Below are 44,086 nucleotides of genomic sequence, written 5' to 3'. Positions count from 1 at the left end.
CCCAGTGCGCCCGTGACCGTGCCGAGTGCACCCGTCAACGCACCAGCAGGGTTGCCACCGCCTAGCGCGCCCGTCACCTGATTGACGACACCTTGAACCGGCGCCAGCGGATTCGACCCGCCGCCGACATTACCCAGTGCACCCGTTACCGTGCCAACCGCATTGCTCAACGCACCCGTCGCCGTATTCAGCGCACCGGTCAACGCACCCGCCGGGTTGCCGCCGCTCAGCGCCCCCGTCACCTGATTCACCACACCCTGAACCGGCGCGAGCGGCTGCACCGTGCCGCCGCCACCGCCGAGTGCGCCCGTCACCGCCCCCACGGCGCCCGACAGCACCTGGCCGGGATCGCCAAGCGACGTCTGGATCGCGCCCGCTCCGCCTGCCGCCACGGTGACCGAGCCCAGCGGCGACGTACCCGTCGCGACCAACCCGACCGACACGCTGTTCGTCGGCGGGTTGACGATCACTTGCGGGATCGGAAGCGTATCAAGGGCTCCCGCCATCGCGGAACCCGAAGCCAGTACCCCGAACACCGTCGCGACCGACAGCGCTACACCCGTCAATTTCAGATTGTGTCCCATCTTTATTTTCCCCATCTCGGTTGGCACAACGTTGATAAAGCATGGGGACGGATTGCACGAAGTGTGCCAATTCGAAAAAATGGATTGATTCGTCTGCCTATTGACGAGCAATAACGCTTTTTTAATCGGTTTCAGACGAAATGCACGGCTCCGGCGCCGCAATCATCTGACAAAAAAGGCCGACGGAACGCCGATGTAACGTAACGTTTGCGAGCCCCGTGGTAACGTGTTCCGGTACATTCCACGTAACATCGGAACACCCCGCCGCGACGCTGCGCTACACCATCACAAGCGGCTGCCGATTACGCATTTCATCAATATGAAAATGCATTGAAAAATCGCTGATTTGCTGATTTTCTTTATTTCGCGATTATCTTTCTTGCCGATTACGCAGATCATTTCCGATTGCGTGATTTCCGATAATTCGGATAGCAGACTGAAACATTGTGAAGGCGGCCGCGCCCCCGGCGCGCGCGACGCAGCGCGCGCCGCCGGATCAGCCGAAGCGCGCGGGCCGGTACGGATGGGGATCGATATAGGTCGGCGCGCCCGTCATCATTTCGGCGAGCAGGCGCCCGGTCGCGGGGCCGAGCGTGAGCCCGTGGTGACAATGGCCGAACGCGAACCACAGGTTGCGATGGCGCGGCGCGGGCCCGATCACCGGGCGCATGTCGGGCGTGCATGGCCGCATCCCGAGCCACGGTTCGGGATCGAGCCGCTCACCGATGCCGAACGCGTCGCGTGCCAGCGGCTCGGCGCGCGCGAGCTGCACGCCGGTCGGCGGTGCGCCGCGCAGCGCGATCTCGACGCCGGTCGTGAGCCGCAGGCGGCCGCCTTCCATCGGCGCGACGACGAAACCTTCCTCGGTATCGCACACGGGCACGTTCAACGGCGCGCGCGTGGGCCGGTAGTGCATGTGGTAGCCGCGCTTCGCGCGCAGCGGAATCCGGTAGCCAAGCGGCTCAAAGACGTGATCGGACCACGGCCCGAGCGCAACCACGGCCGAGCGCGCCGAGATCGGCCCGTGCTCGGTACCGACTTGCCAGCCGTCATCCACGTGCACGAGCGTCCGGGCATCGCCGAGCGCGAACGTGCCACCGTCGCGCTCGAACAGCCGCGCATAGGCCTTGGTCAGCCCGCCCGGGCTCGACACGGTCTTCGGGTCCTGCCAGTGGAATGCGCCGCAGAACGCGTCGCTGACGCCGGGCTCGCGCGCACGCAGCGCACGTGCATCGAGCACGGTCATCCGCAGCCCGTGCGCGTCGGCCACGCGCTGCTGCGCGCGTGCTTCCGCGTCGAACAGCACGGGCGAACGGAACGCCTCGATCCACCCGCCGTCGTGCACGAGCGGCTGCGCATCGGTGCGCGCGAGCAGCGCGTCATGCTCGACCACGCTCGCCGCGACGAGCGGCAGCAGGTCACGCGCGGCGGCGGCCAGCCGCTGCGGCGACGATTCGCGCCAGAAGCGCGCGAGCCAGCCCGCATAAGCGGGCAGCGCGCGATAGTCCCAATAGAGATCGACCGAGCGGTTGCGCGCATAGCGCAGCAGCGTGCCGAGCCGGCGCGGAAACGCATACGGCACGACCGACGAGCGCTCGATCAGCCCCGCATTGCCGTGGCTCGTTTCCTCGCCGGGCGCGCGCCGGTCGACGAGCGCGACGCGCAGCCCGCGATCCTGCAGATGCAGCGCCGACGACACGCCGACGATGCCGGCCCCCAGAACGATGACGTCGAAATCCATGGTTCCCCGTACTGCGTCGAGATTCGATGCGACACGCGCCGGCGCGGCGGCCGGCGCGCAGGCAGTGGTTACTTCGCGACGATGTCGCGCTTGAAATACTTCTGCGACAGCGCGCTGAGCGTGCCGTCCTTCTTCAGCGCGTCGAGCGCGCCGACGATCTTCGCCTGCAGCGCCTTGTCGTTCTTGCGCATCCCGAAGCCCGTTCCCTCGCCGAGCGTCGCCGGATCCTTCAGCGGCTCGCCGACGATCTGGTAGTCGCGGCCGGCCGGCTTGTCGAGGAAACCGTCCTGCGCGGTCTGCGCTTCCTGCACGGCCGCGTCGAGACGCCCCGCGACGAGATCGGCGTAGATCTGGTCCTGATCCTGGTACGACACGACGGCCACACCCGCATTGGCCCAGTGCGCCTTCAGGAAATCCTCCTGCGACGAGCCCTGCAGCACGCCGACGTGCTTGCCGCGCAGGCTCGCGACGTCGGGCCGCAGCGGCGAGCCGTGCTTGGCGATCATCACGATCGGCACCACGTAGATCGCCGGCGTGAAGTCGATGCTCTGCCGGCGCTTCGACGTGATGTTCATCGCGGAGTTGATCGCGTCGAACTTGCGCGCCTGCAGCGCCGGAATCAGGCCGTCGAACGAATTCTCGACCCACACGCACTTCATGTTCAGCTTCGCGCACACCGCGTTGCCGATGTCGACGTCGAAACCCTGCAGCTGGCCGGCCGGCGTCTTGCTTTCGAACGGCGGATAGGCGGCTTCGATCCCGAAGCGCAACGTGGTCTGTTCCGCATGGGCCGTGACGGCCGCGCAGGCAAGCGCCGCGGCGGCGCAGAGGGAGAGCTTCCAGTTCATGACGGTCCTTCCGTTCTGGATTGAGGCGATGAGGATCGGTACACGACGGCCCCGGCCGGGCGCCGGATCGGTATTCGAAGCAGGCGGCCGCCACGCGGCGACGCGTCGTGTCCTGCACGCGAAATATAGACTCAAAGTCTACTATAGACTATAGGGGATACGAGAATCGTGCCCCGATAGACGACGTCGAACATTCGCCGAATGCCCGGAATACCCTTGATTTCACGGTGTTTTTTCAAAACCGCGCAGCGACACGAAGTCTAAAAAAGAAAAATTCTCCCGATTTCGTTTGTCTATATTAGACTTTTCGTCCATCACGAACACTGCCGGACACCGTCGATCGAGACTGTCCCGTCCGGCCCCGACCGGAGATGTCCCCATGACGCAAACCGCCCCGACCCTGCCGCTGACCGTCGACGAAGCCGCGGTGCGCGCGGCCCTGCCGTCGCTCGACGTGCTCGGCACGCTGCGCAGCATGTTCGCGTCGCTCGCCGCGACGCGCGCGGTGCAGCCGCCGCAAACGCTCACGCTGTTTCCCGACCAGGCCGGCGACTTCATCACATATCTCGGCGCGCTCGCCGACGCGCAGGTGTTCGGCGCGAAGCTGTCGCCGTATGTCGTGACGGGCGGCAAGCCCATCGTCACCGCCTGGACCGCGCTGATGTCGATGCGCACGGGCCAGCCGCTGATGTGGTGCGACGCGGGCCTGCTGACCGTCGAGCGCACGGCAGGCACGACCGCACTCGCGGTCGACTGCCTCGCGCCGCGTGACGCGCGCCATCTCGCGATCGTCGGCGCGGGCGCGGTCGGCCTCGCGCACCTGCGGCACACGGCGGGATTGCGCGACTGGGAAACGATCCGCGTGTACTCGCCCGCACTCGCCGGCGACGCCGCGCAACAGGCGACGCTCGCGCAGCTCGATCCGCGCGCCCGCGCCGCGGCGAGCGTCGAAGCCTGCGTGCGCGACGCGGACGTCGTGATGCTGTGCACGTCGTCGGGCACGCCCGTGCTCGGCGACGGGATGCTCACGCGCCCCGCGCTCGTCACGTCGATCAGCACGAACGTCGCGCGCGCGCACGAGATCCCGCCCGCGTGGCTGCCGGACATGGACGTGTACTGCGACTACCGGCAAACGACGCCCGCGAGCGCCGGCGAGATGCAGATCGCGGCGGCCGAGCACGGTTGGGATGCCTCGCGGATCGCCGGCGACCTGCCCGCGCTCGTCGCCGGCACCTGCCCGGCACCGTCGTACGCCCGTCACGCATTCTTCCGATCGATCGGCCTCGGGCTCGAGGACATCGCGATCGCGCACGCGCTGTACACGCACCTGACGCACGCATGAGCGGCACGCGCACGCGGGGCCGATACAATGGCGCAACCGCCGCGGCGGCCGCGCGCGGGCGCACGGGCATGCCGGCCAACGGTGCGCCGGCACGCCGGCCCGATGCGCTGCCCGGCCCCCGCCCACCCGAGATGGCGAACCCGATGCGCAAGAAGAAATCCCCCGTCAAAGACCTGCTGCTCACCCGCTATGCGCCGATCGCCGACGGTATCGCCGCGCTGTTCTTCCCGTACGCGGAAGTCGTGATCCACGACCTGCACGACCAGACGGTGCTGTATCTCGCGAACAACCTGTCGAAGCGCGAGGTCGGCGACGATTCCGCGCTCGACGAAATCGATCATTCCGCGCGCGAGCGCGTGATCGGCCCGTACGAGAAGCTGAACTGGGACGGCCGGCGGATGCGCTGCGTGAGCAACGTGCTGTTCGACGACGAAGGCCGCCCGGCCGGGATGATGTGCATCAACTTCAACATCGCGGTGTTCGACGAAGTGCGCGCGACGCTCGACCTGTTCATCAAGGGCGCGGGCGTCGTCGCGCAGCCGGACGAGCTGTTCCGCGACGACTGGCAGGAGCGCATCAACACGTTCCTGCACGGCTGGCTGCGCGAGCGGCAGGTCGGACTGAACGGGCTCACGCGCGAGCACCGGCGCGAACTCGTCGAAGCGCTTTACGCGGAGGGCGCGTTTCGCGGCAAGAGCGCGGCGAACTACGTCGCGAACGTGCTCGGAATGGGCCGCGCAACGGTTTACAAGCACCTCAAGCATCTGAAGGAAACGCAGGGCGACGCGTAAGCGAACCACCCCGCGGGCCGCTGCGCCGGAACGGCCGGCGGCGGCCGGCATCGGCAATCGCTATCGGGACGCCACTTCCGTGTCTATGCTTCGTGATACGCCGGGCGCCCGTTTCACATGGCCGCATGGCCGCCCGGCCAGGACAAAGCGCCGAAGCACAAAATGATATAGTCCCGGTTACATTTTTTTTGCTGCCCGGAACCGCCCATGACGACCGCTCCCGCCCCGACTGCCCGCCCGACCCTGACCGTCGAAATCTGGTCCGACCTGATCTGCCCGTGGTGCTGGATCGGCAAGCGCCGCTTCGACGAGGCGCTCGCCGCGTTCGCGCATGCCGACCGCGTGGACGTCGCGCTGCGCGCGTACCGGCTGATGCCCGGCCAGCCCGTCGAGCCGGTCGAGGCGATGCTCGCCGGCAAGTACCGGATGTCGCCCGCGCAGGTCGACCAGATGCTGCGCCAGGTCACCGACGCGGCCGCGAGCGTCGGGCTGCGCTACGACCTGCCGGGCACGCTCGTTGGCGACACGCTCGACGGCCACCGGCTCGTGAAGCTCGCGGAAGCGACGGGCCGCGCGCACACGCTAACCGAACGGCTGTACCGCGCGTATTTCTGCGAGCACGGCTCGTTGTTCGATCACGCCGAGCTGACCGAATTCGCGGTCGAAGCCGGGCTCGAGCGCTCGGCCGTCGAAGCCGTGCTGCGCAGCGGCCTGTACCGCGACGAAGTCGAAGCCGACGCCGCCCGCGCCGCGCAGATCGGCGGCCGTGGCGTGCCGCTGTTCGTATTCGGCGGCCGCTATGCGGTGTCGGGCGCGCAGCCGGCCGACGCGTTCGCGCAGGCGCTCGACCAGGCCTGGCGCGACGGCATCGTCGAACTCGACGGCGGCGACGCGGCCGCCTGCGGCCCCGACGGCTGCGAACTGCCGGCGCGCTCGTAACACCCGTCGTATCCATCGCGCGCGTCCGGCCCGGACGCGCGACTACGCTTCACTGCTGCCACAAACCGGCAGGAAGCCCGTGCGGACGGGGTCTACAATGCATCCTTTCAAATAACTATCAGAAGGCTGCAAGCCCATGACCCACGGGATCCACGGCGAGAAGCGCTGGTACGCGCTGATCGTTCTCTGCCTCGGCGTGCTGATGATCGTGCTCGACAGCACGATCGTGAACGTTGCGCTGCCGTCGATCAGCACCGACCTCCATTTCACCGAGACGGCTCTCGTATGGGTCGTCAACGCTTACCTGCTGACGTTCGGCGGCTGCCTGCTGCTCGGCGGCCGGCTCGGCGACCTGTACGGCCAGCGGCGTATGTTCCTCGCCGGCCTCGTCGTCTTCACGCTCGCGTCGCTCGCGTGCGGCCTCGCGCAATCGCAGGCGATGCTGATCGCCGCGCGCGCGGTGCAGGGGCTCGGCGGCGCGGTCGTATCGGCCGTGTCGCTGTCGCTGATCATGAATCTCTTCACCGAGCCCGGCGAGCGCGCCCGCGCGATGGGCGTGTACGGCTTCGTCTGCGCGGGCGGCGGCAGCATCGGCGTGCTGCTCGGCGGGTTGCTGACGAGCTCGCTGTCGTGGCACTGGATCTTCCTCGTCAACCTGCCGATCGGCATCGCGGTCTATGCGATGTGCGTCGCGCTGCTGCCGCGCCTGCGCGCGCCGGCCGGCAACGCGCGGCTCGACGTCGCGGGTGCGATCACCGTGACCGCGTCGCTGATGCTGGCCGTCTACGGGATCGTCGGCGGCAACGAAGCCGGCTGGCTGTCGACGCAGACCGTCGCGCTGATCGGCGCGGCCGTCGCGCTGCTCGCACTGTTCATCGCAATCGAGGCACGCGCCGCGCATCCGCTGATGCCGCTCACGCTGTTCGCCGCGCGCAACGTCGCGCTCGCGAACGTGATCGGCGTGCTGTGGGCGGCCGCGATGTTCGCGTGGTTCTTCCTGTCCGCGCTGTACATGCAGCGCGTGCTCGGCTACGGGCCGCTGCAGGTCGGTCTCGCGTTCCTGCCGGCGAACCTGATCATGGCCGCGTTCTCGCTCGGGCTGTCCGCGCGCATCGTGATGCGCTTCGGCATCCGCGGCCCGATCGCGGCCGGCCTGCTGATCGCGGCGTGCGGCCTTGCGCTGTTCTCGCGCGCGCCGGTCGACGGCGGCTTCGTCTGGCACGTGCTGCCCGGGATGACGCTGCTCGGCATCGGCGCGGGCGTCGCGTTCAACCCGATGCTGCTCGCCGCGATGAACGACGTCGATCCGGCCGATTCCGGGCTCGCGTCGGGGATCGTCAACACCGCGTTCATGATGGGCGGCGCGCTCGGTCTCGCCGTGCTCGCAAGCCTCGCCGCCGCCCGCACCGACGCGCTCGCGGCAGCGAATGCCGCGCCGCTCGACGCACTGAACGGCGGCTACCATGCGGCCTTCGCGTTCGGCGCGGCGTTCGCCGCCGCCGCCGCGCTGATCGGCCTCGCGCTGCGCATCCGGCGTCAGGGCGCGGTCGAAGGCGTCGGCCCCGCGATGCACTGACCGGGGGCCGGCGGCGTCCGGCGCCACCATCGAACCAGGGCGCGCACAGTCGCGCCCTTTTTTATGCGTGCCGGGCCCGGCGCATGCCCCCCGTCACCCGGCTTTCGGGCAACTCGCCGCGACGGGGCCGGCCAGCGCGCCCCGCTCCGCTCAAACGCCTGTTTTACTTCCATCCGGTTGCCCACCGCCGCACGGGCCTTCCCGACGGATTTTTAACGCAGTCGTACACCGACGCCCTACTTTTGCGACAATGGCGGACTTTGATCCACGCGCCGCCGCCGAACGCCGCATATCCGTCGCCGCATAACCGCCTGCTTCCGATGTCGCTTCCCCATATCGATCTGCTGTACTCGTTGTCCGGCCTGTTCGTCGGCATCCTCGTCGGCCTGACGGGCGTTGGCGGTGGTTCGTTGATGACGCCGATCCTCGTGCTGCTGTTCGGCGTCCACCCGGCAACGGCGGTCGGTACCGACCTGCTGTACGCGGCCGCGACCAAGGCCACCGGCACGCTCGTCCACGGCCTGAAGGGTTCGATCGACTGGCGCATCACGGGCCGGCTCGCGGCGGGCAGCGTCCCGGCCGCGGCCGTCACGCTGTGGTGGCTGCATACACACGGGATGAATACGCCGGGTACTGCGCGGATGATCCAGCTCGTGCTCGGCGTCGCGCTGCTGCTCACGTCGCTCGCGCTGATCTTCCGGCCGCAGCTCACTGCGCTCGCCGCACGCAACCCGCTCGCGCCGAGCCCCGCGCGCACGCTGTGGTCGACCGTGCTGACGGGCGCCGTGCTCGGCGTGCTCGTATCGATGACGTCGGTCGGCGCCGGCGCGATCGGCGTGACCGTGCTCCTGCTGCTGTATCCGATGCTCGCGACGACCCGCATCGTCGGCTCCGACATCGCACACGCGGTGCCGCTCACGCTCGTCGCGGGCATGGGCCACTGGCTGCTCGGCTCGGTCGACTGGTCGATGCTGCTGTCGCTGCTGCTCGGCTCGCTGCCCGGCATCGTGATCGGCAGCCTGCTGTCGGCGCGCGCGCCCGAACGGCTGCTGCGCAACCTGCTCGCCTCGACGCTCGTCGCGGTCGGCATCCGGCTCGTGCTGGCATAGCACGGGGCGCGAACACCCTGTCCTCGACGGTATGACGCCCTTTCCCGGCCGGTGCATGACGCGCCGGCCCATCGCCCGCCCCCAATGAAAAACAGCCCGACCGGCCTGCGCCGATCGGGCTGTCGTCCATCCGGGGCGGCGCGCGCCGCCCGCGGCGCTTACTGCCCCTGCTGCTGCAGCTTCTGCTGCTTGAGCTGCTGCGTGCGCGCCTGCAGCTTCAGCACGCGCTGCAGTGCGGTGCGGTTCGCGAGGATGCCGTCGTAGAAGTTGGCGAGATCGCCCTTCAGCGCGGTCCGCGACGCGTCGTTCAGGTAGATCATGTGGCCCGACGGGTAGTTCTTGATCGTCAGGTTCTGCGCCTTGAGCGTCGGGTCGAGCGGCATCTGCGCGAGCGTCAGCTCCGTCTGGTGGAACGGCGTGACGGCGTCGAAATAGCCGTTTGCCGACAGCACCTTCAGGTCCGGGTTCACGCTCATCGTCGACGCCAGGTCGCCGGCCGTGTACAGCGTATTGCCGCCGCCCTTGTTCGCGCCCGTCGGGTCCGTGTGGCTGAAGTCCCAGTTGTTGAAGACCTGGTCGTTCAGGTCCACGAACGACGACGTCGACGTGTACTTGAGGTCGGTGTTGATGTAGCTGTTCCACAGCACCGTGTACGCGCCGCCGACGTTCGTGATCGACGGATCGTTGCTGCCCGAGTTCGGCAGGATGTACGGCGCGATGCCCTTGCCCGTGAAGTTCGCGCGACCGTCGTACTGGCCGATCTGCGTGCCCGGCACGAGCGTCAGGAAGAACGTGTACGGCGGGTTGTCGTCCGACGACGGCACGTTGCCGAGCGCGGCCGGGTTACCGAACGTCTGGATCAGCGACGTCGGATCCGTACCGATGTACGAGCCCATCTGCTGCGCGGTCTGCAGGTTCAGGTTCAGCCGCACGTTCACGAAGCCGCCGTCCTGCGGGTTCGGCTTCTGCGCGAGCGGCGCGAGCGTGTTGTCCGCATAGTTGCGGGCCTGGACCATGTACGCGTCGAGATCGGTCGGCGTCGGGTTCAGCGTCGTCTTCTTCCAGTAGAACGCGTCGGCCGCGAGCGTCGGGAACGTGCCCGGCGCGGACAGCGCGTTCGCGTAGTCGAGGATCGACGACTGCAGCGTGATCCCGTTCAGGTCGATGCCGTCCTCATGCAGCACCCACGACACGACCGCGCTGCGCGCGGTGCCGTACGACTCGCCGTACAGGAACTTCGGCGAATTCCAGCGCGAGTACTTGGTCAGGTAGCGCTGGATGAAGCGGTCGATCGAGCGGGCGTCCTGGTCGGTGCCCCAGAAGTCCTTGTTCTTCGCCGGGGCGATCGCCGCCGAGTAACCGGTGCCGACCGGGTTGATGAACACGAGGTCGGTGCGGTCGAGCAGGCTGTCCGGGTTGTCGAGCAGCTTGTACGGCGCGGGCGGCGTGAAGTTCGGGAACGACGACTGCAGGCGCTTCGGCCCGTACGAGCCGAGCAGCAGGTAGACCGACGACGAGCCGGGGCCGCCGTTGTAGAAGAACGTAACCGGGCGCGGCTTCGACGGGTCCGGATTGTCCTGCGTGTACGCGACGTAGAACATCTTCGCGTTCGGCGCCGACGTGACCGGGTCGATCGTCGTCAGGTGGCCCGTGGTGGCCGTGTACTTGATGCTCTTGCCGCCGATCGTGACGGTACGGTGCACGACGGCCGCCCCTTCCGTTGAATCCGTGACCGCGTCGTTCGGCCCGGTGCCGTACACGTCGTTGTCGACGTACGGCTGGTCGGCCGCTGCGGCCGTTGCGTTGGTGTTGGCCGACGTGCTGCTGCTGGCGCCGGCCGACGTCGCGGCGGCGGCTGCGGCCGAAGCGGCCGGGCTCGGCCCGTCGTCGCCGCCGCACCCCGTGACGAGCAGCGCTGCGGCCGCGGCGGCTGCGAGCGGCACGCTCAGTGTCGTTCCGAATAGCGCGAAACCGTCTTTCAAGGACTTCCGTGTCGTCATTATTGCCTCTCGAACAGAACGATAAATACCGCCGGTCGCAAAGGATCATTTGCGCCGGCGCTCCGCACCGGGAATGCATTCGTTATGCGACGCACTCCGAGTTTTTTACCGGATCGGCGAATACCGACCGGCATGATTTACCCCACCCATATTTTTGCGACTGCACAATGGAATCAATTCCATTGCGAACGACAATTCAATAATCCGCAGCAATACGAATTCATTCCGCGAATTTGCATACGCACAAAATCGACAGCAAAAACACGCCCCGCAAGGCCCGCCCAACAAGGGCGCCTCGCTTCGAACAGACGAACAATCCCCCTCGGCGAGATGCCGATTAATCGCAAAACGGCGACCAATCGCGACTCGAGCCGATTTAATAAAATCGAAAGGATCGATTAACTAAACGGAAAGGAATATCTCTTATCTGTAATTTATTAAATTAAGTGAAAATACCGGCGCATATTATGGTTCTGATTTACCGCCGTAAAGTAACAATTTGTTACTGCGCTCGTCATTCGAATAAAAGGCGGCACGGGACCGATTCCACGCCACCAAAAGAAAAAGCCGGACGACTGTCCGGCTTCGTGAGGGCGACGCGGCGGGCGCCGTCAGAGCGGCACGTCGATCGCGCCGGCGCCAACCGTGATCGCATTCGCGCCCGGAGCGGCCGAGATCGGCGGCAGGTTCGCACTCGTCAGCGCGGGCGCGGCGCCCGGCGTGCCGCCGCGCGGCACCGTGCGGATCACCTGCGACGGCGGCAGCGGCGCGCCGTTCTTCAGGTGCTTCCACATCAGGTTCAGCGCCTGCAGGTTGTAGTAATGAACCGGCACGAAGCGCGTGTCGAAGCCCGGCACCGGCAGGAACGCGTCGAAGTGCTGGCCGTTCGTCACCTCGTAGAACACGAGCTGGCTGCGCCCGCTTTCGCTGATGCCGTTCTGCGCGACGTACGCACGCGATGCGTGGTTCACGGGCACGAGCGCGTCGCTGCGGCCCTGCACGATGATTGCCGGCTTGCCCTGCAGGTTCGCGTTCACGCGCACCGCGTCGACGTTCGCGGGCATCCCTAGCATCCCGTTCGTCCACAGCTGGCGCAGGCACAGCGCGCCCGCGAAGCTCGCATCGGGTGTCGCGAGCCGGTGATCGACGCCCGCGCCCGTGTTGAACACGAGGTCGATGCCGGCCGTCGGCGGCACGCCGTTGCCGACGCCGAACACGGCCGGCATCGGCGACGTGGCGGGTGCGGCGACGGCGCCCGTCGCCGGGTTCGTCGTCGCGAAGCTGAAGTTGCACAGGTTGTCGGTGACGCGCGAGCGCGTGTACGCGTTCGCATACGTGACCGCGATCGCCGGAATCGCCTGCGAATCCCACATCGGCGCCTGCAGCAGGTCGGAATCGGCGAGGTAGCCGGCCGCATGGAGCTGCGCGAGCGCGTCGGCGGCCTGGCTTTGCGTATCGGCCCCCGACACGAGCCCGGCCGCGGCGAGCGTCGCGCAGCGCTGCGTGCGGATCGACTGCGTGGTCGCCAGCGGCAGCGCGCTCAGGTACGGCGCGCCGGCGAGCGACGCCGACGCGGCCGCGCACGGCTCCAGCAGGTTCGCGAGCGTCGCGTAGTCGGCCAGCGGCCGGCCGAACGACGGCACGGGCTGGCCGCCCGAGCGCACGACGGCGTTCGGCGCCATCCGCACGTTGATCTGCGGTTCGCCGACCACGACCGCGGTGATCCAGCCGCGGTTGTCCTGCTCGGCCGCCGCGAGCGATGCGCCGCCGCCGTTGCTGACCGACGCGGCGATCGTCGTGATGTCGCCCGCGCGATAGCGCACGCCGTGATGCGAGCCGTCGATCAGCGGTCCGAACTGCTCGTTGAGCGCCCAGTACGCGAACTCGACCGACTGCAGCGTCACGCGCCCCCAGTCCTGCTCGGGATTCTGCTGCGAATGCGCGTGCTTGAACGCATAGCGGTTCGGGAAGCGGGAATTGAACGCGGCGAGATCGCCGCTGGTGACGTTCGCGGTGAACAGGCTCGCGGTGCCGGCCAGCACCGCGTTGGCGAGCGTGCCGTCGATCAGCGTGACGGTATCCGACATGAGCTCGTGCGCGCCGTTGCCGCCGCCCTTGTCGTTGTAGGCCACCGCGCAGCCGCGCTTAAGCGCCCATTCGCCGGCCGCGGAAATCGCACCGTACACACCGCGCGAGCCCGACGACGTCGCGGTGACGATGCAAGGCTGCGCGGGATTGAAGCTGGCGGGCACCTGCACGAGCAGCGTGACGTTCTTGCTGCCGCTGCCGTCGTCGGAGTACGCGAGATATTCGGTGCCGGGAATCTTGCCCTGGCCGAGCGTGTCGTTGCCGTCGAGGTCGACGTTCGGCCCCCAGAAGCGGCCGTAGCCACCGTTCGCGCTCATGTCGACGATCGCGCGGTAGTTCGACCAGATCGCGAGGCGGCGCAGCTCGGCGCTCGTCGGCCGGGCGGCATTCGCGAAGCCGGGGGCGGTCGCCGAGCCGAGGCCCGTCTTGCCGAGGCCGGCCGTCAGCAGGTCGTCGCTCGCGCCGTCATAAGCGGTCGTGCGCACGCTGCCGGACACGAAACCGGGCAACCGGTTGCGCTCGGCCGAATCGTCGCCGTTGCAGGCGCCGAGTATCGTGACCGCGGCCAGCGCCGCGCCGAAAACCATCCGCCTGCCCCACCCGAGCCTCGTCATCGCCGCCCTCTCGATATCGTTATCGGTCCGCCGCCGCTTCGTGCGGCTTGCGGCCTCTCAAGCGCAAACGGGCCCCGGCATGCCGGGGCCCGCCTGAAAACGGGCGCACGCGGCGCTTGCGCGCCGCCGCCCGGCATCACTGCTGCTGAACCGTCAGCTTGTTCGCGACCGACGTCACGCCCTTCACGCCCTTGGCTGCAGCTTCGGCCTTGTCGATCTGGTCCTGGGCCGGCATCGTGCCTTCCAGCGTGATCGCGCCACCCTTCGAACGCACGACGAGGTTCGACACGTTCACGCCGGATTCCTTCGAAATCGCCTTGCGCACCGCGTAGCCGAGCTTGCGGTTCGCCTTCTTCGCGGTTTTCGCGGCGGCCTTCGGCGCGCTGGTCGCAGCCGCGGGCGCTTCCGTTGCCGCTGCATCGCTCGACTGCGCATACACGCTGCCCGACAGACAGGCCGCCACGGCGGCGACGCCCAACGCTCTCAACACGATCGACTTCATGCTATCTCCTTATCACTCCGGAACGGCCGTGCACAGTACGGCCGGATACCCCCAAAAACAGCCGGCCCGCGCGCGAACGGGCGGGACAGCCGGTGTTTTCCACGGCGATACGAGAGAGGCGAGACGGGCTGGCGGCCGGCGCACGCGAAAGCGGGCCGGCCGGGCCGGACAGCCGCCGGCCGGACGCGCCCGGTCTGATTGCGTGCCGGGTCGCGCGCGAATCGGGCGCGGCTGCGTCGCACAATGTAATCCAGCGCCCGCGGAAGCGCAAAGCTTTTGACGCGGGGCCGCCCGCCACTGTCGCCGCGGTGCCGCGCCAGGCCGCCCCACTCGCGCATGCAACGCGAAACCGGGTACCATCGCCGCGAGAATCGGCATCGTCCATGACAACCGTCCGACCGTCACCGATACGTCACGCCAGCGTCATCCGCCGCCCCCATGAAGCCAGCCCGCCCTCGCCCGCCTCGCCGCATCCTCGCCCGCTTCGTCGCGGTGTCGTGGCGCGACCTCGCACTGTCGATCGGCCCCACCGTGCTGCTCGCCGTCGCGGCCGTCTGGGTCGCGGTCAAGCTGATCCAGCCGGCGCCGCCGTCCACGCTCGTGATCTCGTCCGGGCCGCCCGGCAGCACGTACTGGAACGCCGCGCAGAAATACAAGACGATCCTCGCGAAGAACGGCGTCACGCTCGACGTCCAATCGTCCGAAGGGTCCGCCCAGAACCTCGCGCGGCTGTCGAACCCGAACGCGCCGGTCGACGTCGGCTTCGTGCAGAGCGGCATCGGCCCGAAGGAGCGCGACGAACACCTCGTGTCGCTCGGCAGCATCGGCTACGTGCCGCTCGCGATCATGTACCGCGGTCCGGTCGTCGCGCGCCTGTCCGACTTCAAGGGCAAGCGGCTCGCGCTCGGCGCGGAAGGCAGCGGCGCGCGCGAGCTGAGCCTCGCGTTGCTGAAGATGAACGGCATCGTGCCGGGCGGCTCGACCGAGCTGCTGCCGACCGCCGGCGAGGACGCGGCCGCCGCGCTGCTCGACGGCAAGATCGACGCGGCGTTCCTGTCCGGCGACTCGACGCAGATCCCGGTGATGGCGAAGCTGTTCCGCGCGCCGGGCGTGCACGTGTATTCGTTCACGCAGGCCGAGGCGTACGCGCGGCGCTTTCCGTACCTGACCGCGATCACGCTGCCGATGGGCGTCTACGATCTCGGCCAGAACCTGCCGCCCGCCGACATCCACACGGTCGCGCCGACCATCGAGCTCGTCGCGCGCGACTCGCTGCACCCCGCGCTGTCCGACCTGCTGATCGAGGCCGCGCGCGAAGTGCACGGCCACGCGACGATCCTGCAGCACGCGGGTGAATTCCCGTCGCCCGTCACGCGCGGCTTCCAGCTCTCCGACGACGCCGCGCGCTACTACAAATCGGGCAAGACCTTCCTGTACCGACGGCTGCCGTTCTGGGTCGCGAGCCTCGTCGACCGGCTGCTCGTCGTGGTCGTCCCGCTGATCGTCGTGCTGATCCCGGGGCTGCGGCTCGTGCCATCGCTGTACGGCTGGCGCGTGCGCTCGCGCATCTATCGCTGGTACGGCGCGCTGATCGCGCTCGAGCGCAGCGCGCTCGGCGAACACACGGCCGAGGAGCGCGTGCAGCTGCTCGACGAGCTCGACGACATCGAGGAAGCCGTGAACCGGATGAAGATGCCGCTGGCCTATGCCGGGCAGTTCTACGTGCTGCGCGAGCACATCGGCTTCGTACGCGAACGGCTCACCGCGCACGACCATGACACGCCGGCCGGCACGCCGGGCGCACGTGCCGAGGCCGCACCGCCGGCCGGCACGCCCCCTCGGGCGACTCCCGGTTCCGCGTAAGCGGACGATCCGCGATCATTGCCGCATGCGCGCGCCGCCGCGTAACATGGAGGCCGCCGCCGGGCGCCGCACGCCCTACCCTCTGGAGATCGCCATGACAACCGGCCTCGACACTGCCCAACCCGCCTGGTTCTACGACTTCGTGTCGCCGTTCTCCTACCTGTTGCTCGAACAGCTCGACAAATGGCCGGACGTGCCGTTCGAGCCCGTCGCGGTGTCGCTGCCCGACCTGCAGCGCCACTGGGGGCAACGCTCGAGCGCCGACGTGCCGGCCAAGCGCGTGTTCACGTACCGTCACGCGCTGTTTCGCGCCGAGCAGCTCGGCATCCGCTTCAAGATGCCGCCCGCCCATCCGTTCGATTCCGACAAGGTGTTGCGCCTCGCGATCGCGCTGCGCGCCGACATCGCGACCGTGCTGGAAATGTTCCGCTTCATCTGGCACGACGGCAACGATCCGTCGACGCCGGACGGGTTCGCCGCATTGTGCGAACGCGTCGGCGTCGGGCACGGCGACGAGCTGATCGAGTTCGAGGAGACGAGCGCGCAGTTGCGCCGCAACACCGACGACGCGATCGCGCTCGGCGTGTTCGGCGTGCCGACGTTCTGGATGAACCAGCAGCTGTTCTGGGGCGAGGACGCGCTGCCGATGGTGCTGTACTGCGCGCGCACGCCGAACTGGCTCGAATCGCGCGAGGTCAACCGGATCAGCACGCTGCCGAAGGGTCGTGCGTGATGGCCGGTATCACGCACGGCAACGCGCGGCTGCGGTAAGGTTACGCTTCACCCGAATCACCCCCTACGATGGAAGACGACGACCGTACCGCCTCGCTCGATATCTGGCTCGTGCGCGTGTTGCGCACGCTGCTGCTCGAGCGCAGCGTCACGCAGGCCGCGCTGCGGCTGAACCAGACCCAGCCCGCGATCAGCACCGCGCTGCGCAAGCTGCGCGAAACGCTGAACGACCCGATCCTCGTGCGCGGCAAATCCGGGATGGTGCCGACCGAATACGGCGCGTCGCTGCTCGAGGCCGCGCAGCGCGCGCTGCGCGAGGTCGACTTCATCGCGACGCCGCACGGCGACTTCGATCCGTCGTCCGCTCGGCGCACGTTCCGCGTCGCCGCGCCCGACTACCTGAACGATTTCTTCATGCCGACGCTGATCGAGCGCTTTCGCGACGCGGCGCCGCATGCGCACCTGGAAATCGATTCGCTGAATCCCGCGCTCGACCACGCGGGCGCGCTCGAATCGGGCGCGCTCGATCTCGTGATCGGCAACTGGCCGAAGCCCGACCCGCAGTTCGCGCGCCAGGACCTGTTCTCCGACACGATCGTGTGCCTGATGCGCGATGCGCACCCGCTCGCGCGCGTGCCGCTCACGCGCGAAGCGTACGCGTCGGCCGCGCACGTCGCGCCGACGCCGTACACCGGCGACAAGCGCAACGCGATCGAGATCGGCCTCGCTCGCGCGCGCCTCACGCGGCGCATCGTGACGACGCTGCCGTACTTCGGGATCGTGCCGCAGGTGCTGATGCAGTCGGACCTGATCTTCACGACGACGCGCCGCTTCGCGACGCACTATGCGCAGTTGCTGCCGCTCGTGGTCGTCACGCCGCCGGTGCCGTTCCCGCGCATCAAGAGCTACCTGCTCACGCATCCGCAGCCCGACCGCCCGACCGACATCGCGTGGCTGTGCGCGCTGATGCAGAGCGTGTCCGACGAGCTGACGGTTCCCCGCGGCCGCAAGCGCTGAGCCGCGGCGCAAGACGCGGCACGGCCGCTCGAGTTCAGGCCGTGCAGAAGGTTTCCTGCAGATGGGTCCAGCGCACGACACCCGCCGCGCCGCGCTCGAACACGGCGGTCGCGCGGCGCGCGGGCAGCTCGCCCGAGGCCGCGTGCTGCGCTTCGAGATAGGTGATCACCGCATGCGACGCGTCGGCCACGAGCACGCGGGTTTCCGACAGCGTGATGCGCAGCCCCGGCTTCGCGCCGGCGAGCTTCGCGAACAGCGCGCGCGTACCGTCGTGATCGACCTCGCGGCCGTCGGTCAGGATCATCGTGAATTCGGCGGAGAACGCGGCGAGCAGCGCGTCGAGCGCCTCGGGCGCGGTATCGACGCCGGACAGCCAGCGCTCGATGGCGAGGAGGCTCGTATCGAGCGTGGCGAGATAGACCTGGTGATCGGACATGGTGCGTACACGGTAAGGCGCGGCCCGGTGCCGCGCGTCGTCGTGCAGTGTATGCAAAAACGCGCGGCCGTGCGCTGGCCGCGCGGCGCTACCGCGCGCAGGACACGTCGTCGCGCGCGCGCCCCGCTGCGGCGGCCTTCGCGTCGGCCACCGGCATGCCCGAGCGCGCCTGCAGCAGCTCCGCGCACACGGCCACCGCGATCGCGCCCGGCGCCTTGTCGATGATGCCCGCGACGCCGATCGGGCACACCATCTCCACGAGCCGCGCCGGATCGACGCCGCGCGCGGCAAGCCGGCGCTCGAACTTCACCCGCTTGGTACGCGAGCCGATCATCCCGAAGTACGCGTAGTCGCGCCGCCGCATGATCTGCGCGGCGAGCGAGAAGTCGAGCGCGTGGTTGTGCGTCATCACGAGGAAGTACGCGCCGGGCGGCGCCGCGTCGACGACGGCCTCCGGCGTGTCGGTGGGCTCCGGCTGCACGTTCGGCGGACATTCGTCCGGGAACAGCTCGTCGCGCGTGTCGACCCACTGCACGACGCACGGCAGCGCGCCGAGCAGCGTCACCAGCGCGTGACCGACGTGCCCGGCGCCGAACAGCACGATGTGCATCGGCGCCGGCGTGCCGGTCGCGCGGTTGCGCTGGCCGGTGCCCGGCGCGAACGCCGGGGTCGACGCGGTGCGGAGCGAGCGTGCGGGGCCGTTCATGTCAGCCTCCGCCAGGCCGCCCCAAGGAGGCTGACCGCCCCCTCGGGGGGCATTGAACGAAGAGGGCGTGGGGGCCGTTTCATCTCAGCCTGCCTTCGCCGCACGCACCGCGCTGACCGCGCGCAGGATCGACTCGCCGGTCGCCGGCGCGTCGAGCGGCGGGTTCACCTTGTAGTCGCCGACCGCGGCCACCGCATCACGCACCGCGAAGAACACCGAGAACGGCAGCAGCAGCGGCGGCTCGCCGACGGCCTTCGAACGGTGGATGCTGTCCTCGACGTTGCGGTTCTTGAACAGCTGCACGTTGAATTCCGGCGGCGTGTCGTTCACCGTCGGGATCTTGTACGTGGACGGCGCATGCGTCATCAGCTTGCCGCCCTTGTTCCACCACAGCTCCTCGGTCGTGAGCCAGCCCATCCCCTGGATGAACGCGCCTTCGACCTGGCCGATGTCGAGCGCCGGGTTCAGCGACGCACCCACGTCGTGCAACGCATCGACGCGCAGCGTGCGCATCTCGCCCGTCAGCGTGTCGATCACGACTTCCGACACGGCCGCGCCGTACGAGTAGTAGTAGAACGGCCGCCCTTGCAGCTTCGACTGATCCCAGTACAGCTTCGGCGTCGCGTAGAAACCGTCGGACCACAGCTGCACGCGCGCGAGGTACGCCTTCGCGACCACTTCGCCGAACGGCACGCCGTTGCCGCCCACCCACACGAAGTCGTTGCCGAACTTCACGTCGGCCGCATCGACCTTGCCGTCGCCGAACTGCTTCGCCGCGAACACCGCGAGCCGCTCGCGCAACTGGCGCGCCGCATCCTGCGCGGCCTTGCCGTTCAGGTCCGAGCCCGTCGACGCAGCCGTCGCGGACGTGTTCGCGACCTTGCTGGTGTCGGTCGCCGTCACGCGAATCCGGCCGAAGCGGATGCCGAGCTCGTGCGCGACGACCTGCGCGACCTTCGTGTTGAGCCCCTGCCCCATCTCCGTGCCGCCGTGGTTCACGAGCACCGAGCCGTCAGTGTAGATGTGCACCAGCGCGCCGGCCTGGTTGAAGTGCGTGACGTTGAACGCAATGCCGAACTTCACCGGCGTGATCGCGATGCCCTTCTTCAGCACCGTGTTGCGCGCGTTGAATTCGCGCACGCCCGCGCGCCGCGCGCGGTAGTCGCTGGTCGCCTCGAGTTCGCCGAGCAGCTCCGGCAGCACGTTGTCCTCGACCGTCTGCCCGTACGGCGTGACGTTGCGTTCGGTCTTGCCGTACAGGTTCGCATAGCGGACGTCGAGCGGATCGCGATCGAGCGAGCGCGCGACGTCGTCGAGGATGTACTCGATCGCGAACGCGCCCTGCGGGCCCCCGAACCCGCGGAAGGCGGTGTTCGACTGCGTGTTGGTCTTGCCGCAGTAGCCTGCGATGTTCACGTCGCCCAGCCAGTACGCGTTGTCGAAGTGGCACACCGCGCGCGTCATCACCGGGCCGGACAGGTCGGCCGAGAAGCCGCAGCGCGACGTCATGTCGAGCGCCACGCCGTCGATGCGGCCGTCGTCGTCGTAGCCGACGTCGAAGCGGTAATGGAAGTCGTGCCGCTTGCCGGTGATCATCATGTCGTCGTCGCGGTCCGGACGCAGCTTCACCGGGCACAGCAGCTTCCATGCGGCGAGCGCCGCGCAGCACGCGAACAGGCCCGACTGCGATTCCTTGCCGCCGAACCCGCCGCCCATCCGGCGGCATTCGACGAGCACGTTGTGCGACGCGACGCCGAGCACGTGCGCGACGAGGTGCTGCATCTCGCTCGGGTGCTGCGTCGAGCAGTACACGTGCATCCCGTCGTCATCCTTCGGCACTGCGTATGCGATCTGCCCTTCGAGGTAGAACTGCTCCTGGCCGCCGAGCAGCATTTCGCCCGACTCGCGGTGCGGCGCGACGGCGAGCCGCGCGGCCGCGTCGCCGCGCGCGAGCTTCAGCGGCGGGATCACGTAGGTTTCGGCCGCGCGTGCTTCCTGCGCGGTGAGGATCGCCGGCAATTCCTCGTAGTCGACCTGGGCGCGGCGCGCGGCGAGCCGCGCGGTTTCATGCGACGTCGCGACGACGATGAACATCGGCTGGCCGACGAACTGCACGATGCCCTTCGCGAGCACCGGATCGTCGTGGATGATCGGGCCGCAATCGTTGACGCCCGGGATATCGTCGGCCGTGAACACGGCGACCACGCCCGGCGTCGCGCGCACCGCGTCGAAGTTCATCGACACGATCCGTGCGTGCGGCTTCGCCGACAGGCCGAGCGCCGCGTGCAGTGTGCCCGCGACAACCGGGATGTCGTCGGTGTAGGTGGCACGCCCGCTGACGTGCAGGTGCGCGGATTCGTGCGCGCGCGATACGTGGACCTGCGCGGCGTCGGCCTGCGGGTCGAGGGTGCTCAGGAACGGTTCTGCTTGCTGGTTCATGTTCGGTGTTCTCCGTCTTCAGACGCGCGCCGCGTCGGTGCCGACTTCGGCGGCCACTTCGCGCACATTCAGGGCTTGCGGCGGCAGCGGGTCGTGCGGGCGCGTCTCCAGCCAGAATCGGTACATCAGGTTCTTCGCGGTATCGAGGCGGTACGTGCTCGTCGCGCGCATGTCGGACAGCGGCTGGTAGTCGCGCTCGAGCGCCTGCATCGCGGCCTGCGCGGTGGCTTCGTGCCACTGCGCGCCGTCGAGCACGGCCTCCGTGTGCGTTGCACGCTTCGGCGTCGCGGCCATCCCGCCGAACGCGATGCGCGGCTCGCGGATCGTGTCGCCGTCCGCGATGAACGCGAACGCCGCGCACACGGCCGAGATGTCAGAGTCGAACCGCTTCGACAGCTTGTACGTGCGGAACTGCAGCTTCTCGCGCACGCCGGTGCGGGTCGGCACCTTCAGGCCGATGACGAATTCGTGCGGCGCCATGTCCTTCTGCTGATAGCCCGTGTAGAGCGCCTCGAGCGGCAGCTCGCGCACCGTGTCGCCGCCGCGCAGCACCACGCGCGCGCCGAGCGCGATCAGGCCCGGCATCGAATCGCCGATCGGCGAGCCGTTCGCGACGTTGCCGCCGATCGTGCCCGCGTTGCGGATCGGCAGCGACGCGAAGCGCTTCCACATCTCGGTCAGTTCGGGATACTGGCCGGCCAGCGCCGCATACGCCTTCTCGACCGTCACGCCCGCGCCGATCTCGATCCAGTCGCCGCGCTCCGCGAGACGCTGCAGTTCGGCGATCTGGCCGACGTAGATCAGGTCGTCGAGCCGGCGCATCTGCTTGGTGACCCACAGGCCGATGTCGGTGCTGCCCGCGAGAATGCGCGCGTCGGGCCGCTCGACCTTCAGCGCGGCCAGCGCGTCGAGCGTGCGCGGCGCCGCGAAGCGCGCGCCGTTGGTCGTCGCGTAGTCGAACGTCTCGTCGCGCTTGAGCGACGCGAGCGTGCGGGCCAGCGCGGCCGTGTCGACCGGGGCCGACGGCGACGGTGCATCGAACATCTGCACCGCCGCATCGACAATCGGGCGATAGCCGGTGCAGCGGCACAGGTTGCCGGTCAGCGCATCGGCGATCTCGGTACGCGTCGGCACGTCCTTCGCCTTCGCGCACGCGCTGCCGCAGCCTTCGTGGCCGTGCTTCTCGTACAGCGCCCACATCGACATCACGAAGCCGGGCGTGCAGAACCCGCATTGCGAACCGTGGCAGTCGACCATCGCCTGCTGCACCGGATGCAGCGCGCCGTCCGGCTGCCGCAGGTCCTCGACCGTCAGCAACGCCTTGCCGTCCAGCGTCGGCAGGAACTGGATGCATGCGTTGACGGCCTTGAACTCGACCGCGCCGGCGTCGGTCAGCTCGCCGACGACGACCGTGCACGCGCCGCAGTCGCCTTCCGCGCAGCCTTCCTTGGTGCCGGTGCAATGCGCGTCCTCGCGCAGGTATTGCAGCACGGTGCGGGTAACGTCCGCGCCGCTGACTTCGCGGATCGCGTGACGATGGTAGAAGCGGATCGGCTCACTCATGTCTCGATGGTTCTTCAAATGGGGGGCAAGGCGGCCCGCGCAGTGCGCTCGACCGACGTTTTTCTGACAGTTTGCACGCTATCACCATCAAATTCCGCAACCCATAGCCCATCACGCATGGGGCCCATATAACTGCCGCGATATGAGCGCCGGCGCGGCCTGGCGCCCTTTCCGCACGGTGCTCCGCCCACCATTTCGCAATGCCCCCGCCGATCCGCGGGCGACGAAATCGGGTCGCAATTAACTAAATGGTACCTGCGTGAAAACCGGTTCCATGGGAAAATCCCGATTCCCTTTTTCGCCGTCCTCCGTCCGTTTCGTTCATTCGTTCCGACCCCATGTCAACCGATTCCGCCACACCGCCGCGCAGCGGGTTCGCGGTCACGCTGCAAATCGTGTCCGTCGTCTGCTTCACGTTCATCTGCTACCTGACCATCGGCCTGCCGCTCGCGGTATTGCCGGGCTTCGTCCACGACGACCTCGGCTTTTCCGCGATCGTCGCGGGCGGTGCGATCAGCGTCCAGTATTTCGCGACGCTCGCATCGCGGCCGCTCGCCGGGCGCCTGGCCGATACGCTCGGCCCGAAGCAGACGGTGCTGCGCGGGCTGGTCGGTTGCGGCGTGTCGGGCGTGCTGCTGCTCGTCGCGCTGCTGCTCGCGCACTGGCCGGTCGCGAGCCTCGTGCTGCTGGTCGCGAGCCGGCTCGTGCTCGGCGTCGGCGAAAGCCTGTGCGGCACCGGCGCGATCCTGTGGGGCATCGGCCGGGTCGGCGTCACGCACAACGCGAAGGTGATCTCGTGGAACGGCATCGCGACCTACGGCGCGCTCGCGCTCGGCGCGCCGGTCGGCGTCGCGATCGCGCATACGCTGAATCCGGCGCTGATCGGCGTGATCGTGATCGCGCTCGCCGCGACCGGCTTCTACCTTGCGCGCCTGATCGCGTCCGTGCCGCTCGTGCACGGCGAGCGGATGTCGTACGCGAGCGTGTTCACGCGCGTGCTGCCGCACGGCCTCGGCCTCGCGCTCGGCTCGGCCGGCTTCGGCTCGATCGCGACCTTCGTCACGCTGTACTACGCGGCGCGCCACTGGCCGAACGCCGCGCTGTCGCTGACCGTGTTCGGCACGCTGTTCATCGGTGCGCGCCTGCTGTTCGCGAACACGATCAAGACCTACGGCGGCTTCCGCGTCGCGATCGTGTCGTTTGCGTTCGAATGCTCAGGCCTCGTGCTGCTGTGGCTCGCGCCCGTGCCGCACGTCGCGCTGATCGGCGCGGCGCTGACGGGCTTCGGCTTCGCGCTGATCTTCCCGGCGCTCGGCGTCGAGGCCGTCGCGCTCGTGCCGCCCGCGAGCCGCGGCGCGGCGCTGTCCGCGTACTCGGTGTTCCTCGACCTGTCGCTCGGCATCACGGGGCCGCTCGCCGGCTATGTCGCGGGTGCGTTCGGCTATCCGCAGGTGTTCCTGTTCGCGGCGGTGGCGGCTGCCGCGGGCGTCGCGCTGTCGATGGTGCTGTACCAGCGGCAGGCGCGGGTCGCGGGAAGCGGCGCGGCGGCCTGAACGCGCTGCTCGTTGCCTGGAAGCCGGTCGCGGAAAATTACGCTGCCGACACCCAAAAAGAAAACGCCCGCATCGCGCGGGCGTTTTTGTATCCGGGCGAAGCCGGTGCGGCGTGCAAGCCGGTCAGGCCGTCCGCAGAAACAACCGCCGCGTCAGGTCGAACGCGACCAGGTTGCCGGCCACCACCAGCAGCAGCCCGACCACCGCGAGCGGCGACCACTGGTAGCCCTCGAACACCGTCGACACGGCCAGCGCGACGATCGGGAACAGTACCGTGCAGTACGCGGCGCGCTCCGGCCCGATCCGGCCGACGAGGGTCAGATACGCGGTAAAGCCGATCACCGAGCCCGGCACGGCCAGGTAGACGAGCGCGCCGAGATAGCGCGGGCTCGTGTCGAGCATGAACGGCAATCCGGCCACCGCGCTGCCGACGGTCAGGATCGTCGCGCCGATCAGCATCGCCCAGCCATTGGTCACGAGCGGGTGCAGCCCCATCGACTGCATCCGGCTCGACAGCAGGTTGCCGGCCGAGAAACACATCGTGCCCGCGAACGCGATCGCGAGGCCCGTCCAGGTGGCGTGGTCGTCGAGATGGCCGGCCATCTGCTGCCAGAACAGGCACGCGATGCCGACCAGCCCGAGCAGCGCGCCGGCGATCGCCGACGGCCGCAGCGGACGGCCCATGAACAGCCGGCCGTTGATCGAGTTCAACAGCGGCGCCGTCGAGAAGATCACCGCGACGAGGCCGCTCGGCACGACCTGCTCCGCGTAGTAGAAGCACAGGAAGTTCAGGCAGAACAGCGCGAAGCCCTGCGCCAGGAGAAAGCGCCACGCTTCGCGCGGCGGGCGCACCGGCCGGCGCATCACGCGCAGCAGCGCGAACAGCACGGCGGCCGCGAGCCAGAAACGCCATGCGATCGACACGGGCGGCGGCACGGAGCCGAGCTGCCACTTGATCGCGATCCAGGTGGTGCCCCAGATCAGCACAGTGACGAAATAAAGCGACAGGTTCATGGCGGCAACGATCCGAAAAAACGGGTGAAACGGGATCCCGACTATGCCGCCGCCCGGCGCGCGCCGATTGTCCGGAATTGCGGTCTTTTTCGGGCCGCCGCACGCGACGGCGCGCGCCCGCTTATACTCGGCCCATCATGAGCCTCTCCCTTTCCGCGCCTCCCGTCGACCACCCCGCCGCCCTGGCTGGCGGCGATCTGCCGTTCGGCCTGCAGTCGGTCTGCCGCACGCTCGCCGACGCGAACGCGACGCTCGAGCGCTTCGCGTGGCTCGGCGACCATCTGGCGATCGCCGAATGGACACGGATCACCGACGAAAGCGAGACGGTCTACGAGCAGCCGGGCCACCACACGCTGTCGTGCTATCTCGACGGCGGCTACCGGACGGAGCGTCAGCGCGTGCCGCGCTACGGCGCGCCGAGCCTGCTGTGCGCGCTGCCGGGCGACCATGAATCGCGCTGGTGGGTGCGCGGCGAGATGCACTTCATCCACCTGTATTTCCTGCCGGAACACTTCACGCAGCGCGCGATCCGCGAACTCGACCGCGAGCCGCGCGAACTGAAGCTCGCCGACCGCACCTATTTCGAGGATGCGCGCGTCGCCACGCTGCTGCGTTCACTCGCGCTGGACGGCTGGGACGATGCCGACGAACGGCTGCGCGTGAACGAGACCGCGCACGAGGTGCTGAGCCTGCTGCTGCGCGGGCAGAGCACGCCCCGCACCGACACGTCGTTCCGCGGCGGGCTCGCGCCGGCCGTGCGCCGCCGCGTGCGCGACTACATCGACACGTACCTGACGCAACCGCTGACGCTCGGCGAACTCGCCGACGTCGCCGCGCTGTCCGAATACCACTTCTCGCGGATGTTCCGGCTGTCGTTCGGCCGGGCGCCGCACGCGTGGGTGGCCGAGCAACGGCTGGCGCGGGCGCGCGAGCTGCTGCGCACGACGGCGCTGCCGCTCGCGCAGATCGCGGCCGACTGCGGCTACGCGAACGCCGGCCACTTCAGCCATCGCTTTCGCGACGCGCACGGCACGACGCCGAATACGTACCGGCGTGCGATGCAGGGCCGCTGAGCGCGGCCCCCTTTCCGCGTTTTCCCGCTTAAGCGCCGCGCCCCGACAGTTCCTGCTCGAGCGCCGCAACGCCGGCCGGCAGGTCGACCGGCACCTTCAGGTCGACCATCGTGCGGCCGAACGCATGCAGCGTGCGGAACAGGTTGTGCTCGCGGCACTGCTCGCCCATCTGCCCGATCCGCACGATCGGCAAGCCGAACGAGCCCGAAATCTCGACCTGGTACTGCTTCGAGATATGGCCGCAGACCATTCCCGGCGTGAGCCCTTCCGGCGTCTCGATCCCGACCACTGAATTCAGCCGGCAGTCCTTCGGCGCATAGAGCTTGAGCCCCATCGACTCGACGCCCGCCTGCAGCGCGAGCGAGCAGCGCAGGTGGCGCGCGAAGCGGCTTTCGAGCGTCTCCGCGCAGACGAGCCGCAGCGCCTCGTGCAGTGCGAGCACGCCCGACACGGGCGCCGTGTAGTGGTAGCCGGCGTTGTGCCAGAAGTTCTCCGCGAGCGCCATGTCGAGGCACCAGTGCGCGTTCGGTTCGGGGCGCTGTTTCATGCGGTCCCATGCGGCGTCGGAGAACGCGATCAGCGACACGCCCGGGATCGACGACAGCCCCTTCTGGCCGCCGGTGATCACCGCGTCGATGCCCCACGCGTCCATCTCGAGCGGCATCGTCGACAGCGTGCACACCGCATCGACCACGACCAGCGCACCGGCCGCCTTGGCAAGCGCCGCGATCTCGCGCAGGTCGCGGTTCCACACGGTGTTCGACGTCTCGCCCTGCACGATCGTGACGATCTCGGGCCGCTCGCGCGCGATCGCGTCCGCGATCTCGTCGAGGCTGGCGACCGCGCGGTCGGCCACTTCGAGCGTCGCGACGTCGGCTCCGACGCGCGTGGCCATCTCGGCCATCCGCGCGCTGAAGAAGCCGTTGCGGATCGACAGCACGCGCGTACCGCGCCACGCCAGGTTCGAGATCGCCATTTCCATCGCGGCCGAACCGGGTCCCGCGACACCGAGCACCCACTTCGTGCGGGTCTGGAACACGTAACGCGCCATTTCCTTCACCTGCTCGATGATCTTCGCCATCGTCGCGCCAAGGTGGTTGATCACGACCGTGTTCGCCTTCGCGACGGCGGCCGGGATCGGAACCGGGCCGGCCCCCATCATCAGCAGCGGTTCTTCGGGCAGGATCGCGTCGAGCGGCACGACGACGGGACAGGGAATCGGCGAGTAATCGATGGACATGGCTGGAAAAAGGTGAGGAAAGGAAGTGCACGGACGCCCGCCGCGCTGCATGGCGAACTGATCGATCATTCCGCGTTCCGCCGCCTCGCGCAAGAGGCACGCGCGGCCGGACAGCGCAACGGTGGCCCGGTCGCCTGACCGGGCCAGCCGGCCATGCGCGGGCCGCACGCCAGTCATCCGGATTGAAAAATGATTGCCGGCCAGGTTGTGAAACGGTTCCATTCATGCGTCAAGCGCACGATTTTCTTCGTCAATAACACCGCGACTCGCCGACATCACCGGTTCAGTACGACTTCTGTATCGAACGAAATAGACCGGATCCCCGATAAAAATCGCTACGCGGAATCCGATAAGCAAAATCCCCGCACGGCCAAAAAACATCTACTATTTCAGCATGTATTGGGGCACGCTTCCTCGCAATACTGGCTCAAGCCCGCTCGAATAGCTCACAACCTATTGATTAACATGAGAAATATTCTCACTCGCCATACTTATTCGAATACCCCACCACCTTTGAACGGCAGGCATGCTGGACAGCACCACGTTTAACGCGCTACCCCTGATTTCGATTTTCCGCAACCCGCCCCTTTTCGCAGGTTGACGGATAACGCTTCTGTATTGAACAATCATCTGCGGAATCGAAAAAAACGATTTTTCGATGTGAAGGAAAAACTGCGGGCCGCGCGATGCGCTTTCGAGGTTGCGCGGCGTAAAACCACAACCATAATCAATCAACCGGGCCAGAAATACGCAAGCCATGAACCAGATTCAGACCATGCGTGTATTCGTCTGCGTCGCCGAGCAACAGAGCTTCCGGCGCGCGGCGCACCATCTCGGCGTGTCCAATGCACTCGTCACGCGATCGATCGCGATGCTCGAGGGCCACCTGAACACCCGGCTGATCCACCGCACGACGCGGAACCTGTCGCTCACCGAGGCCGGCGTGCGCTACCTCGACGGGTGCCGGGCGCTGCTCGAGGAATTCGACCACCTCGAATCGTCCGTCGCGCATGCCGTGCGCGAACCGGCCGGCACGCTGCGCGTCGTCGCGTCGGGCCTGCTGTCGCCGCTTGCGCTGACGCCGCTCGTCAGCAGCTTCCGGCACCGCTACCCCGAGTTGCGCGTGCAGCTGACCGTCTCCGAGGGGCCGCTCGACGTGCTCGATTCGGGCTACGACGTCGGCATCGTCACGGGCAACCGGCTCGACGGCAATCCGACGCTGATCGGCCACGCGCTCGCACCGAACCCGTTCGTCGCGGTCGCGGCGCCGGCCTATCTCGAGCGCCGCGGCGAGCCGCGCCTGCCCGACGACCTGCCGGGCCACGACTGGGTCACGCTCGCGCCGCACCAGCATGTGCCCGCGTGGCAACTGGTCGGCCACGACGGCGTCGCGCATTCCATCACGGTGCGCCCGGCCTGCACGGTCAACCAGCTCGCGCTCGTCCATGCGGCGGCCGTGGCCGGTGCCGGCATCGCGGTGCTGCCAGAGCCGTGCGTCGCGGACGCGCTCGCCAGCGGCACGCTCGTGCGGCTGATGGCCGGCTACCGGATCGACGATCCCGACACACAGCTGTCGCTCGTCTACCCGAACCGCCAGTACGTGCCGGCCCGGACGCGCAGCTTCGTCGAGCACGCACTCGACCACTTCAGTGCGCAGCCGGCCCGCGAACGCACCGACTACGGCTTCATGCGGCCGTCGCGCGGGCCCGACCGCTCCGACATCATCACGGGCCTGCAGTAAACTGCGCGCGTCAGCCTTCGGAGGTGCAGCGTGCGCGTGATCCTGTTCAGCAGCCGGCAGTACGACGACGATTCGTTCGCTGCCGCCAACCGGCGGTTCGGCTATCGGCTGCACTTCCAGCCGTCGCACCTCGACGCGGAAACCGCGATCCTCGCGCATGGCTATGACGTCGTCTGCCCGTTCGTCAACGACACCGTCGACGCGGCCGTGCTCGAGCGGCTGGCTGACGGCGGCACGCGCCTGATCGCGCTGCGCTCGGCGGGCTTCAACCATGTCGACCTGGCGGCCGCCGAGCGGCTCGGCATCACGGTCGTGCGCGTGCCGGCCTATTCGCCGCACGCGGTCGCCGAGCACGCGGTCGCGCTGATCCTCGCACTCAACCGCCGCCTGCCGCGCGCCGTCGCGCGCACCCGCGAAGGCGACTTCTCGCTGAACGGCCTGCTCGGCTTCGACCTGCATGGCAAGACCGTCGGCGTGATCGGCACCGGCATCATCGGCAGCGTGTTCGCGAAGATCATGATGGGCTTCGGGATGCATGTGCTCGCACATTCGGTGCCGCCGTACGACGACGAGCTGATCGCGTTCGGCGCGCGCTATGTCGAGCTCGACGAGCTGCTGCACCACGCCGACATCGTCAGCCTGCACTGCCCGCTGCTGCCGTCGACGCACCATCTGATCAACGAACGGACGCTCGCACGGATGAAGCACGGCGCGATGCTGATCAACACCGGGCGCGGCGGCCTCGTCGATGCGCAGGCGCTGGTCGATGCGCTCAAGAGCGGCCAGCTCGGCCATCTCGGGCTCGACGTATACGAAGAGGAAAGCGGGCTCTTCTTCGAGGATCACTCCGACCTGCCGCTGCAGGACGACGTGCTCGCCCGCCTGCTGACGTTCCCGAACGTGATCGTCACGTCGCACCAGGCGTTCTTCACGCGCGAGGCGCTCGCCGAGATCGCGCACACCACCCTGCTGAACATCGAGGCGTGGCACGCGGGCACGCCGCAGAACGCCGTAACGGCGAATCGCTGAGAAATCGACGAAACCGGCTCATTTCATGGTTACCGGCGCGACCGCAATCGTTTGCTTTTGATCAGCGCTGAAAAAGCGATCTTTTACATCAACAATTCTGCACTTTGTTTCGAATGATGTAACGCGGCTTGCGCGCGGTCTGATATCGTTGCGCCGACGTCATCCCCTGCTTGTGCCGCCCATGCGTTTCGACGACTCCGACATCGCCGCCGTCTACCGCGCCATTTTCGAACGGCGCGACATGCGTCACTTCACGCCGGCGCCCGTCGATCCTGCCGTGCTCGCGCGCCTGCTGCGCGCGGCGCATCACGCCCCGAGCGTCGGCTTCATGCAGCCGTGGCGCTTCATCCGCATCACCGATCCTGCGCTGCGCACCGCGATCCACGCGCTGGTCGAGGCCGAGCGCTGCGCCACCGCCGACGCGCTCGGCGAGCGCCAGGACGAATTCATGCGGCTGAAGGTCGAAGGCGTGCGCGAATGCGGCGAGTTGCTGGTCGTTGCACTCGCCGACGGCCGCGAGCGCCACGTGTTCGGCCGCCGCACGCTGCCGGAGATGGATCTCGCGTCCGCCGCTTGCGCGATCCAGAACATGTGGCTCGCGGCCCGCGCCGAAGGGCTCGGGATGGGCTGGGTATCGCTGTTCGACGTCGATGCGCTGCGCGCGCTGCTGCGGATGCCCGACGGCGCGAAGCCGATCGCCGTGCTGTGCGTCGGGCACGTCGACGCGTTCTATGCGAAGCCGATGCTCGAGCAGGAGCGTTGGGCCGCGCGGATGCCGATCGAAGCGTGCCTGTTCGAAAACGGCTGGGACGATCCGGCCTCGACCGATGCCGACGGCTCGCACCCGTCGCCCGCTGAGGCTACGGCTGAGGCTGACGCTGACGCGGCAACGAACATCGACGCCGACGCAGCAAGCACATCGACCACGAGCATCGACGGCTCCCCCGAACGCATCGCCTGACGAGCGCCTCGCCGCCGCCACCGTTCCGGCCCCAGCAAATTCAGCGCCGCCCCCTCCCAATCCCACACTGTGAGCTTCACGCGTGCTGCCCCGTCGCACGCCGGCAACAACCGTTTTGGCCCCAAGCATAGGGGTTTTCACTGAAGTAGAATCGCGGCTGTCGTCCGCCTTACCGTCCGCCCGTTCCGCGCATCCTGCGCCAGCCCGAGCGGCGCCTTTCCCGAGCCTACCGCGATGCCCTTACCTCTTTTCGCCCTCGCCGTCGCCGCATTTGGAATCGGTACCACCGAGTTCGTGATCATGGGGCTGCTGCCCAATGTCGCGCGCGACCTCGGCGTGTCGATCCCGGCCGCCGGCATGCTCGTGTCGGGCTATGCGCTCGGCGTGACGATCGGTGCGCCGATCCTCGCGATCGTCACCGCGAAGATGCCGCGCAAGCGTGCACTGATGGGCCTGATCGGGCTGTTCATCGCGGGCAACCTGTTCTGCGCGATCGCACCGGGCTATGCGGTGCTAATGGCCGCGCGCGTCGTCACCGCGTTCTGCCACGGCGCGTTCTTCGGAATCGGCTCGGTGGTCGCGAGCAACCTCGTCGCGCCGAACCGTCGCGCGCAGGCGATCGCGCTGATGTTCACCGGCCTCACGCTCGCGAACGTGCTCGGCGTGCCGCTCGGCACCGCGCTCGGCCAGGCGTTCGGCTGGCGCGCGACGTTCTGGGCCGTCACCGGCATCGGCATTGCCGCGGCGGCCGCGCTCGCCGTCTGCCTGCCGAAGAACCTCGCAATGCCCGACACCAGCATCACGCGCGAATTCAGCGTGCTGAAACATCCGCAGGTGCTGATGGTGCTCGGCATCAGCGTGCTCGCGTCGGCCAGCCTGTTCAGCGTGTTCACGTACATCACGCCGATCCTCGAGGACGTGACGGGCTTCTCGCCGCGCCAGGTCACCTACGTGCTGCTGCTGTTCGGCCTCGGGCTGACGGTCGGCGGCACGCTCGGCGGCAAGCTCGCCGACTGGCGCCGGATGCCGTCGCTGATCGCGACGCTCGCGCTGATCGGCGTGGTCCTCGCGCTGTTCGCGGGCACGATGCACCTGCCGTTCGCCGCGCTCGCGACGATCTTCGTGTGGGGCATCCTCGCGTTCGCGATCGTGCCGCCGCTGCAGATCCTGATCGTCGATCGCGCGAGCGACGCGCCGAATCTCGCGTCGACGCTGAACCAGGGCGCGTTCAACCTCGGCAACGCGACCGGTGCGTGGCTCGGCGGGATGGCGATCGGTTCCGGCGTGTCGCTCGTGAGCCTGCCGTGGGTCGGCGTCGCGATGGCCGTCGCGGCGCTCGCGCTCACGCTGTGGTCGGCGTCGCTCGAACGCCGCCCGGTGGCCGTGCCGACCGAGTACGTGTGACGCAACCCTGTTGAAGTCGTTGCGTGCACAACTCCACGCGAAGCTGATGGCCTTCATGGACCTTTCAAGGTCCGAGGTGTAGCATCGCGCCCGATGAAAGCCATTCTTAATCGCGATTTCCTCGCACTCATTCTGAGCGTCGCGGTCGTCGGTCTCGGCACCGGCGCCACACTGCCGCTCACCGCGCTCGCGCTGACCGAGGCCGGACACGGCACCAACGTCGTCGGCATGCTGACGGCCGCGCAGGCCCTCGGCGGCCTCGCGATCGTCCCGTTCGTCACCGCGCTCGCGCGACACATCGGCTCGCGCCGCGCGATCGTCGTGTCGGTCGTGCTGCTTGCGGCGGCCACCGCGCTGATGCAGTTCACGTCGAACCTGATCCTGTGGGGCGTGCTGCGCGTGCTGTGCGGCGCGGCGCTGATGCTGCTGTTCACGATCGGCGAGGCGTGGGTCAACCAGCTCGCCGACGATTCGACGCGCGGCCGCGTCGTCGCGATCTACGCGACCAATTTCACGCTGTTCCAGATGGCGGGCCCGGTGCTCGTGAGCCAGATCGCCGGCGCGACGAGCATCCGCTTCGCGCTGTGCGGCGCGCTGTTCCTGCTCGCGCTGCCGACGCTCGCGACGATCCGGCGCGCCCCGCTCGCCGGTGACGACGCGCATCATGAAGCGCACGGCCGATGGCTCGACGTGCTGCCGCGCATGCCCGCGCTGATCATCGGCACCGGCTTCTTCGCGCTGTTCGATACGCTCGCGCTGTCGCTGCTGCCGCTCTACGCGATGGATCACGGCGTCGCGAGCGCGACGGCCGTGTTGCTCGCGTCGATCATGCTGTTCGGCGATACCGCGATGCAGTTCCCGATCGGCTGGCTCGCGGACAAGCTCGGCCGCGAACGCGTGCACCTCGGCGCAGGCTGGATCGTGCTCGCCGGCCTGCCGCTGCTGCCGTTCGTGATCGCCAATCCGTGGCTGTGCTGGCCGCTGCTGTTCGTGCTCGGCGCGGCGGCCGGCAGCATCTACACGCTGTCGCTCGTCGCGTGCGGCGAACGCTTCCGCGGTGCGGCGCTCGTCACCGCAAGCTCACTCGTGTCGGCATCGTGGAGCGCCGCGAGTTTCGGCGGCCCGCTGGTCGCCGGTGCATTGATGGAACAACTGGGCAGCAACGCGCTGGTCGGCGTGCTGGTCGCCTGCGTCGCGGCATTCGTCGCGGCCGCGCTGTGGGAGCGCCGCACCGCATTGCAACGCGCGGTCTGACACTGGCGCGCAAGTACGCCGCAGCGCGCCGCCGAACGACGACGGTGCGAACACGCGCCGCCCGGCCGCGGATACGCCGGTCACACGGCGAAAACGACGACGGCCCGCGCGATGCGGGCCGTCGTGCTCATCGACGCGCTACGTTGCGCGTTACGCCTTCACCGCCGGCAGGATCTTGCCGGCACACGCGCCGAAGCCGACACGATAGCCGTCGCCCTGGCACCATCCGGCGAGCGTGAGCTCGTCGCCGTCCTCGATGAATGCACGGCTGCCGCCGCCGTTCAGCGCCACCGGCTCCTTGCCGTTCCACGTCAGTTCGAGCAGGCTGCCGAACGAATCCTTCGTCGGCCCGCTGATCGTGCCCGAACCCATCAGGTCGCCCACGCGCGTGTTGCAGCCCGCGACCGTGTGATGCGCGAGCTGCTGCGCCATCGTCCAGTACATGTGCCTGAAGTTCGTGCGGCTGATCGACGTTGCTTCGGCCGCCCCTTCCGCGCGCAGCGTCACTTCGAGCGCGATGTCGAACGCATGCTTGCCCGCGTGCTGCAGGTACGCGAGCGGCTGCGGCGACTGTTCGGGCTGCGCGACGCGGAACGGTTCGAGCGCGTCGAGCGTGACGATCCACGGCGAGATCGTCGTCGCGAAGGTCTTCGCGTTGAACGGGCCGAGCGGCACGTATTCCCATTGCTGGATGTCGCGCGCGCTCCAGTCGTTCAGCAGCACCATCCCGAAGATATGCGCTTCCGCGTCCTCGCAGGCGATCGGCTCGCCGAGCGCATTTCCCTGGCCGACGATGAAGCCCGTCTCCAGTTCGATGTCGAGCTTGCGGCACGCGCCGAACACCGGACGCTCCTGGTCGGGCAGCTTCAATTGCCCGTTCGGACGCCGCACCGGCGTACCGCTCACGATCACCGACGACGCGCGGCCGTTGTAGCCGATCGGCATCTCCGACCAGTTCGGCAGCAGCGCATTCTTCGGATCACGGAACATCGAACCGACGTTGGTCGCGTGCTCCTTCGACGAATAGAAATCGGTGTAGCCGGGAATCTCGACCGGCAGATGCAGCGTCGCGTCGCGCTGCGCGACGAGCACCTGCGCGCGCAGCGAAGCGTCGTCGCGCAGCCGTGCGTTCTCGCGTGAAAACAGGTCCGACAGCTGCACGCGCACGCTGCGCCATGCGTCGCGGCCGAGTGCGATGAACGCATTGAGCGTCGGCGCGGCAAACACGTCGCCGCCGGCCGGCAGCGTCACGAGGCCCGCGCGCGCGAGTGCGGCGAGATCGACGATCTGGTCGCCGAGCGCGACGCCTGCACGGCGTGACGCTTGCTTCGTATCGCTGAAGATCCCGAACGGCAGGTTCTGGATCGGGAAATCGCAGGCGGGATCGTTCGCGGTCTCGACCCAGCTCTTGCGGGTCGGGTCGAGCGTCGCGCGCCAGTCTTGGGTATCGCTCATCGTTGCTCCGGATTGAAGTGTTTCTTGATGCCTTGCCAGCATTCGAAGTAGTCCGCCTGCAGCTGCGCGGTGTCGAGCGCATAGCGCGTCGGCCGGATCAGCGTACGGGTTTCGAACATGAACGCCATCGTCGCGTCGACCTTGTGCGGCTTCGTCGTATCGCTCGCGGACGCCTTCTCGAACGTATCCGCGTCGGGCCCGTGGCCCGACATGCAGTTGTGCAGGCTCGCGCCGCCCGGCACGAAGCCTTCGGCCTTCGCGTCGTACGCGCCGTGCACGAGCCCCATGAATTCGCTCGCGACGTTGCGGTGGAACCAGGGCGGGCGGAACGTATCCTCTGCCGCGAGCCAGCGCGGCGGGAAGATCACGAAGTCGATCGTGTCGACGCCCGGCGTGTCGCTCTGCGACTGCAGCACCAGGAAGATCGACGGATCGGGATGGTCGTAGCTGATCGAGCCGATCGTGTTGAACAGGCGCAGGTCGTACTTGTACGGCGCGTAGTTGCCGTGCCACGCGACCACGTCGAGCGGCGAATGGCCGATGTCCGCCCGCCACAGGCGGCCGTTCAGCTTCGCGATCAACTCGAACGCACCTTCGCGGTCTTCGTAAGCGGCTTGCGGCGTCAGGAAGTCGCGCGGGTTCGCGAGGCCGTTCGAGCCGATCGGGCCGAGATCCGGCAGGCGCAGTTGCGCGCCGAAGTTTTCGCAGATGTAGCCGCGCGCGTCGCCGTCCGGCAGCGTGACGGCAAAACGCACGCCGCGCGGGATCACCGCGATCTCGAACGGCTCGACGTCGACCCGGCCGAATTCGGTCGCGATGAACAGGCGCCCCTGCTGCGGCACGATCAGCAGTTCGCCGTCCGCGCTGTAGAAGAAGCGGTCCTGCATCGAGCGGTTCGCCGCGTACAGGTGGATCGCGCAGCCGTTCATCGCGGCGGCCGAGCCGTTGCCGGCCATCGTCACCAGCCCGTCGACGAAATCGGTCGGCTCGACCGGCATCGGCAGCGGATCCCAGCGCAGCTGGTTCGGCGGCGTCGGCGGCACGTCGGCGGAATCGCCGAATTCCGACACGAGGCGCTGCGGGCCCGCGTACGGCTCGAACGGCCGGTGCACGGCCGCCGGGCGGATGCGATACAGCCACGAGCGGCGGTTGTGGCCGCGCGGCGCGGTAAACGCGGTGCCCGACAGCTGCTCCGCATACAGCCCGTACGGCGCGCGCTGCGGCGAGTTGCGGCCGTGCGGCAACGCGCCGGGCAGTGCCTCGGTCGCGAATTCGTTCGCGAAACCGCTCTGGTAGCCGGCGGTCGCCGGTTTCGACAGGTCAAGCGTCATCGTTTCCTTTCTCCATCAATTCAGGCGGCATTCGGCGCCTGCGCGCCGTTGCGCCGCGTCACACCCGCAAGCCCGAGGACGAACAGCGCCGAGCACAGCACAGGCACCGCGGCCGCGTGGAACAGCGCACCGTTCGACCAGTTGAGCGCAATCAGTTGTCCGCCGACGAGCGGCCCGAGCACCGAGCCGATCCGGCCGATGCCGAGGCTCCAGCCGATGCCCGTCGAGCGCAGCGACGTCGGGTAATACTGGCCCGCGAGCGCGTTGACGGCCGGTTGCCCGCCGACCACGCAGAACCCGCCCGCGAACACGACCACCAGCAGCCACGGCAGCGCATGCGCGACCGAGCCGATCAGCCCCACCGACACGGCCGCGCACGCGAAGCATGCGAACAGCACGCGCACGAAGCCGTAGCGTTCGATGAACCAGCCGAGCGACAGCGTGCCGATCACGCCGCCCGTCTGGAGCACCGTGCCGACGATCACGGCCGTCCCCTGCGAATAGCCCGCGTCGCGCATCACGGTCGGCAGCCAGTTCGACAGGAAGTACAGATCGATCAGGTTCATGAAGCTGATCGCCCACAGCAGCAGCGTGACCGGCAGGCGGCCGTGGCTGAACAGCTCGGCGACCGGCGCGCCGGTCGCGGCGCGCTCGCGCACGACGATGCGCGTGTTCGCGTCGATACCGGCCTGCGGTGCGAAGTGCGCGAGCCAGTCGCGCGCCTCTTCGACGCGCCCTTTCAGCACCAGGAACTGCAGCGATTCGGGCAGCCGCGCGACCATCGCGATCGTCAGCACCAGCGGCACCGCGCCGCCGACGAAGAACACCGACCGCCAGCCGAGCGCCGGAATCAGCGCGGCGCTGATGAAGCCGCCGAGCGCCGCGCCGAGCGTGAAGCCGCACGACACGATCATCATCCGCTTCACGCGATGCGCGGCCGGGCTGAACTCGCCGACCAGCGCCATCGCGTTCGGCATGATGCAGCCGAGGCCGAGGCCCGTGACGAAACGCAGCGCCATCAGCACCGGGATCGAACCCGCGAACGGCGTCGCGAGCATCGTCACCGCGAAGAACAGCGTCGAGCCGATCAGCACCGGGCGCCGCCCGATCCGGTCGGCCAGCACCGACAACCCGAGCGCGCCGAGCAGCATCCCGAACAGGCTCGCGCTGAACACGGGCCCAAGCGCCTGCTTCGGCACGCCCCATTCGGCGATCACGCTCGGTGCGACATAACCCATTGCCTGCGCATCGAAACCGTCGATCACGAGGCACAGCCCGCACAGCACCAGCAGCATCCAGTGAAAGCCCGGGCGATGGGTCTCGTCGATCACGCGCTCGACTTCGAGCACGCGCGCGTCGGCCGGCGCCGCGCTCATTGCGTCACCTCGGCGGCCGGATGCACGGGCGGCGTCACGCCCTGGCGCGCGAGCGCCATCGCTTCGCGCAGCACGTCGGCGTCGCCGATCTGGTTCGCGAGCAGCAGGATCAGCTTCGCGTTGACGAGCTGGCTGTCGGCGTCCGACAGGTCGCGATGCATGTCGATCAACGCTTCGTAGAACGCGTCCGGATCAGCCAGGCGCGGGCGGGTGTCGAGGGGGGGCATGACGGTGTCTCCGGTATCGGTATCGTTATCGTGTGTTCAGCGTGCGCAGGTCGCGCGCGCCAGTGCGTCGGCAAGCGCCTGACGGTCGAGCGTGCGCGTGCGGACGCAGACATGCTGATCAGGGCGCAGCAGGTAGAACGTGCCGGGCTTCGCGTCATAGCGTTGTGCGGCGAAGCCGTCGACGTCCTCCACGACGTCGACACCCGCGACCGGCTGCGCGTGCCCGGCCGGCACGACGAGCACGGGGCGCACCGGCAGCGCGAGGCCGTCGAGCGCCTGCGCGAGCGCGGCCGCATCGCCCGGCAGCCCGAACAGCACGCCGGTGAAGCCGCTGCCCAGATGCTGCAGCAGCCAGCCCGACTCGCCCTGCACACGCACCGGCGCATCGGCCGCCGCCGCACCCGGCCGCATCGCGCCCGCGAAGGCGTCGCCGTTGCGATCCGGCGTGTTCAGCGGCGAATCGGCCAGCACCGCCGGCACCGACAGACGGCCACTGTTCACGAGCTTGCGCGCGAACTCGCAGTCACGTGCGAGCTTCAGCGTCGCGTCGCGGAACACGCGCGACACCGGGCTTTTAGGCGTGATGAAGTCGGTCGAGCGCGTCGAGTTGCGGATGTTCTCGTCGGCCGCGAACTCGCGCTCGCTCGCATACGTGTCGAGCAGGCTGTCGGCCGAACGGCCGTCGAGCACGAGCTTCAGCTTCCAGGCGAGGTTGTCGGCGTCCTGCACGCCGCTGTTCGCGCCGCGCGCGCCGAACGGCGACACACCGTGCGCGGAATCTCCCGCGAACAGCACGCGGCCGTGCCGGAACGACTCCATCCGCTGGCAGCGGAACGTATAGACGCTCACCCATTCGAGCTCGAACTCGACGTCCGGCCCGAGCAGCGCGCGCACGCGCGGGATCACGCGCTCCGGCTGCTTCTCGGCGACGGGGTCGGCATCCCAGCCGAGCTGGAAGTCGATGCGCCACACGTTGTCGGGCTGGCGATGCAGCAGCACCGACTGATTCGGGTGGAACGGCAGGTCGAACCAGAACCAGCGCTCGGTCGGAAACTCCGCCTTCATCTTCACGTCGGCGATCAGGAAGCGGTCCTTGAACGTGCGACCGTGGCTTTCGAGGCCCATCATCGTGCGCATCGGGCTGCGCGAGCCGTCGGCCGCGATCACGTACTGCGCGCGCAGCGTCGCGACGCCTTCCGGCGTTTCGATCGTCAGTACCGCGTGTTCGGCCGACTGGTCGATGCCCGTCACCTTGTGCTTCCAGCGGATGTCGATGTTCGGCAGCTCGAACGCGCGGTCGGCCAGGTAGCCCTCGACGTAATACTGCTGCAGGTTGATGAACGCGGGGCGCGCATGCCCTTCCTCGGGCAGCAGGTCGAACGCGTACAGCTGCTCGTCCTGCAGGAACACCTTGCCGACGTGCCAGCTCACGCCCTTGTCGACGAAACGCTCGCCGCAGCCGAGCCGGTCGAAGATCTCGAGCGTGCGCTTCGCGAAGCAGATCGCGCGCGAGCCGGTGGACAGCGTGTCGTCGTCGTCGAGCAGCACGACGGGCATGCCCTGCTGCGCGAGATCGATCGCGGCCGCGAGGCCCACCGGGCCCGCGCCGACGACGATCACCGGGTGAACGGTCGTGTCCTGCGCACGCGGGCGGTATTCGAACTTCAGCGTCTGGTAATCGATGCTCATGGTCGCCATTCGCTCCTCAACCCTGCCGGGCGCTCGCCGGCGTGCCCGTCATCCCGCCCGTCGCCTGCCGGCGCGCCGCGCCGCTCTCCCGCGTGCAATTCCTGTCAACCGCCACGTCTCGCTCCTTGCTTCCTGTTGATTCGTGAACGGCGCCGTTTCGCGGCGCCCGCATGCCGCATTTCTTGATCGGCGACAAATCTTGGATTTACGAATAGTAAAACCAATTACGAATAGTGAAATCAACGTAAACCCTAGGCGAAGCGTCGAGGATGGGATAACCATATGAACGAAACGCCAAGCCGAGCTTGGCCGGCGCTGCTAATATCAAGCTACGAGGCGGCCCGTTCGGCCGCCGTTTTTCCTTCTTACGCCGATGATTCCGCCCACCATTCCCGAGCTGGTCGCCCGTGCCGGGCAACTGCCGTATCTGCGGGATCACCTCACGCTCGCCGATGGCGGCACCGCAAGCGCGAACCTGCCCGAGCGCACGCTCGGCAGCGCCTACGAACCGATCTACGACGTGACGATGCCCGGTGCGCCGCAATCGACGTCGTTCGCCGACGCGATCGAGCGCTACGGCGACGAACTCGGCTTCCAGGCCGTCACCGTCGTCACGGGCGCGCCGCACGACCCGGTCGACTCGGCCGTCGACGACCAGACGCTCGTCGCGATCGACCGCCTGTCGCGCGCGCTGCATGCGATCAACTTCTTCGGCGCACAGCGCCATGGGCTGCTGTTCCTGCGCGTGCACGAACGGCTGCTGAAGAGCGTGAAATACGACCACGGCAAGCATTTCTCGTCGGTGCTGCAGCGCTTCGGGCTGCCGGCCGAGCGGATCGTGATCGAGCTGCCGGCGGTCGCGGTCGCGCACAAGACCTTCCTCGGCTACCTGACGCGCAGCTACCAGCATCACGGCTTCAAGGTCGCGGACAAGCTGCCGGACCCCGGCCGGATCCTCGCGGTCGAATCGGAGATGGCGCGCCCCGACTACATCAAGATGGATGCGGGCATCGCGTTGCGCGACGGGATGGTCAAGGCGCTCGTCGCGTATGCGCAGCGCGTGCGGATTCCGCTGATCTTCGACGGCGTCGTCGACGAAACGCAGTGCGAGCTGCTGCGCCAGCACGACGTGCGGTTCATGCAGGGGCCCGTGTTTGCGAAGGTCGTGACGGCCTGAGCCTGAGTGGATGAGGTGGTCCGCACACGCGGGGCGTCGCGTGCCGAATGTGGAATACAGGTGATGTGACGGGGGATCAGGCGGCCTGGCTTGACCCGTCGCCCGATGGCCGGCGGGTGGTTGCCGGCCTCGTGGAAAGACCGGCTTCGCGGGAGCGTGAGCGCCTCGTTTCCGGCAAAGTCAGTATCGGCAGGTTACCTGCCGCTTACCCCCTTCCGCCATCGTCGTACTTGGGCAGATCGTCGCCGATCTCGATGCCCGGGAAGCGATCCCCAGACCAGACATGCCAGGCCGGGCGTAGCCGCGACGGCTCATCGAGCGTCGCGCAATTGATCTCGACCGTCTTGGGTGCATCGCTGAGCCGGTATTCGAGCTGCGCGCCGCAACGGCCGCAGAAGCGCCGCTCGCCCCACGCGCTCGACGCGTAGATCGTCGGCTCACCTTGCAGGTATTCGAACCCGTCGATCGGCACCGATGCGGATGCGACGACCGCCGCGCCGGTCGTGCGCTGGCAGAGCCGGCAGTGGCAAAAACCGGCGTCGGTCGGAACATGGGTGATCCTGTACCGGATCGCGCCACATGCGCATCCGCCTTCCATCGGTTCTGCGTGAGACATGGCAAACCTCTTCGTCGGCAAGCTGGCGAACGATCATGCGCGCGGTTCCCCTGCGGCACAACCGGCGGCGGCGGTACCACTCTCGTGCGTAACTGCCCGTACCGGCGACCGAACCCGTACCGCCCGCCGCGCTGCTCAGGCCGTCTGCCCGAGCCGCTGCGCGAGCGCCTTCAACTTCGGCCCGACCTGCGTACGGAACACGTCCTCGTCCATCGACGACGCGGGGCCGCTGCAGCTCAGGATCAGCCAGCGCCCCTCGCGCGGCTCGCGAAACGGCACGGCCGCCGCGTTGACGTCCATGTGCCACGCCCGGAATGAATAGCAACAGCCGCCTGCCGAGAATTCGGCCACCGCGTGCTGCGCGGCGGTGACGAGCGCATCGGCGTCGGCCGCACCGCCGGCCGCACGGTGCAGCTCCGCATAGAGCGCGCGGCGCACGTCCTCCGGCTGCACGGCCAGGTACGCGCGCCCCATCGAACTCGTCAGCATCGACAGCCGCGAACCGGGCGCGAGCCCGAGCGTCAGCGCGGTTTCGCTGCGGATCGTCTCCAGATAGATCATGTCGAGCCCGTCGCGGCAGCCGAGCGACACGGCCGCGCCGATGTCGCGCGCGAGCGCCTGCATGTGCGGCCGCGCGAGGTCGATCGTCCCCGAGCCCGACAGCAGCGCGTAGCCGAGCGACAGCACGCCGGCGTCGAGCGCATACTTTCCGAGCGTCTCGTCGTAGCGCAGGTAGCCGAGCACGGTCAGTGTGTAGGCGAGCCGGTTCACGGTCGCCTTTGGCAGCCCCGTGCGCTCCGCGAAGTCGCGGTTGCCGAGCATCGTCTCGCCCGGCCGGAATGCGCGCAGCAGGTCGAGCCCGCGCGCGAGCGCGACGACGAACTTGCGTTCGTCGATCGTGGTTTCGTCGATGGTTGAAAGTGTCATCTGGTGCTACACTGGGTTCGATTTGCAAAACATTGTTCCGCACAGCGGAACTTCCGTCAAGCAAACTCTCAGGTATGGAACCCGACTGAATCAGGGACCGACCGCAAAGCATGGGCTCGAGTGAGCACTTAAACGCCAGCTTGGGCCGACCGCAAAGCATGGGACCCGAGTAAGCGCTGAAGCGCTAACTCGGGTCGACAGGAGATGAGACGATGAGTGCTGCAACTTTTCATTGGGACGATCCGCTGCTGCTCAACCAGCAACTGACCGAAGAAGAGCGGATGGTGCGCGACGCCGCGCAGGCTTACGCGCAGGACAAGCTCGCGCCGCGCGTGACCGAAGCGTTCCGCCACGAGCGCACCGACGCCGAAATCTTCCGCGAAATGGGCGAAGTCGGCCTGCTCGGCCCGACGATTCCCGAGGAATACGGCGGCCCCGGCCTCAATTACGTGAGCTACGGGCTGATCGCCCGCGAAGTCGAGCGCGTCGATTCGGGCTACCGGTCGATGATGTCCGTGCAGTCGTCGCTCGTCATGGTGCCGATCTATGAATTCGGCTCCGACGCACAGAAACAGAAATACCTGCCGAAGCTCGCCACCGGCGAATGGATCGGCTGCTTCGGGCTGACCGAGCCGAACCACGGCTCCGATCCGGGCAGCATGGTCACCCGCGCGAAGAAGGTGCCCGGCGGCTACTCGCTGTCCGGCGCGAAGATGTGGATCACGAACTCGCCGATCGCCGACGTGTTCGTCGTGTGGGCGAAGCTGGAGGAGAACGGCAAGGACGCGATCCGCGGCTTCATCCTCGAGAAGGGCTGGAAGGGCCTGTCGGCGCCCGCGATCCACGGCAAGGTCGGGCTGCGCGCATCGATCACCGGCGAGATCGTCCTCGACGAGGTGTTCATGCCGGAAGAGAACCTGATGCCGAACGTGAGCGGCCTGCGCGGCCCGTTCACGTGCCTGAACTCGGCGCGCTACGGGATCGCATGGGGCGCGCTGGGCGCCGCGGAGTCCTGCTGGCACACCGCGCGCCAGTACGTGCTCGACCGCCACCAATTCGGCCGGCCGCTCGCCGCGAACCAGCTGATCCAGAAGAAGCTCGCGGACATGCAGACCGAAATCACGCTCGG

36 protein-coding genes and 1 pseudogene (1 of these 37 only partly in view) are annotated in these 44,086 nt (G+C 68.2%); 17 read left to right on the top strand and 20 right to left on the bottom strand.

The features are described 5' to 3' along the window. The 3 genes and pseudogenes from BCO18175_RS25765 to BCO18175_RS25755 all read right to left on the bottom strand — a co-directional run. Positions 1-584: pseudogene (locus tag BCO18175_RS25765) on the bottom strand (beta strand repeat-containing protein); the annotation flags it as partial. A 496-nt stretch (positions 585-1,080) separates the two neighbouring features. Continuing rightward, the gene (locus BCO18175_RS25760) at positions 1,081-2,325 is read right to left on the bottom strand and encodes an NAD(P)/FAD-dependent oxidoreductase (protein ID WP_174985319.1); all 1,245 of its coding nucleotides are present in this window, start codon (positions 2,323-2,325) and stop codon (positions 1,081-1,083) included. Between the two features lie 68 nt (positions 2,326-2,393). Then, complete coding sequence (locus tag BCO18175_RS25755) at positions 2,394-3,173, bottom strand: ABC transporter substrate-binding protein (RefSeq protein ID WP_174985317.1); 780 nt, start codon at positions 3,171-3,173, stop codon at positions 2,394-2,396. Between the two features lie 379 nt (positions 3,174-3,552). On the opposite strand from BCO18175_RS25755, the gene BCO18175_RS25750 reads away from it, so the two are divergent. The 5 genes from BCO18175_RS25750 (at position 3,553) to BCO18175_RS25730 (ending at position 8,930) form a co-directional block, all read left to right on the top strand. After that, positions 3,553-4,515: an ornithine cyclodeaminase family protein gene (locus tag BCO18175_RS25750; protein WP_174985315.1), complete on the top strand. Its 963-nt coding sequence runs from the start codon at positions 3,553-3,555 to the stop codon at positions 4,513-4,515. Further along, positions 4,512-5,306 carry a helix-turn-helix transcriptional regulator gene (locus BCO18175_RS25745; protein ID WP_174913128.1) on the top strand — a complete coding sequence of 265 codons (795 nt, stop codon included), beginning with the start codon at positions 4,512-4,514 and terminating at the stop codon, positions 5,304-5,306. The genes BCO18175_RS25750 and BCO18175_RS25745 overlap by 4 nt, the downstream gene beginning before the upstream one ends. A gap of 207 nt (positions 5,307-5,513) precedes the next feature. Further along, entirely contained in the window at positions 5,514-6,245 is a 732-nt protein-coding gene (locus tag BCO18175_RS25740) for a DsbA family oxidoreductase (RefSeq protein WP_174985313.1), read from the top strand. A gap of 136 nt (positions 6,246-6,381) precedes the next feature. After that, positions 6,382-7,821: a DHA2 family efflux MFS transporter permease subunit gene (locus BCO18175_RS25735; RefSeq protein WP_174985311.1), complete on the top strand. Its 1,440-nt coding sequence runs from the start codon at positions 6,382-6,384 to the stop codon at positions 7,819-7,821. 320 nt (positions 7,822-8,141) lie between these two features. Continuing rightward, on the top strand, positions 8,142-8,930 hold the full coding sequence (locus BCO18175_RS25730; protein ID WP_174913137.1) for a sulfite exporter TauE/SafE family protein: 789 nt from the start codon (positions 8,142-8,144) through the stop codon (positions 8,928-8,930). 158 nt (positions 8,931-9,088) lie between these two features. On the opposite strand, the gene BCO18175_RS25725 is transcribed toward BCO18175_RS25730, so the two are convergent. The 3 genes from BCO18175_RS25725 to BCO18175_RS25715 all read right to left on the bottom strand — a co-directional run bounded on the left by BCO18175_RS25725 (position 9,089) and on the right by BCO18175_RS25715 (position 14,134). Continuing rightward, entirely contained in the window at positions 9,089-10,930 is a 1,842-nt protein-coding gene (locus BCO18175_RS25725; protein ID WP_174985309.1) for a S10 family peptidase, read from the bottom strand. Between the two features lie 611 nt (positions 10,931-11,541). Next, on the bottom strand, positions 11,542-13,632 hold the full coding sequence (locus BCO18175_RS25720) for a D-(-)-3-hydroxybutyrate oligomer hydrolase (protein ID WP_174985307.1): 2,091 nt from the start codon (positions 13,630-13,632) through the stop codon (positions 11,542-11,544). 136 nt (positions 13,633-13,768) lie between these two features. Further along, positions 13,769-14,134 carry a BON domain-containing protein gene (locus tag BCO18175_RS25715; protein ID WP_122944612.1) on the bottom strand — a complete coding sequence of 122 codons (366 nt, stop codon included), beginning with the start codon at positions 14,132-14,134 and terminating at the stop codon, positions 13,769-13,771. Between the two features lie 438 nt (positions 14,135-14,572). On the opposite strand from BCO18175_RS25715, the gene BCO18175_RS25710 reads away from it, so the two are divergent. From BCO18175_RS25710 to BCO18175_RS25700, 3 genes are all read left to right on the top strand, one after another. After that, positions 14,573-15,997: a TAXI family TRAP transporter solute-binding subunit gene (locus BCO18175_RS25710; protein WP_174985305.1), complete on the top strand. Its 1,425-nt coding sequence runs from the start codon at positions 14,573-14,575 to the stop codon at positions 15,995-15,997. 94 nt (positions 15,998-16,091) lie between these two features. Continuing rightward, positions 16,092-16,730, top strand: coding sequence for a 2-hydroxychromene-2-carboxylate isomerase (locus BCO18175_RS25705; protein ID WP_174913149.1), 639 nt, complete (start codon positions 16,092-16,094; stop codon positions 16,728-16,730). Between the two features lie 68 nt (positions 16,731-16,798). Further along, positions 16,799-17,746: a LysR family transcriptional regulator gene (locus BCO18175_RS25700; RefSeq protein ID WP_174985303.1), complete on the top strand. Its 948-nt coding sequence runs from the start codon at positions 16,799-16,801 to the stop codon at positions 17,744-17,746. 34 nt (positions 17,747-17,780) lie between these two features. Here BCO18175_RS25700 and BCO18175_RS25695 read toward each other — a convergent pair whose 3' ends face one another. The 4 genes from BCO18175_RS25695 to xdhA form a co-directional block, all read right to left on the bottom strand. Next, on the bottom strand, positions 17,781-18,182 hold the full coding sequence (locus BCO18175_RS25695; protein WP_174985301.1) for a nuclear transport factor 2 family protein: 402 nt from the start codon (positions 18,180-18,182) through the stop codon (positions 17,781-17,783). An 88-nt stretch (positions 18,183-18,270) separates the two neighbouring features. Continuing rightward, positions 18,271-18,888 (bottom strand): xanthine dehydrogenase accessory protein XdhC, encoded by a 618-nt coding sequence (gene xdhC, locus BCO18175_RS25690; protein ID WP_174913158.1) that lies wholly within the window; start codon positions 18,886-18,888, stop codon positions 18,271-18,273. A gap of 84 nt (positions 18,889-18,972) precedes the next feature. Then, positions 18,973-21,327, bottom strand: coding sequence for a xanthine dehydrogenase molybdopterin binding subunit (gene xdhB, locus BCO18175_RS25685; protein ID WP_174985299.1), 2,355 nt, complete (start codon positions 21,325-21,327; stop codon positions 18,973-18,975). A gap of 18 nt (positions 21,328-21,345) precedes the next feature. Next, entirely contained in the window at positions 21,346-22,890 is a 1,545-nt protein-coding gene (xdhA, locus tag BCO18175_RS25680) for a xanthine dehydrogenase small subunit (protein WP_174985297.1), read from the bottom strand. A gap of 338 nt (positions 22,891-23,228) precedes the next feature. Between xdhA and BCO18175_RS25675 the strand changes: the two genes are divergently transcribed. Continuing rightward, complete coding sequence (locus tag BCO18175_RS25675) at positions 23,229-24,443, top strand: MFS transporter (protein WP_174939401.1); 1,215 nt, start codon at positions 23,229-23,231, stop codon at positions 24,441-24,443. 123 nt (positions 24,444-24,566) lie between these two features. Here BCO18175_RS25675 and BCO18175_RS25670 read toward each other — a convergent pair whose 3' ends face one another. Next, positions 24,567-25,457, bottom strand: coding sequence for a DMT family transporter (locus tag BCO18175_RS25670; RefSeq protein WP_174985295.1), 891 nt, complete (start codon positions 25,455-25,457; stop codon positions 24,567-24,569). Positions 25,458-25,594: 137 nt separating this feature from the next. Here BCO18175_RS25670 and BCO18175_RS25665 point away from each other — a divergent pair, with 137 nt between their 5' ends. Then, positions 25,595-26,530, top strand: a complete 936-nt coding sequence (locus BCO18175_RS25665) for an AraC family transcriptional regulator (RefSeq protein WP_174968418.1) — start codon at positions 25,595-25,597, stop codon at positions 26,528-26,530. 28 nt (positions 26,531-26,558) lie between these two features. Here BCO18175_RS25665 and BCO18175_RS25660 read toward each other — a convergent pair whose 3' ends face one another. Then, on the bottom strand, positions 26,559-27,770 hold the full coding sequence (locus tag BCO18175_RS25660; protein ID WP_174985293.1) for a pyridoxal-phosphate-dependent aminotransferase family protein: 1,212 nt from the start codon (positions 27,768-27,770) through the stop codon (positions 26,559-26,561). 453 nt (positions 27,771-28,223) lie between these two features. Continuing rightward, positions 28,224-28,529, bottom strand: a complete 306-nt coding sequence (locus BCO18175_RS25655; protein WP_174985291.1) for a hypothetical protein — start codon at positions 28,527-28,529, stop codon at positions 28,224-28,226. Between BCO18175_RS25655 and BCO18175_RS25650 the strand changes: the two genes are divergently transcribed. From BCO18175_RS25650 to BCO18175_RS25630, 5 genes are all read left to right on the top strand, one after another. Next, positions 28,528-29,511 carry a LysR family transcriptional regulator gene (locus tag BCO18175_RS25650; RefSeq protein WP_174985289.1) on the top strand — a complete coding sequence of 328 codons (984 nt, stop codon included), beginning with the start codon at positions 28,528-28,530 and terminating at the stop codon, positions 29,509-29,511. The genes BCO18175_RS25655 and BCO18175_RS25650 overlap by 2 nt on opposite strands. A 30-nt stretch (positions 29,512-29,541) precedes the next feature. After that, the gene (locus tag BCO18175_RS25645) at positions 29,542-30,540 is read left to right on the top strand and encodes a 2-hydroxyacid dehydrogenase (protein ID WP_174985287.1); all 999 of its coding nucleotides are present in this window, start codon (positions 29,542-29,544) and stop codon (positions 30,538-30,540) included. A gap of 181 nt (positions 30,541-30,721) precedes the next feature. Further along, a complete protein-coding gene (bluB, locus tag BCO18175_RS25640) occupies positions 30,722-31,501 on the top strand; it encodes a 5,6-dimethylbenzimidazole synthase (RefSeq protein ID WP_174985285.1) in 780 nt (259 codons plus the stop codon). A gap of 234 nt (positions 31,502-31,735) precedes the next feature. Continuing rightward, positions 31,736-32,905, top strand: coding sequence for an MFS transporter (locus BCO18175_RS25635; RefSeq protein ID WP_174913199.1), 1,170 nt, complete (start codon positions 31,736-31,738; stop codon positions 32,903-32,905). Positions 32,906-32,998: 93 nt separating this feature from the next. Then, on the top strand, positions 32,999-34,159 hold the full coding sequence (locus BCO18175_RS25630; RefSeq protein ID WP_174913202.1) for an MFS transporter: 1,161 nt from the start codon (positions 32,999-33,001) through the stop codon (positions 34,157-34,159). A 150-nt stretch (positions 34,160-34,309) separates the two neighbouring features. Here the strand turns inward: BCO18175_RS25630 and fahA are convergent, their stop codons facing one another. The 5 genes from fahA to BCO18175_RS25605 are packed head-to-tail and all read right to left on the bottom strand — an operon-like array spanning position 34,310 to position 40,246. Beyond that, positions 34,310-35,614, bottom strand: a complete 1,305-nt coding sequence (gene fahA / locus BCO18175_RS25625) for a fumarylacetoacetase (protein WP_174985283.1) — start codon at positions 35,612-35,614, stop codon at positions 34,310-34,312. After that, positions 35,611-36,945, bottom strand: coding sequence for a homogentisate 1,2-dioxygenase (gene hmgA / locus BCO18175_RS25620; protein WP_174985281.1), 1,335 nt, complete (start codon positions 36,943-36,945; stop codon positions 35,611-35,613). The genes fahA and hmgA overlap by 4 nt, the downstream gene beginning before the upstream one ends. Positions 36,946-36,965: 20 nt before the next feature. After that, positions 36,966-38,321 carry an MFS transporter gene (locus BCO18175_RS25615; protein ID WP_174985279.1) on the bottom strand — a complete coding sequence of 452 codons (1,356 nt, stop codon included), beginning with the start codon at positions 38,319-38,321 and terminating at the stop codon, positions 36,966-36,968. Further along, positions 38,318-38,548, bottom strand: a complete 231-nt coding sequence (locus BCO18175_RS25610; RefSeq protein WP_069247256.1) for a DUF2783 domain-containing protein — start codon at positions 38,546-38,548, stop codon at positions 38,318-38,320. The genes BCO18175_RS25615 and BCO18175_RS25610 overlap by 4 nt, the downstream gene beginning before the upstream one ends. Positions 38,549-38,584: 36 nt before the next feature. After that, on the bottom strand, positions 38,585-40,246 hold the full coding sequence (locus tag BCO18175_RS25605) for an FAD-dependent oxidoreductase (protein WP_174985277.1): 1,662 nt from the start codon (positions 40,244-40,246) through the stop codon (positions 38,585-38,587). Between the two features lie 364 nt (positions 40,247-40,610). Here BCO18175_RS25605 and BCO18175_RS25600 point away from each other — a divergent pair, with 364 nt between their 5' ends. Continuing rightward, positions 40,611-41,414 carry an EAL domain-containing protein gene (locus tag BCO18175_RS25600; RefSeq protein ID WP_174985275.1) on the top strand — a complete coding sequence of 268 codons (804 nt, stop codon included), beginning with the start codon at positions 40,611-40,613 and terminating at the stop codon, positions 41,412-41,414. Between the two features lie 205 nt (positions 41,415-41,619). Here the strand turns inward: BCO18175_RS25600 and BCO18175_RS25595 are convergent, their stop codons facing one another. Together BCO18175_RS25595 and BCO18175_RS25590 are read right to left on the bottom strand one after the other, a co-directional pair. Next, positions 41,620-42,030: a GFA family protein gene (locus tag BCO18175_RS25595; protein ID WP_174985274.1), complete on the bottom strand. Its 411-nt coding sequence runs from the start codon at positions 42,028-42,030 to the stop codon at positions 41,620-41,622. 135 nt (positions 42,031-42,165) lie between these two features. Beyond that, complete coding sequence (locus BCO18175_RS25590; protein ID WP_174913223.1) at positions 42,166-42,957, bottom strand: IclR family transcriptional regulator; 792 nt, start codon at positions 42,955-42,957, stop codon at positions 42,166-42,168. A 212-nt stretch (positions 42,958-43,169) separates the two neighbouring features. Here BCO18175_RS25590 and BCO18175_RS25585 point away from each other — a divergent pair, with 212 nt between their 5' ends. Beyond that, on the top strand, positions 43,170-44,086 hold the 5' portion of the coding sequence (locus BCO18175_RS25585) for an acyl-CoA dehydrogenase (RefSeq protein ID WP_174985272.1). Its footprint extends 271 nt past the window's final position; only the first 917 of its 1,188 coding nucleotides appear in the window; it begins with the start codon at positions 43,170-43,172; the stop codon falls past the right edge of the window.

The organism is Burkholderia lata, assembly GCF_902499335.1.
GTDB lineage: Bacteria > Pseudomonadota > Gammaproteobacteria > Burkholderiales > Burkholderiaceae > Burkholderia > Burkholderia lata_B.
This window is presented reverse-complemented; position numbering and strand designations above follow the sequence as displayed.

What these genes read in the sequence shown, in the direction of transcription:
- BCO18175_RS25760 (WP_174985319.1), bottom strand. Translation starts at nt 2,325, where the DNA reads ATGGATTTCGACGTCATCGTTCTGGGGGCCGGCATCGTCGGCGTGTCG.
- BCO18175_RS25755 (WP_174985317.1), bottom strand. Translation starts at nt 3,173, where the DNA reads ATGAACTGGAAGCTCTCCCTCTGCGCCGCCGCGGCGCTTGCCTGCGCG.
- BCO18175_RS25750 (WP_174985315.1), top strand. Translation starts at nt 3,553, where the DNA reads ATGACGCAAACCGCCCCGACCCTGCCGCTGACCGTCGACGAAGCCGCG.
- BCO18175_RS25745 (WP_174913128.1), top strand. Translation starts at nt 4,512, where the DNA reads ATGAGCGGCACGCGCACGCGGGGCCGATACAATGGCGCAACCGCCGCG.
- BCO18175_RS25740 (WP_174985313.1), top strand. Translation starts at nt 5,514, where the DNA reads ATGACGACCGCTCCCGCCCCGACTGCCCGCCCGACCCTGACCGTCGAA.
- BCO18175_RS25735 (WP_174985311.1), top strand. Translation starts at nt 6,382, where the DNA reads ATGACCCACGGGATCCACGGCGAGAAGCGCTGGTACGCGCTGATCGTT.
- BCO18175_RS25730 (WP_174913137.1), top strand. Translation starts at nt 8,142, where the DNA reads ATGTCGCTTCCCCATATCGATCTGCTGTACTCGTTGTCCGGCCTGTTC.
- BCO18175_RS25725 (WP_174985309.1), bottom strand. Translation starts at nt 10,930, where the DNA reads ATGACGACACGGAAGTCCTTGAAAGACGGTTTCGCGCTATTCGGAACG.
- BCO18175_RS25720 (WP_174985307.1), bottom strand. Translation starts at nt 13,632, where the DNA reads ATGACGAGGCTCGGGTGGGGCAGGCGGATGGTTTTCGGCGCGGCGCTG.
- BCO18175_RS25715 (WP_122944612.1), bottom strand. Translation starts at nt 14,134, where the DNA reads ATGAAGTCGATCGTGTTGAGAGCGTTGGGCGTCGCCGCCGTGGCGGCC.
- BCO18175_RS25710 (WP_174985305.1), top strand. Translation starts at nt 14,573, where the DNA reads ATGAAGCCAGCCCGCCCTCGCCCGCCTCGCCGCATCCTCGCCCGCTTC.
- BCO18175_RS25705 (WP_174913149.1), top strand. Translation starts at nt 16,092, where the DNA reads ATGACAACCGGCCTCGACACTGCCCAACCCGCCTGGTTCTACGACTTC.
- BCO18175_RS25700 (WP_174985303.1), top strand. Translation starts at nt 16,799, where the DNA reads ATGGAAGACGACGACCGTACCGCCTCGCTCGATATCTGGCTCGTGCGC.
- BCO18175_RS25695 (WP_174985301.1), bottom strand. Translation starts at nt 18,182, where the DNA reads ATGTCCGATCACCAGGTCTATCTCGCCACGCTCGATACGAGCCTCCTC.
- xdhC (WP_174913158.1), bottom strand. Translation starts at nt 18,888, where the DNA reads ATGAACGGCCCCGCACGCTCGCTCCGCACCGCGTCGACCCCGGCGTTC.
- xdhB (WP_174985299.1), bottom strand. Translation starts at nt 21,327, where the DNA reads ATGAACCAGCAAGCAGAACCGTTCCTGAGCACCCTCGACCCGCAGGCC.
- xdhA (WP_174985297.1), bottom strand. Translation starts at nt 22,890, where the DNA reads ATGAGTGAGCCGATCCGCTTCTACCATCGTCACGCGATCCGCGAAGTC.
- BCO18175_RS25675 (WP_174939401.1), top strand. Translation starts at nt 23,229, where the DNA reads ATGTCAACCGATTCCGCCACACCGCCGCGCAGCGGGTTCGCGGTCACG.
- BCO18175_RS25670 (WP_174985295.1), bottom strand. Translation starts at nt 25,457, where the DNA reads ATGAACCTGTCGCTTTATTTCGTCACTGTGCTGATCTGGGGCACCACC.
- BCO18175_RS25665 (WP_174968418.1), top strand. Translation starts at nt 25,595, where the DNA reads ATGAGCCTCTCCCTTTCCGCGCCTCCCGTCGACCACCCCGCCGCCCTG.
- BCO18175_RS25660 (WP_174985293.1), bottom strand. Translation starts at nt 27,770, where the DNA reads ATGTCCATCGATTACTCGCCGATTCCCTGTCCCGTCGTCGTGCCGCTC.
- BCO18175_RS25650 (WP_174985289.1), top strand. Translation starts at nt 28,528, where the DNA reads ATGAACCAGATTCAGACCATGCGTGTATTCGTCTGCGTCGCCGAGCAA.
- BCO18175_RS25655 (WP_174985291.1), bottom strand. Translation starts at nt 28,529, where the DNA reads ATGGCTTGCGTATTTCTGGCCCGGTTGATTGATTATGGTTGTGGTTTT.
- bluB (WP_174985285.1), top strand. Translation starts at nt 30,722, where the DNA reads ATGCGTTTCGACGACTCCGACATCGCCGCCGTCTACCGCGCCATTTTC.
- BCO18175_RS25635 (WP_174913199.1), top strand. Translation starts at nt 31,736, where the DNA reads ATGCCCTTACCTCTTTTCGCCCTCGCCGTCGCCGCATTTGGAATCGGT.
- BCO18175_RS25630 (WP_174913202.1), top strand. Translation starts at nt 32,999, where the DNA reads ATGAAAGCCATTCTTAATCGCGATTTCCTCGCACTCATTCTGAGCGTC.
- fahA (WP_174985283.1), bottom strand. Translation starts at nt 35,614, where the DNA reads ATGAGCGATACCCAAGACTGGCGCGCGACGCTCGACCCGACCCGCAAG.
- hmgA (WP_174985281.1), bottom strand. Translation starts at nt 36,945, where the DNA reads ATGACGCTTGACCTGTCGAAACCGGCGACCGCCGGCTACCAGAGCGGT.
- BCO18175_RS25615 (WP_174985279.1), bottom strand. Translation starts at nt 38,321, where the DNA reads ATGAGCGCGGCGCCGGCCGACGCGCGCGTGCTCGAAGTCGAGCGCGTG.
- BCO18175_RS25610 (WP_069247256.1), bottom strand. Translation starts at nt 38,548, where the DNA reads ATGCCCCCCCTCGACACCCGCCCGCGCCTGGCTGATCCGGACGCGTTC.
- BCO18175_RS25605 (WP_174985277.1), bottom strand. Translation starts at nt 40,246, where the DNA reads ATGGCGACCATGAGCATCGATTACCAGACGCTGAAGTTCGAATACCGC.
- BCO18175_RS25600 (WP_174985275.1), top strand. Translation starts at nt 40,611, where the DNA reads ATGATTCCGCCCACCATTCCCGAGCTGGTCGCCCGTGCCGGGCAACTG.
- BCO18175_RS25595 (WP_174985274.1), bottom strand. Translation starts at nt 42,030, where the DNA reads ATGTCTCACGCAGAACCGATGGAAGGCGGATGCGCATGTGGCGCGATC.
- BCO18175_RS25590 (WP_174913223.1), bottom strand. Translation starts at nt 42,957, where the DNA reads ATGACACTTTCAACCATCGACGAAACCACGATCGACGAACGCAAGTTC.